Annotated in this window: 49 protein-coding genes and 1 pseudogene (1 of these 50 running past the window's edge); 28 read left to right on the top strand and 22 right to left on the bottom strand. The window is 62.5% G+C overall.

Going from position 1 to position 57671, the window contains the following annotated elements:
- Positions 1-65: 65 nt before the first annotated feature.
- The 6 genes from argR to acs all read right to left on the bottom strand — a co-directional run bounded on the left by argR (position 66) and on the right by acs (position 6771).
- The gene (gene argR, locus ABM562_RS18710; RefSeq protein WP_134063690.1) at positions 66-1046 is read right to left on the bottom strand and encodes a transcriptional regulator ArgR; all 981 of its coding nucleotides are present in this window, start codon (positions 1044-1046) and stop codon (positions 66-68) included.
- A 98-nt stretch (positions 1047-1144) separates the two neighbouring features.
- On the bottom strand, positions 1145-1909 hold the full coding sequence (locus tag ABM562_RS18715; RefSeq protein WP_010226650.1) for an ABC transporter ATP-binding protein: 765 nt from the start codon (positions 1907-1909) through the stop codon (positions 1145-1147).
- Between the two features lie 66 nt (positions 1910-1975).
- Positions 1976-2674 carry an ABC transporter permease gene (locus ABM562_RS18720; protein ID WP_038996454.1) on the bottom strand — a complete coding sequence of 233 codons (699 nt, stop codon included), beginning with the start codon at positions 2672-2674 and terminating at the stop codon, positions 1976-1978.
- Positions 2671-3360, bottom strand: coding sequence for an ABC transporter permease (locus tag ABM562_RS18725; RefSeq protein WP_010226646.1), 690 nt, complete (start codon positions 3358-3360; stop codon positions 2671-2673). The genes ABM562_RS18720 and ABM562_RS18725 overlap by 4 nt, the downstream gene beginning before the upstream one ends.
- A 90-nt stretch (positions 3361-3450) precedes the next feature.
- A complete protein-coding gene (locus tag ABM562_RS18730; RefSeq protein ID WP_115088138.1) occupies positions 3451-4233 on the bottom strand; it encodes an ABC transporter substrate-binding protein in 783 nt (260 codons plus the stop codon).
- A gap of 576 nt (positions 4234-4809) precedes the next feature.
- A complete protein-coding gene (acs, locus tag ABM562_RS18735; protein ID WP_038996456.1) occupies positions 4810-6771 on the bottom strand; it encodes an acetate--CoA ligase in 1962 nt (653 codons plus the stop codon).
- 404 nt (positions 6772-7175) lie between these two features.
- Here acs and ABM562_RS18740 point away from each other — a divergent pair, with 404 nt between their 5' ends.
- On the top strand, positions 7176-7436 hold the full coding sequence (locus ABM562_RS18740; protein ID WP_115088139.1) for a DUF2790 domain-containing protein: 261 nt from the start codon (positions 7176-7178) through the stop codon (positions 7434-7436).
- 125 nt (positions 7437-7561) lie between these two features.
- Here ABM562_RS18740 and ABM562_RS18745 read toward each other — a convergent pair whose 3' ends face one another.
- Positions 7562-9118 (bottom strand): sigma-54-dependent transcriptional regulator, encoded by a 1557-nt coding sequence (locus ABM562_RS18745; RefSeq protein ID WP_134063692.1) that lies wholly within the window; start codon positions 9116-9118, stop codon positions 7562-7564.
- A 281-nt stretch (positions 9119-9399) separates the two neighbouring features.
- On the opposite strand from ABM562_RS18745, the gene phhA reads away from it, so the two are divergent.
- The 5 genes from phhA (at position 9400) to ABM562_RS18770 (ending at position 13438) form a co-directional block, all read left to right on the top strand.
- On the top strand, positions 9400-10188 hold the full coding sequence (gene phhA / locus ABM562_RS18750; protein ID WP_134063694.1) for a phenylalanine 4-monooxygenase: 789 nt from the start codon (positions 9400-9402) through the stop codon (positions 10186-10188).
- A 41-nt stretch (positions 10189-10229) separates the two neighbouring features.
- Complete coding sequence (locus tag ABM562_RS18755) at positions 10230-10586, top strand: 4a-hydroxytetrahydrobiopterin dehydratase (RefSeq protein WP_036994257.1); 357 nt, start codon at positions 10230-10232, stop codon at positions 10584-10586.
- Positions 10586-11779, top strand: coding sequence for an amino acid aminotransferase (locus ABM562_RS18760; RefSeq protein WP_460422920.1), 1194 nt, complete (start codon positions 10586-10588; stop codon positions 11777-11779). Before ABM562_RS18755 ends, ABM562_RS18760 begins: the two co-directional genes overlap by 1 nt.
- A 230-nt stretch (positions 11780-12009) precedes the next feature.
- The gene (locus ABM562_RS18765) at positions 12010-12138 is read left to right on the top strand and encodes a hypothetical protein (protein WP_258578902.1); all 129 of its coding nucleotides are present in this window, start codon (positions 12010-12012) and stop codon (positions 12136-12138) included.
- Between the two features lie 100 nt (positions 12139-12238).
- Positions 12239-13438 (top strand): MFS transporter, encoded by a 1200-nt coding sequence (locus ABM562_RS18770; RefSeq protein WP_460422922.1) that lies wholly within the window; start codon positions 12239-12241, stop codon positions 13436-13438.
- Here ABM562_RS18770 and arfB read toward each other — a convergent pair.
- Entirely contained in the window at positions 13432-13845 is a 414-nt protein-coding gene (gene arfB, locus ABM562_RS18775) for an alternative ribosome rescue aminoacyl-tRNA hydrolase ArfB (RefSeq protein WP_115088144.1), read from the bottom strand. The genes ABM562_RS18770 and arfB overlap by 7 nt on opposite strands.
- A gap of 327 nt (positions 13846-14172) precedes the next feature.
- Positions 14173-14487, bottom strand: a complete 315-nt coding sequence (locus ABM562_RS18780; RefSeq protein ID WP_115088146.1) for a helix-turn-helix domain-containing protein — start codon at positions 14485-14487, stop codon at positions 14173-14175.
- 366 nt (positions 14488-14853) lie between these two features.
- Between ABM562_RS18780 and ABM562_RS18785 the strand changes: the two genes are divergently transcribed.
- The 6 genes from ABM562_RS18785 (at position 14854) to ABM562_RS18810 (ending at position 21594) form a co-directional block, all read left to right on the top strand.
- Positions 14854-15507, top strand: coding sequence for a DUF1120 domain-containing protein (locus ABM562_RS18785; RefSeq protein ID WP_115088147.1), 654 nt, complete (start codon positions 14854-14856; stop codon positions 15505-15507).
- Positions 15508-15671: 164 nt separating this feature from the next.
- Positions 15672-16307 (top strand): DUF1120 domain-containing protein, encoded by a 636-nt coding sequence (locus ABM562_RS18790; protein ID WP_134063700.1) that lies wholly within the window; start codon positions 15672-15674, stop codon positions 16305-16307.
- A 123-nt stretch (positions 16308-16430) separates the two neighbouring features.
- The gene (locus tag ABM562_RS18795; RefSeq protein WP_134063702.1) at positions 16431-17066 is read left to right on the top strand and encodes a DUF1120 domain-containing protein; all 636 of its coding nucleotides are present in this window, start codon (positions 16431-16433) and stop codon (positions 17064-17066) included.
- 137 nt (positions 17067-17203) lie between these two features.
- Positions 17204-17920: a fimbria/pilus chaperone family protein gene (locus ABM562_RS18800; RefSeq protein WP_134063704.1), complete on the top strand. Its 717-nt coding sequence runs from the start codon at positions 17204-17206 to the stop codon at positions 17918-17920.
- Positions 17917-20379 (top strand): fimbria/pilus outer membrane usher protein, encoded by a 2463-nt coding sequence (locus ABM562_RS18805; RefSeq protein WP_460422925.1) that lies wholly within the window; start codon positions 17917-17919, stop codon positions 20377-20379. Before ABM562_RS18800 ends, ABM562_RS18805 begins: the two co-directional genes overlap by 4 nt.
- A gap of 87 nt (positions 20380-20466) precedes the next feature.
- A complete protein-coding gene (locus ABM562_RS18810) occupies positions 20467-21594 on the top strand; it encodes a DUF1120 domain-containing protein (RefSeq protein ID WP_460422926.1) in 1128 nt (375 codons plus the stop codon).
- 44 nt (positions 21595-21638) lie between these two features.
- On the opposite strand, the gene ABM562_RS18815 is transcribed toward ABM562_RS18810, so the two are convergent.
- The 6 genes and pseudogenes from ABM562_RS18815 to ABM562_RS18840 all read right to left on the bottom strand — a co-directional run bounded on the left by ABM562_RS18815 (position 21639) and on the right by ABM562_RS18840 (position 28092).
- Entirely contained in the window at positions 21639-23060 is a 1422-nt protein-coding gene (locus ABM562_RS18815) for an amino acid permease (RefSeq protein WP_115088507.1), read from the bottom strand.
- A gap of 625 nt (positions 23061-23685) precedes the next feature.
- On the bottom strand, positions 23686-24813 hold the full coding sequence (gene rluB / locus ABM562_RS18820; RefSeq protein WP_115088153.1) for a 23S rRNA pseudouridine(2605) synthase RluB: 1128 nt from the start codon (positions 24811-24813) through the stop codon (positions 23686-23688).
- A gap of 153 nt (positions 24814-24966) precedes the next feature.
- Positions 24967-25743 (bottom strand): annotated as a pseudogene (scpB, locus tag ABM562_RS18825) (SMC-Scp complex subunit ScpB); the annotation flags it as partial.
- A gap of 15 nt (positions 25744-25758) precedes the next feature.
- Positions 25759-26457 (bottom strand): segregation and condensation protein A, encoded by a 699-nt coding sequence (locus ABM562_RS18830; RefSeq protein ID WP_166675712.1) that lies wholly within the window; start codon positions 26455-26457, stop codon positions 25759-25761.
- Between the two features lie 128 nt (positions 26458-26585).
- On the bottom strand, positions 26586-27215 hold the full coding sequence (locus tag ABM562_RS18835; RefSeq protein ID WP_115088156.1) for an L-threonylcarbamoyladenylate synthase: 630 nt from the start codon (positions 27213-27215) through the stop codon (positions 26586-26588).
- A 13-nt stretch (positions 27216-27228) separates the two neighbouring features.
- Positions 27229-28092 (bottom strand): PHP domain-containing protein, encoded by an 864-nt coding sequence (locus tag ABM562_RS18840; RefSeq protein ID WP_134063712.1) that lies wholly within the window; start codon positions 28090-28092, stop codon positions 27229-27231.
- Between the two features lie 66 nt (positions 28093-28158).
- Here ABM562_RS18840 and ABM562_RS18845 point away from each other — a divergent pair, with 66 nt between their 5' ends.
- From ABM562_RS18845 to ABM562_RS18870, 6 genes are all read left to right on the top strand, one after another.
- Positions 28159-28767, top strand: coding sequence for a septation protein A (locus tag ABM562_RS18845; protein WP_205125916.1), 609 nt, complete (start codon positions 28159-28161; stop codon positions 28765-28767).
- Position 28768: 1 nt separating this feature from the next.
- Positions 28769-29068 (top strand): YciI family protein, encoded by a 300-nt coding sequence (locus ABM562_RS18850; protein WP_115088159.1) that lies wholly within the window; start codon positions 28769-28771, stop codon positions 29066-29068.
- A 121-nt stretch (positions 29069-29189) separates the two neighbouring features.
- Positions 29190-29594 carry a translation initiation factor 2 gene (locus tag ABM562_RS18855; RefSeq protein ID WP_115088160.1) on the top strand — a complete coding sequence of 135 codons (405 nt, stop codon included), beginning with the start codon at positions 29190-29192 and terminating at the stop codon, positions 29592-29594.
- Between the two features lie 7 nt (positions 29595-29601).
- The gene (locus tag ABM562_RS18860) at positions 29602-30279 is read left to right on the top strand and encodes a response regulator transcription factor (protein WP_115088161.1); all 678 of its coding nucleotides are present in this window, start codon (positions 29602-29604) and stop codon (positions 30277-30279) included.
- Positions 30280-30398: 119 nt separating this feature from the next.
- Positions 30399-30815 (top strand): Spy/CpxP family protein refolding chaperone, encoded by a 417-nt coding sequence (locus ABM562_RS18865; protein WP_115088162.1) that lies wholly within the window; start codon positions 30399-30401, stop codon positions 30813-30815.
- 63 nt (positions 30816-30878) lie between these two features.
- A complete protein-coding gene (locus tag ABM562_RS18870; RefSeq protein WP_460422928.1) occupies positions 30879-32213 on the top strand; it encodes a sensor histidine kinase in 1335 nt (444 codons plus the stop codon).
- Positions 32214-32336: 123 nt separating this feature from the next.
- Here ABM562_RS18870 and ABM562_RS18875 read toward each other — a convergent pair whose 3' ends face one another.
- Positions 32337-32891 carry an NAD(P)H nitroreductase gene (locus ABM562_RS18875; protein WP_115088164.1) on the bottom strand — a complete coding sequence of 185 codons (555 nt, stop codon included), beginning with the start codon at positions 32889-32891 and terminating at the stop codon, positions 32337-32339.
- A 100-nt stretch (positions 32892-32991) separates the two neighbouring features.
- Here ABM562_RS18875 and ABM562_RS18880 point away from each other — a divergent pair, with 100 nt between their 5' ends.
- A complete protein-coding gene (locus tag ABM562_RS18880) occupies positions 32992-34446 on the top strand; it encodes a TrkH family potassium uptake protein (protein WP_115088165.1) in 1455 nt (484 codons plus the stop codon).
- Here the strand turns inward: ABM562_RS18880 and ABM562_RS18885 are convergent.
- A complete protein-coding gene (locus ABM562_RS18885; RefSeq protein WP_134063718.1) occupies positions 34403-35482 on the bottom strand; it encodes an AraC family transcriptional regulator in 1080 nt (359 codons plus the stop codon). The genes ABM562_RS18880 and ABM562_RS18885 overlap by 44 nt on opposite strands.
- A gap of 161 nt (positions 35483-35643) precedes the next feature.
- Here ABM562_RS18885 and ABM562_RS18890 point away from each other — a divergent pair, with 161 nt between their 5' ends.
- A complete protein-coding gene (locus ABM562_RS18890; protein WP_115088167.1) occupies positions 35644-35955 on the top strand; it encodes an Mpo1-like protein in 312 nt (103 codons plus the stop codon).
- A 96-nt stretch (positions 35956-36051) separates the two neighbouring features.
- Positions 36052-36645 carry an HD domain-containing protein gene (locus tag ABM562_RS18895; RefSeq protein ID WP_115088168.1) on the top strand — a complete coding sequence of 198 codons (594 nt, stop codon included), beginning with the start codon at positions 36052-36054 and terminating at the stop codon, positions 36643-36645.
- On the opposite strand, the gene ABM562_RS18900 is transcribed toward ABM562_RS18895, so the two are convergent.
- Positions 36619-37458: a UDP-2,3-diacylglucosamine diphosphatase gene (locus ABM562_RS18900; RefSeq protein ID WP_115088169.1), complete on the bottom strand. Its 840-nt coding sequence runs from the start codon at positions 37456-37458 to the stop codon at positions 36619-36621. The genes ABM562_RS18895 and ABM562_RS18900 overlap by 27 nt on opposite strands.
- A 135-nt stretch (positions 37459-37593) precedes the next feature.
- Between ABM562_RS18900 and ABM562_RS18905 the strand changes: the two genes are divergently transcribed.
- Together ABM562_RS18905 and ABM562_RS18910 are read left to right on the top strand one after the other, a co-directional pair.
- Positions 37594-38358 carry an AraC family transcriptional regulator gene (locus ABM562_RS18905; RefSeq protein ID WP_134063724.1) on the top strand — a complete coding sequence of 255 codons (765 nt, stop codon included), beginning with the start codon at positions 37594-37596 and terminating at the stop codon, positions 38356-38358.
- A gap of 78 nt (positions 38359-38436) precedes the next feature.
- Complete coding sequence (locus ABM562_RS18910) at positions 38437-39321, top strand: DMT family transporter (RefSeq protein ID WP_134063726.1); 885 nt, start codon at positions 38437-38439, stop codon at positions 39319-39321.
- A gap of 3 nt (positions 39322-39324) precedes the next feature.
- Here the strand turns inward: ABM562_RS18910 and ABM562_RS18915 are convergent, their stop codons facing one another.
- On the bottom strand, positions 39325-39609 hold the full coding sequence (locus ABM562_RS18915; RefSeq protein ID WP_460422932.1) for an Rdx family protein: 285 nt from the start codon (positions 39607-39609) through the stop codon (positions 39325-39327).
- Positions 39610-39679: 70 nt separating this feature from the next.
- On the opposite strand from ABM562_RS18915, the gene ABM562_RS18920 reads away from it, so the two are divergent.
- On the top strand, positions 39680-41869 hold the full coding sequence (locus ABM562_RS18920) for a patatin-like phospholipase family protein (RefSeq protein ID WP_115088172.1): 2190 nt from the start codon (positions 39680-39682) through the stop codon (positions 41867-41869).
- A 6-nt stretch (positions 41870-41875) separates the two neighbouring features.
- On the opposite strand, the gene ABM562_RS18925 is transcribed toward ABM562_RS18920, so the two are convergent.
- Both ABM562_RS18925 and recQ read right to left on the bottom strand, forming a co-directional pair.
- A complete protein-coding gene (locus ABM562_RS18925; protein ID WP_115088173.1) occupies positions 41876-42310 on the bottom strand; it encodes a MarR family transcriptional regulator in 435 nt (144 codons plus the stop codon).
- Between the two features lie 118 nt (positions 42311-42428).
- Entirely contained in the window at positions 42429-44567 is a 2139-nt protein-coding gene (gene recQ / locus ABM562_RS18930; protein WP_460422934.1) for a DNA helicase RecQ, read from the bottom strand.
- Positions 44568-44812: 245 nt separating this feature from the next.
- On the opposite strand from recQ, the gene ABM562_RS18935 reads away from it, so the two are divergent.
- On the top strand, positions 44813-45400 hold the full coding sequence (locus tag ABM562_RS18935) for a UPF0149 family protein (RefSeq protein WP_115088175.1): 588 nt from the start codon (positions 44813-44815) through the stop codon (positions 45398-45400).
- Between the two features lie 10 nt (positions 45401-45410).
- A complete protein-coding gene (locus ABM562_RS18940; RefSeq protein WP_115088176.1) occupies positions 45411-45776 on the top strand; it encodes a YbaN family protein in 366 nt (121 codons plus the stop codon).
- Between the two features lie 135 nt (positions 45777-45911).
- Here the strand turns inward: ABM562_RS18940 and ABM562_RS18945 are convergent, their stop codons facing one another.
- The gene (locus ABM562_RS18945; protein ID WP_460422936.1) at positions 45912-53774 is read right to left on the bottom strand and encodes a retention module-containing protein; all 7863 of its coding nucleotides are present in this window, start codon (positions 53772-53774) and stop codon (positions 45912-45914) included.
- Positions 53775-54294: 520 nt separating this feature from the next.
- Here ABM562_RS18945 and ABM562_RS18950 point away from each other — a divergent pair.
- Both ABM562_RS18950 and ABM562_RS18955 read left to right on the top strand, forming a co-directional pair.
- Positions 54295-55668, top strand: coding sequence for a TolC family outer membrane protein (locus tag ABM562_RS18950; RefSeq protein WP_115088178.1), 1374 nt, complete (start codon positions 54295-54297; stop codon positions 55666-55668).
- Between the two features lie 40 nt (positions 55669-55708).
- Positions 55709-57671, top strand: the 5' portion of a protein-coding gene (locus ABM562_RS18955) for a type I secretion system permease/ATPase (protein WP_267954066.1). Its footprint extends 185 nt past the window's final position; the window shows 1963 of its 2148 coding nt (coding positions 1-1963); its start codon is at positions 55709-55711; its stop codon lies off the right edge, out of view.

Below are 57671 nucleotides of genomic sequence, written 5' to 3' on the forward strand. Positions count from 1 at the left end.
TCTCACTTCTGATTCTATTCCTACCTCAAGACACAAGCCGGCGTTGCCGGCGATAGCATCGGCTATCAGCCGCGCTCCGCGGGCACCGACGACAGTTCGAACGGGCTGCTGCTACGTCGCTGGTTACGATCTTCCCGCGGCGTTGCGCCAAAGAAGTTGCGGTAGGCGCTGGAGAAATGCGGCCCGGAAGAAAACCCGCAGGACAGCCCGATCTGGATGATCGACTTGCTGGTCTGCATCAGCATCTGCCGCGCCTTGTTCAGGCGCAGTTCCAGGTAGTACTGGCTCGGCACGCGATTGAGGTACTGCTTGAAGATCCGCTCCAGCTGACGGCGCGATACGCACACATGCTGGGCGATCTCGTCGGTGGTCAGCGGCTCTTCGATGTTGGCTTCCATCAGCAGCACGGCCTGGGTCAGCTTCGGATGGCTGGAGCCGAGACGGTTTTGCAGCGGAATGCGCTGGCGCTCGCCGCCTTCGCGAATTCGCTCGACCACCAGCTCTTCAGACACCGCACCGGCAAGCTCGGCACCATGATCGCGAGCCAGCACCGCCAGCAGCAGGTCGATTACCGACATGCCGCCGCACGCCGTCAAACGGTCGCGATCCCAATCGAACAAGTGGCTGGTGGCAATGACCTTGGGGAAGCGTTCAGCGAAATCATCCTGCCAGCGCCAGTGCACCGCAGCCCGATAACCATCGAGCAGGCCCAACTGCGCCAACGGGTAAACCCCCGCCGACAGGCCGCCGACCACGCAACCGGCACGTACCAGCTGCTTGAGTGCGCTGGCCAGGCTCGAAGCCACAGCCTGCGGCGGCTCGTCAGCCAGCAAGAACAGTTTTTGGCAGCCTTCGAGCTTGCCGGCCCACGGCTCGCCCGGCAGGCGCCAGGCGCCTTCGCCAGGTGCTTCGGCCTGCAGGAACGACAGCTCGTAGACCACTTCCGGATGGACCCTCTGGGCAACCCGCAACACCTCTTCGGCCAGCGCCAGGGTCAGGGCTTTGGTGCTGGGCCAGATGAGAAAACCGATTCGCTGGGTGGTCATGAGGTGCGGTCCGAAACCTGAGAAAGGTCAAGAAGTTAGAGCCTGGTCAGGCTGCGCTTGCGACGCAGCATGACCCATTTTGGTGCAGGACGGCAAACTTACTTCAGGCTGCCCGAGAGGAACTGCTGCAGACGCTCCGATTGCGGGTTGACCAGCACTTCGCGCGGGTTGCCGCTCTCTTCCACCAGGCCCTTGTGCAGGAACACCAGCTGGTTCGACACCTCGCGGGCAAAGCCCATTTCATGGGTGACCACGACCATGGTCCGGCCTTCCTGGGCCAGCGACTGCATGACCTTGAGCACATCACCGACCAGCTCCGGGTCGAGCGCCGAGGTCGGCTCGTCGAACAGCATCACTTCCGGCTCCATGGCCAGCGCCCGGGCAATTGCCACGCGCTGCTGCTCACCACCGGACATATGCCCAGGATAGGCGTCCTTGCGGTGGGCGACACCGACTTTGGCCAGGTAGTGCTCGGCTTTTTCCAGGGCGTCTTTTTTCGACATGCCCAGCACGTGCACCGGCGCTTCGATGATGTTTTCCAGCGCGGTCATGTGCGACCACAGGTTGAAGTGCTGGAACACCATCGACAGGCGCGAACGCATGCGCTGCAGCTGCTTGGGATCGGCGGCCTTGAGCGCGCCGTCCTTGTTGGCCACCAGCTTGAGCTCTTCGTTGTTGAGCAGGATCTTGCCCGCGTGCGGCTGCTCGAGCAGGTTGATGCAGCGCAGGAAAGTACTTTTGCCCGAACCGCTGGAGCCGATGATGCTGATCACGTCGCCTGCCTTGGCCGCCAGGGACACGCCCTTGAGCACTTCGTGACTGCCGTAGCGTTTATGCAGATCTTGGACTTCGAGTTTGTACATGCTGTCGATTCTCACAAAGCAGTCAGTCTTGAGCTAACGCTCAGGGCGAAAAAGTGGGCGCAGGCCTCAGTGCTTGCGCGGCGCCAGGTAGCCGAGCCAGCGACGCTCGGCCAGCTTGAACAGGCGCACCAGAATGAAGGTCAGGCACAGGTAGAACACGCCAGCCGTGATATAGGCCTCGAACGGCAGGTAGTACTGGGCGTTGACCGTGCGCGCTGCACCGGTGATGTCGATCAGGGTCACGATCGACGCCAGGCTGGTGGTCTGCAGCATCATGATCACTTCGTTGCTGTACTGCGGCAGCGCCCGGCGCAGGGCCGACGGCAAGAGGATGCGGCGGTACATCTTGACCCGCGACATGCCCATGGCCTTGGCCGCCTCGATCTCGCCGTGCGGCGTGGCCTTGAGGCTGCCGGCGATGATTTCGGCGGTATAGGCACTGGTGTTGATGGCAAAGGCCAGGCAGGCACAGAAGGTCGCACTGGACAGCCACGGCCAGAGAAAGCTTTCACGTACCGCTTCGAACTGGGCCAGGCCGTAGTAGATCAGGAACAGTTGCACCAGCATCGGTGTGCCACGGATCACGTAGGTGTAGAGCCAGGCGCTCATGTTCACCAGCGGCTGCTTGGAAACGCGCATAAGGCCCAGCGGGATCGCCGCCAGCAAACCGAACAGCAGCGACAGCGCCAGCAGCTTGAGGGTGGTCAGCAGGCCGTTCAGGTACAGCGGCAGCGCTTCCCAGATGACGTTGTAGTCGAAAATCATAGATCAGCCGCCTTTACGCCTACCGAGTAGCGCTTCTCGAGGTAACGCAGGGCCAGCAGCGAAACACTGGTGATCACCAGGTACAGCGCCGCTACCGCCAGGAAGAAGGTGAAAGGCTCGCGAGTGGCATCGGCCGCCTGCTTGGCCTTGAACATCATGTCCTGCAGGCCGACCACCGAAATCAGTGCGGTAGCCTTGGTCAGGACCAGCCAGTTGTTGGTGAAGCCAGGAATCGCCAGGCGAATCATCTGCGGCACCAGCACCCGGAAGAAAATCTGCAGGTTGCTCATGCCATAGGCCATGCCGGCTTCGGCCTGCCCCTTGGGAATGGCCATGAACGCACCACGGAAGGTTTCCGACAGATAGGCACCAAAGATGAAACCGAGGGTGCCGATACCCGCCATCAGCGGATTGAGGTCGATATAGTCGTCAAAGCCCAGCAGCGGCGCGACGCGATTGAGCAGATCCTGGCCGCCGTAGAAGATCAGCAGGATCAGTACCAGATCGGGAATCCCGCGGATCACGGTGGAATACAGATCGCCGAGCCAGGCCAGCCAGCGCACTGGCGACAAACGCAGCGCCACACCGATCAGACCGAGCACGATGGCCAGGGCCATGGACGACAAGGCGAGCTGTAGCGTCAGCCACGCTCCGTCGAGGATGACTGCCCCGTAGCCTTTCAACATGATGAGGTCCTCGACCTTAGGGATGAAAAAATGGTGCAAACCTCAGAGTCTCTGCTGCTTGCACCATTGAACAGGTGAAACGTCGACGATTTACTTGGCTTCTGGGCCGTAGATGTCGAAGTTGAAGTACTTGTCCTGAATCTGCTTGTACTTGCCGTTGGCACGGATGCCGGCGATGGCCGCGTTGATTTTGTCTTTCAGCGCGTCGCCTTTGCGTACAGCGATACCAATGCCGTCACCGAAGTACTTGGCGTCGGTGAACGATGGGCCAACGAAGGCGAAGCCTTTACCGGCGTCAGTCTTCAGGAAACCGTCTTCCAACAGCGTAGCATCGGCGACGGTGCCATCCAGACGGCCAGCGGCGACGTCCAGGTAGATTTCATTCTGGGTGCCGTAAGGAACGATGGTGGCGCCTTGCGCACCCAGCACTTCCTTGGCAAAGCGGTCGTGGATCGAGCCACGCTGCACGCCGATCTTCTTGCCCTTCAGTTCAGTCAGGCCTTCGCTGACGGCAGTACCTTCCTTCATCACCAGGCGCGCCGGGGTCAGGTAGTACTTGCCGGTGAAGTCCACGGACTTCTTGCGGTCTTCGGTGATCGACATGGAGGACAGGATGGCGTCGATCTTGCGCACCTTGAGTGCCGGGATCAGGCCGTCGAATTCCTGCTCGACCCACACGCACTTGACCTTCATCTCTTCGCACAGGGCGTTGCCGATGTCGTAGTCGAAGCCGACGATGCTGCCGTCCGGCGCCTTCGATGCAAACGGTGGGTAGGCGGCTTCGATCCCGATTTTCAACGGTTTCTCATCAGCCAGCGCTGCCAGGGAAAACACGGACAGCGCCAGGGCGCCAAGCAGTGCGAGTTTCTTCATCTGGAACTCCATCGGTAAAGGGCAATACAAGGCAGGGTTGAGGACTGCCCGATATGCGAATGGGTACAACGCGAGCTGCGCAGGGTCGGCATTGAAGCAGACGCGGCGAGCGAGTGATCGGCATTTTAACGACAGCTCCGAAGCCGATATTTCTTCAATGCGACAACTAGTTACAGAAGCGCAGGAACACGGGGCCGGAGATATTGACAGCTTTCACGGAATATGCAAAAGCAAAAGACAAATAACCAATCAATGAAGCAATAAGCGGGCCTATTATTGGCAAAGCCTTCTAATCCGGCAAGCGTAGCGTTTCAGCAGGCCGCAAAGCCGCAAAAAAATGCTCCGAAAAGGCACTTGGGCGTTTCGCTTTGCCCCGCTTTTGTGCGAAAGCGGTGACAGAAGGGTTACCGATGATTGTCGAAGTAACAGAATGCACAAAGCCCCGCCGGCAGATGCCGGACGGGGCATTTGAGTAACACATGAGGGCCTCATCGCTGGCAAGCCAGCTCCCACAGTGGAAACATCACCCTGTGGGAGCCGGACTTGCCGGCGATAGGCTGCGAAGCAGCTTCAGACTCAGGCCGAAGCCTTGCTCATGTCCTTGTGGGTATCGATCAGGTGCTGCACCACACCCGGATCCGCCAGGGTCGAGATATCACCCAGGCCGTCGTACTCGGCCGTGGCGATCTTGCGCAGGATGCGGCGCATGATCTTGCCCGAGCGGGTTTTCGGCAGCCCCGGCGCCCACTGGATGACATCCGGCGAGGCAATCGGACCGATCTCCTTGCGCACCCAGTTCTTCAGCTCCAGGCGCAGTTGCTCGGTCGGTTCGACGCCACCGTTGAGGGTGACGTAGACATAGATACCCTGCCCCTTGATGTCATGCGGCACGCCAACCACTGCGGCCTCGGCGACTTTCGGGTGGGCGACCATGGCGCTTTCGATCTCGGCGGTGCCCATGCGGTGGCCGGAGACGTTGAGCACGTCGTCGACGCGGCCGGTGATCCAGTAGTAGCCGTCTTCGTCGCGACGGGCACCGTCACCGGTGAAGTACATGCCGCGGAAGGTCTTGAAGTAGGTGTCGACGAAGCGGTCATGATCGCCATACAGCGAACGCGACTGGCCCGGCCAGGAATCGAGGATCACCAGGTTGCCTTCGGCAGCGCCTTCGATCAGGTTGCCGAGGTTGTCCACCAGCGCCGGTACCACGCCAAAGAACGGACGGGTCGCCGAGCCCGGCTTGAGCGCGGTAGCGCCCGGCAGCGGGCTGATCAGCACGCCGCCGGTCTCGGTCTGCCACCAGGTATCGACGATCGGGCAACGCTCCTTGCCGACGGTGTGGTAGTACCAGTTCCAGGCTTCCGGGTTGATCGGCTCGCCCACCGAACCCAGCAGACGCAGGCTGGAGCCGTCGGCACCGGCAACCGCAGCCTGACCTTCGGCCATCATCGCGCGAATGGCGGTCGGCGCGGTGTAGAGGATGTTGACCTTGTGCTTGTCGATGATCTTCGACACGCGGGTAATGTCCGGATAGTTCGGCACGCCTTCGAACAACACGGTGGTCGCACCGTTGGCCAGCGGGCCGTAGACGATGTAGCTGTGGCCGGTGACCCAGCCGACGTCGGCGGTGCACCAGTAGACTTCGCCCGGACGGTAGTCGAACACCCGCTCGTGGGTCAGTGCGGCATACACCATGTAGCCGCCAGTGGTGTGCAGCACGCCCTTGGGCTTGCCGGTGGAACCGGAGGTGTAGAGGATGAACAGCGCTTCTTCGGCACCCATTTCCTTCGGCGCGCAGTGGCTGGAAGCAACCTTCATCAGGTCTTCGTACCAGATGTCGCGGTGCTGGTGCCAGGCGATGTCGCCACCGGTGCGCTTGCAGACGATGATCTTCTGCACGCTGCTGGTTTCCGGGTTGGTCAGGGCCAGGTCGACATTGGCTTTCAGCGCAGTGCGGCGACCGCCACGCAGGCCTTCGTCGGCGGTGATGACGATCTTCGACTTGCAGTCGATGATGCGCCCGGCCAGCGCCTCAGGCGAGAAGCCGCCGAATACCACCGAGTGGATCGCACCGATACGGGCGCAGGCCAGCATGGCGACCACGGCCTCGGGGATCATCGGCATATAGATGGTGACCACGTCACCCCGGTGCACATCCTGGCCGCGCAGGGCGTTGGCGAACTTGCACACTTGCTCGTGCAGTTCACGGTAGGTGATGTTGCGGTGTTCGGAAGGGTCGTCGCCTTCCCAGATGATCGCGATTTGATCGCCGCGCTCGGCCAGATGACGGTCCAGGCAGTTGTAGGAAACGTTCAGAGTGCCGTCAGCAAACCATTTGATGTCGACATGGTGGTCGTCAAAGGAGGTCTGCTTGACCTTGGTGAAAGGCTTGATCCAGTCGAGGCGTTGAGCCTGCTCGCGCCAGAAGCCGTCCGGGTTGATCACCGACTGCTGGTACATGGCCTTGTAGGTCGCCTCGTCGGTCAACGTGTTGGCCGCAACCTCGGGACGAACGGGATACAGGGGAGCCGCACTCATCTTTGTTACCTCGGTGTAATAGTTGTTTTTGTATGACCTCGTTGTAACTGTACCAGACTGCGCCGGCCATTCGACGTTGGTAGTAACGCCCTCGTCTTTTCTCCCTGCAACCAGCGACGAAGGCTCAAGGCCGGGCCTGCACGGTGGAAAAATAAAAAAATCCGGCAGCCTGCCAGGCGATTGTTACAGTTTCTGCCAACAGTGTTTATCAAAACCGTGGCTGTTTAAGCCCAGGCCGCACTCCTAGAATTCACCTCGCCAGCAACGGCACCACGATTAACTTTCTTGTAGCCCCCCACGAAGGGAAGTTAATCGGCAAATAATCGTGATAGTTGATGATGTTGTACACGCGGCGTCACAAGCGCTGCGTGCCCCCTTACGACCTTAGACAGGTAAAAATGAAGATGAAAGCTTTACTGGTATTGGCACTGGGTAGTCTTTGCAGCGTGGCCATGGCCGAGGAAGTTGCAAATGGCGGCGCCGAGCAGATTCCGGTTGAACAGTACAGTTACTCGCAGCACCTGGACATCGCCAAGGTTATTTCCATGAGCGAAGTCCCGAATGTCTGCGAAGTGGTCCCGGCGCGCATGACCTACGAAGACTCCCAGGGCAAGCGCCACATTCTCGAGTACCGGGTGATGGGTAACGGTTGCTCGAACGGTTGATCCAACGGATTGACCGCCTGCAGCGCCTCGGTTGTTAACGAACGAGGCGCGCTGCACTCATTTACCGTCACGCCTGCAACTAACAACCTGCCTCTATTACTCATGCTTTATTAACAACGGATTAATTAATCCGACTTGCCAACACCATGTTCACGCAACTTGTTGGCAATTGTTGTATGGGAAACACCCAAGCGTTTACCCAGTGCACGGCTGCTGGGAAATTCGCTCATCAATCGTTCCAGCACTGCCTTCTCGAAACGCCCGACAATTTGCCCCAGGTCGCCCTCAAGGGAAAACTCGCCCAGCGGTTGCCGGCCACCGTAGTCCGGCAAGCGGATATGCTCGCTCTTGACCACCCCGCCGTCGCACAACGAAACCGCCTGGAACAACACGTTCTCCAGTTGCCGCACGTTGCCCGGCCAGTGGTACTGGCTCAGGCGCTCCATTGCTGCAGGTGCAAGCTTGGGCAGTGGGCAACCGATCTGCCGGCTGGCCTGGTCGAGAAAGTGTTCGACCAGCGGCGGCAGGCCGTCCAGGCATTCGCGCAACGGCGGAATGTGCAGCGACAGCACGTTAAGGCGGTGGTAGAGGTCCTGACGGAACTCGCCACGGGCGCACAACTCGGACAGATCGACCTGGGTTGCGCAGATCACCCGCACATCCAGGTACACCTCTTCGTCGCTGCCTACACGACGGAAACAGCCGTCCTGCAGGAAGCGCAGCAGTTTCACCTGCAAGCGCGGACTCATCTCACCGACGCCATCCAGGAACAGGGTGCCGCCCGCCGTCAGCTCCAGCAGCCCAAGCTTGCCCTCTGCCCGCGCGCCTTCAAACGCCCCTGGGCCGTAACCGAACAATTCGGTCTCGGCCATGGACTCGGGCAAACCGGCACAGTTGAGCGCCATCAGCGGCGCCTGGCCACGAGGGCTGGCCAGGTGACAGGCACGGGCCAGCAGCTCTTTGCCGGTGCCGGTTTCACCCTCGATCAGCAGCGGTGCATCCAGCGGCGCCATGCGCCGCGCCTCGCGCACCACCGCCGCCATGACCCGCGAGCTCTGGAAGATACTGTCGAAACCGCGCAACTCCTGCTTGCGCACGTTATAGATGCGTTCGCCGATGCGGTCAGCGCGGTGCAGGGTCAATACCGCGCCGGCCAGGGCCTCGCTGTCGTCATGCTCGGACTGCAGCGGCGCGATATCGGCGAGGAACACATCGCCCTTGACCTTGACCCGCAGGCCATTGATCCGCGACTTGTTGGCGCGCACCAGCTCCGGCAGGTCGAAATCCTCGGCATAACGCGACAGCGGAATGCCCGGCACCTCGTCGACCCGCACCCCGAGCAATTGCGCCGCCGCACGGTTGGCGGCAACGATGGAGCCACCCATATCGATCGACAGCACCGGGAAATCCAGGGCGCCGAGCAGGGCATTGAGCTCCATGTGCCGGCGCTCACTGGGCATCAAGCCTACGCGCTTGACGCCGAAAACCCCGGCAATCGATTCGAATTTGGGCCGCAGGGCCTGGAACTGCAGGTTGATCAGGTTCGGGCAGTGCAGGTAGATGGCATTGCCATGCTCGCCACCGACCTCGCCGCGGGCGACGTTGATGCCGTACTCGACCAGCAGGTTGAGAATGTCGCGCAGGATGCCGATGCGGTTTTGGCAATGCACTTTAATACGCATGAAATGTCCTACAAGAAGGTCTGGTACGCGGCACGTCGGGCATTTTTTTACAGCGACCGAAGAATAGTCGTAAAGATTATGTGACAGATAGCTGAGGTTTCAAGGGTTAAAGCCCCCGTTTTTTCTGGATGCTGGCTATTTCGTAAAGTTATCGTTACAAAATCCAGGCCGAAATCATCGCAAATCCGCCGCCAGGCCGCTGCAAACAGCACAATTGAGGGTTATCACTAGGGGTAATGGCTTGATCACATAACAAGAATGGCCCTCAGCAGGAGAGCAGTATGAAACAGACGCAATACGTGGCTCGCGAGCCCGATGCGCAGGGTTTTATCGACTACCCGCAGCAGGAACATGCGGTGTGGAACACCCTGATTACCCGTCAATTGAAGGTGATCGAAGGCCGCGCGTGCCAGGAATACCTGGACGGCATCGAACAGCTGGGCCTGCCTCACGACCGTATCCCGCAGCTGGGCGAAATCAACAAAGTGTTGGGCGCCACCACCGGTTGGCAAGTTGCCCGCGTACCCGCACTGATCCCCTTCCAGACCTTTTTCGAACTGCTGGCCAGCAAACGCTTTCCGGTGGCGACCTTCATTCGCACCGAAGAAGAGCTCGATTACTTGCAGGAACCGGACATTTTCCACGAGATCTTCGGCCACTGCCCACTGCTGACCAACCCGTGGTTCGCCGAATTCACCCACACCTATGGCAAGCTCGGCCTGCAGGCCACCAAGGAAGAGCGCGTGTACCTCGCCCGCCTCTACTGGATGACCATCGAGTTTGGCCTGGTCGACACCCCGCAGGGCCGCAAGATCTACGGCGGCGGCATCCTGTCTTCGCCCAAAGAGACCGTCTACAGCCTGTCCGACGAGCCCGAGCACCAGGTTTTCGACCCGATGGAAGCGATGCGCACGCCGTATCGCATCGATATCCTGCAACCGCTGTACTTCGCCCTGCCCAACCTCAAGCGCCTGTTCGACCTGGCCCACGAAGACATCATGGGCATGGTTCACACGGCGATGAAGATGGGCCTGCACGCACCGAAATTTCCACCCAAGGTCGCCGCCTGAGCGACCTTGCAAACCAATAACAAACACTTGCGGAAAACCTTATGAACGCCTTGAACCAAGCCCACTGCGAAGCCTGCCGTGCCGATGCTCCACAGGTCAGCGACGAAGAACTGCCGGTACTGATCAAGCAGATCCCGGATTGGAACATCGAAGTCCGTGACGGCATCATGCAGCTGGAAAAAGTCTTCCTGTTCAAAAACTTCAAGCATGCCCTGGCCTTCACCAACGCCGTTGGCGAAATCTCCGAAGCCGAAGGTCATCACCCAGGCCTGCTGACCGAATGGGGCAAGGTCACCGTGACCTGGTGGAGCCACTCGATCAAGGGCCTGCACCGTAACGACTTCATCATGGCCGCGCGTACCGACGAGGTCGCCAGCACCGCCGAAGGCCGCAAGTAATGCACTTCGGCGCCATCGGGCGCGTACCCGGCGATCCGATCCTCGGGCTGATGGAGGCATATGCCAAGGACAGCAACCCGAACAAGTTCGACCTCGGTGTCGGCGTGTTCAAGGATGCCCAGGGCCTGACGCCGATTCCGGCCGCGGTCAAGCAGGCCGAACAGCGCCTGCTTGAGCAGCAGGCCAGCAAGAGCTACGTCGGCGGTCATGGCGATGCGGCCTTTGGCCGGCTGATCGGCGAACTGGTCCTGGGCAGTGATTCGTCGCTGTTCAGCAACCAGCGCGCCGGCGCTACCCAGACCCCGGGCGGTACCGGTGCCCTGCGCCTGGCAGCGGAGTTCATCGAGCACTGCCTGCCTGGCCGCGGTATCTGGCTGAGCGACCCGACCTGGCCGATCCACGAAACCATCTTCGCCGGCGCCGGCCTCAAGGTCAGCCACTATCCCTACGTCGGTGCGGACAACCGCCTGAATGTCGCCGGGATGCTCGCTGCCCTGGAAGCCGCGCCAACAGGCGATGTGGTATTGCTGCACGCCTGCTGCCATAACCCGACCGGTTTCGACCTGAGCCAGGATGACTGGCGCGCCGTGCTGGACGTGGTGCGCCGTCGCGAGTTGCTGCCGTTGATCGACTTTGCCTACCAGGGCTTTGGCGATGGCCTGGAAGAAGACGCCTGGGCGGTACGGCTGTTCGCCGCCGAACTGCCCGAGCTGCTGATTACCAGCTCTTGCTCGAAGAACTTCGGCCTCTATCGTGACCGCACCGGCGCCCTGCTGGTGTGCAGCCATGATGCCGAAAAGCTGGTGGATGTGCGCAGCCAGCTGGCCTTGCTGGCGCGCAACCTGTGGTCGACGCCACCGGACCATGGCGCGGCGGTAGTGGCGCAGATTCTTGGCGACGCCGACCTCAAGCGCCTGTGGGTCGAAGAAGTCGAGGCCATGCGCCAGCGCATCGCCGAGCTGCGCGTCGGGCTGGTCGAGGCCCTGGCACCCCATGGCCTGAGCGAACGTTTCGCGCACATTGCCGAACAACGCGGGATGTTCTCCTACACCGGCTTGTCGCCGGAGCAGGTCAAGCAACTGCGTGAGCGCCACAGCGTGTACATGGTCGGCACTGGCCGGGCGAACATCGCCGGCGCCGATGCGGCACGCCTTGAAGCACTGGCTGCGGCGATCGCCGACGCCTGTCGTTAAAAGCATCGCCGGCAAGGCCGGCTCCCACACGGGATCTGCATATACCAAACCCTGTGGGAGCTGGCCTTGCCAGCGATGGGCTGCGAAGCAGCCCCGAAGATCCCCCGCTCTTCAACACCAATCAGCAGGAAAATTCATACTGTCATTCAGACTCCTGTATCCTGCACGGGCTTTCACAAGCCCATGCGCGCCTTGCGCAGCCTTTCCACACACTTGCGAGGAACGACGAGATGCATGAAATCCCGAATCTTCCCTTCCCAAGCCTGAACCCAGAAGAGCAGACTCCTGCCACTCACAGCGCCGAACCAGCCCAGGCTGACTACGACGGCGACGAAACTTCCAGCGCCGACCAGGAATAATCGCGCAACGATCAGACTGTGTGAAAACGGCTGATGCAGGGACCACCCCGTCAACACGTTTTCACACCGTCAAGAATTCCTCTATTACGAAAGCCCCCTCATGCCCGACTCACCGCGCTCCCTTGCGGTCACCCTGCAAGTCGTCTCCATCGTCCTGTTTACCTTCATCGGCTACCTGAACATCGGCATCCCCCTGGCCGTGCTGCCCGGCTACGTGCATAACGACCTGGGATTCGGCGCCGTGGTCGCGGGCCTGGTGATCAGCGTGCAGTACCTGGCCACCCTGCTCAGCCGCCCCTACGCCAGCCGCATCATCGATAATCTGGGCAGCAAGCGCGCCGTGCTCTACGGCCTGGCCGGTTGTGGCTTGAGCGGCGTGTTCATGCTGATTTCAGCGTGGCTGCAACATGCGCCATGGCTGAGCCTGGCCAGCCTTTTGGTCGGCCGCCTGGTGCTGGGCAGCGCCGAAAGCCTGGTTGGCTCGGGCTCGATCGGTTGGGGCATTGGCCGGGTGGGCGCGCAACACACCGCCAAGGTGATCTCCTGGAACGGCATCGCCAGCTATGGCGCCTTGGCCATCGGCGCACCGCTGGGCGTGGTGCTGGTGCAGCAGTTCGGCCTGTGGAGCATGGGCGCCAGCATTTTGCTGCTGTGCGTGCTGGGCCTGGCGCTGGCCTGGCCGAAAACCGCCGCCCCTGTGGTTGCCGGTGAACGCCTGCCGTTTCTGCACGTGCTTGGCCGGGTGTTCGGCCACGGCTCGGGGCTGGCCCTGGGCTCGATCGGCTTTGGCACCATCGCCACCTTCATCACCCTGTACTACGCCAGCCACAACTGGAACAACGCGGCGCTGTGCCTGAGCCTGTTCGGCGCCTGCTTCATTGGTGCCCGACTGCTGTTCGGCAACCTGATCAACCGTATCGGTGGTTATCGGGTCGCCATCGCCTGCCTGTCGGTGGAAACCCTCGGCCTGCTGTTGCTGTGGCAGGCGCCGAGTGCCGAGCTGGCCCTGGCCGGTGCGGCGCTGAGCGGCTTTGGGTTCTCGCTGGTGTTTCCGGCCCTGGGGGTCGAAGCGGTCAATCTGGTCTCCGCCTCCAATCGCGGCGCGGCCGTGGGCGCCTATTCGCTGTTCATCGACCTGTCGCTGGGCATCACCGGGCCACTGGCCGGGGCGATTGCCGCCGGATTCGGCTTCGCTTCGATCTTTGTCTTTGCTGCCGGCGCGTCGTTCTGCGGCCTGTTACTGAGCCTGTATCTGTACCGCCAGGCCCGCCTGCAACCAACGCGGCACCTGTCTCAATAATCGATCTTGCCGCGCCCGGCCTTGATGGCCCCGCGCTTGCTCTTGGTGTCCAGGCGCCGGGTCTTGGAACCCAGGGTCGGCCGGGTCGGGCGTCGCGCCTTCTCGACCTTGATGGCTGAGAGGATCAGTTCGCGCAGGCGCTCCAGGGCATCGGCACGATTCTGTTCCTGGGTTCGATACTGCTGGGCCTTGATGATGATCACCCCGTCACGGGTAATGCGACTGTCGCTCAGGGCCAGCAGGCGTTCCTTGTAGAACGCCGGCAACGATGAGGCCTGGGTGTCAAAACGCAGGTGCACGGCACTGGAGACCTTGTTGACGTTCTGGCCGCCGGCGCCCTGGGCGCGGATGGCGGTCAACTCGATCTCGTCGTCCGGTATCTGCACCGCGTTGGATAACTGCAACATCGTAAATCCTTTAAAAGCAATGAGGCCGGTTGCTCAACGGCGTTCACGAGCGCCCCCCCTCCGCCCCCTGGCACAGTACCTCAGCCACCCGGTGCACGCAGCCCTGATCAACTGGGGACAATTGGCGAAACAAAATCAGTAGCTCGTTTTCGACTTCGCTCAAGGCTTGCACCGATGAAGCGTCACTTTCCGTGTTGAATGCGCAGGTTTTATGCTCCGACATGATCACCCTTCCCTAACGAGACTGAATGCATCGACGTTACGAGCAATTCCCTGCGGACCCACCAGGACCGTTCCGAGCGTTTCGTAGGAAAATTGAGATAATAGCTATGCGCCACTACCTTTCGCGTCGTGCATGGCCCCGACAATTCTATGCACAACTTCTTGGTCGGCGATAGCCAATGATCGGTATTGAGCCAGCAATCGCTGTTCCGGCTCGTTCAACGAAGCGCCACCATCAATCGTGCGCACCCCCGTAATCACGTATCGCACATCGACACCTGCGCCTGCTACCGCCGCCAGGTAAGCGGCGTCCGGGTTGCGCTCGCCTTTTTCATAACTGCCCTGGGTATTGCGGTTGACCCCGCCAAGCTGGGCGAAATCATCCTGACGCAAGCCCAGACGGGTACGCTCCTGGCGCAATCGCTCTCCGCTCTCTGCCGATTTCGGTGCAGTACTTGCACAATTTTTCAATCAAAACCCCTTTACACGAACATTTTTTTGGGCATAATCGGCATCCGAACAACACAGACGGCCTTGCCGAGCACTATGCTCCCGCTGTTTACCCTGGGCAAGGCCAAGCAAAGCACATAAAACCAAACATTCGCACGCTCTATCGTCTAACAAAAACGTGTGAAAAATCGTCACGGATGACACAGGATCAGGGATTCGTCCCTGGTAACTGGCAGAGCAAGCTTGCCTTGCGCTGCCTGAAGAGCCATCCGCTGCCGATTCCTGCATAAGACCAACAACGGCACGGAGGTTCATTCATTTTCAAAGGACCGAACAATGAACACCAAACGTTTGTGCACCCTGACCGCACTGCTGACCTTTGTCAGTGCTGGCGCACATGCCAGCAGTACTGACGTCAACATCAGCGGCACCATCACCCCGGCAGCCTGCACGCCGTCGCTTTCCGGAAGCGGCCAGGTCGATTTCGGCAATATTTCCATGCCAGAACTCCCTCCCCAACCCGTCATTCCCGATCACTCGATCCTGCCGCCGCGCAACCTGACCTTCACCGTCGTTTGCGACCGTCCAACCCGTTTCGCCCTGGTAGCCACCGGCAATCGCCGCGATAGCGCCTCGATGCCAGCGCCCAGGGCTTTCGGTCTGGGCACCACCACCAGCGGCGAGGCCCTGGGCTTTTACAGCGCGGTGTGGGCGGACAGTGACGCGACCCTCGACAGCCTGCCAGCCGACACCCTCTATTCCGAAGACAAAGGCAGCACCTGGACTCGTATGCCCGGTGGCGGCTTCGAGCACCTGGGCGACAAGCCCGACTCACGCCTGGGCTTTGCCCGGCGCGGCCAGAGCAGCCCGTCAGCCGCCGAGCAGTTGAACCTGCGCCTGGAGGTTACAGGCTGGCTGCGCAACGACATGACACATCTGGACGAAGAGCTGCTGGATGGGCACATGGTCATCGAGCTGCAGTACCTCTAGCCGGTCACAGAACGCAAACGCGTAGCGGTCCTTCACCGACCGCATAAAAGATCCCGCCGAACGCCCGAAACTTTTCCCTGCCATTGGCCAGGGAGCGGTCAACTGCGCTCGCGAAACGGGACACCTCGCAGTACCCAACACCAACATTTAAAAGGAAAACCGTTGTGAAAAACTCCGTCCTGTCCCTTGCTGTGCTGATGTCCCTGGCAACGGCCAACGCTATGGCTGCCACCACTGACCTGACCGTGACCGGGATCATCACCCCGGCCGCCTGCACGCCGACCTTGAGCAATGGTGGCTTGGTCGAATACGGCAGCCTCGCCTTGAGCGACCTCGAAGAGACCCCTAGCCAGTACCAGCTACCGGCGAAGTCCTTGAACTTTTCCATTGAATGCAGCGCGCCTACCACCTTCGCCTTGATCGCCAACGACAACCGCCGCGACAGCAGCCCCGCCAGCCCGTGGCTGTTCGGGCTTGGCAAGCACCAGGACCAGTCGATCGGGCAATACGGCATGGTCTGGGAGTACGAAAGCACCGTGGTCGACGGCGCACAAGGCCTCAACCTGGTATCCGAGGATGGCGGCAACAGCTGGACCAACGTCATCAACGGCGGTCTTTTCGACGCCGGGCGAGCGCCAAATACGCTCACAGGATTCTCCAGCGGCACTAACCTGGGCCCGACGCCAGCAACCAGTGTCAACGTAACCATGGATGTGCGCGGCAGTATCAACAAAGGCCTGACCCTGAACGGCGCCATGGAGCTGGACGGCAGCGCGACCATCGAAGTCATCTACCTCTAACACCCGCCGCTGAGACAAGAGCCCGCCGAACGCCATCCCCTCCCTGCTGCCCGTTACCTGGGGGGGATGACCGTATTCGCGATACGGGCCACCAGCAACCGCCAACACCAGAAGGAAAGCGTTGTGAAAAAGTCTGCACTGTCCCTTGCGGTGCTTGTGAGCCTGGCGTCTGCCACGGCCCTGGCCGCGACCACAGACCTGACCGTAACCGGCAACATTACGCCATCGGCGTGTGCCCCGACATTCGCCAACGGCGGTGTGGTTGATTATGGCTCCCTCGCGGTAACCGAGCTTGAAGAGATTTCTTATGGCTACCTGCTGCCTGCAAAGTCGCTAAACCTCTCCATTGAGTGCAGCACCCCAGCAACCTTCGCCCTCATCGCCAATGACAACCGCCGAGACAGCGGCCAGGCTGGCGGGGCACTGTTCGGCCTTGGCAAGCATCAGGACCAGAACATTGGTGGATACCTGCTCAGATGGAATAGCGAAGATGTCCTGATCGATGGTGTGCAAGGCACGACCGTGGAGTCAATGGACGCCGGCAACTCCTGGACCATTGTCTCGACCGGCATGGTTGAAGAAGCAGGGTACATGCCTCAGTTTCGACTGGGCTTCTCCACGGGTGTCGAGCCCAGGCCTTCAGCAGCGAGCAGCGTGAGCGTCGTCATGAACATCCATGGTCATGTCAAAAAGGAGCTGCCTTTCAGCGACCGCGTAGAGCTGGACGGCAGTACGACCGTTGAGCTGGTCTATCTCTAGTCGCTCACTCCAGGGGTCGTGAACAAGGATTCTCGCGACCCGGTCCTACTCCACGGCCAGCGCACTCCCCCGCTTCGAGCTTGCCGGATGCAACTCGAGGGGAGCTGCGCTCGGCACCGCACAAGAACCTTACAACCATGACTATTGCGTGCAAATCCTTTGCCGGCAGCCTGCTGCCTGCGATTCTCATCTGCACCCTACCTCTGATACAGGCACACGCCGACGGTATGGTGCCCCGGACTTCGGTGGTGATCGTTGAAGAAGCCCGCGCCAACGGCAGCGACTTCGTGGTCACCAACACCGACCCCCATGCCGCCCTGCTGGCGGTGTTCATCGAAAACCCGAGCGAAGACACCGACAACCTGCTGGTGGTGCAGCCCACGGTGGCCCGGGTAGAGGCAGGCAAAGAGCAGCAGGTGATCTTCCACTACGTGGGTAACCAGCCGCTGCAGACCCAACGCCTGCGCCGGGTGATCTTCGAAGGCATCCGCGAAACCGCGCCGGGCGACCCCGGGGCTATGCGGGTCAACTTCGGCGTGCGCCAGAACCTGCCGGTGATCCTTCACCCCAAGGGCCTGGCGCGCAACAGCGAACCCTGGAAAGGCCTGGCCTGGCGCATCGACGGCAAACAGCTGCGGGTGGAGAACAACACGCCCTACGTGGTGCGCCTGGCCCAGGAACTGAAACTGCTGCCCGGCCAGCACGCCCTGGACCTTGGCCGCACCTACGTGCTGGCCAACGAAACCATCACCCTCGACTTGCCTGATGCCGCCGCCGCGGCCAACACCGTGCGCTTTCAACCGGCCACGGTCTATGGCTTTGCGGTCGATCCCTATGAGGCAAGCATCCTGTGAAGGTCATCGTTGATGCCATTGGCAAACCCCGTCCGCGCGAGCAATTGATACTGGGGTTGTGTCTCACCCTGCTGGGCCTTGAGACTTTCAAGCCGGCGCGCGCGGCCAATGAACCCACCCCGCCGGAGCACAGCGTGTTCGACCAGGAGGTACTGCGCCAGCGCGGTATCGACCCTAAACTTGCCGCTCTGTTCGGCCGGCAAACGCGCTTCCCGCCTGGGCGCCAGCAGGTCAGCCTGAGCGTCAACGGCCGCGACAAGGGCACCACCCAGGCGCGTTTCGGCGAAGATGGCAGCCTGTGCGTCGATGACGCCTTGCTGGCCTTCGCAGGGCTGCGCCAACCCGCCGAATGGTCCACCACCCTGGATGAACAGGACATGCCCACCGACCCGGACTGCCGGGCCCTGGGCACGGCCTTCCCCCAGGCCCAGGTCGAATTGCAACCCGGTCAGCACCAAGTGCGGTTGTTCGTGCCGGACCAGGCGCTGCGGGACGAACGACAATGGTCCGATGGCTACAGCCAGGGCGGTGTCGCCGGGTTGTTGAACTATGACATCTTCGGCTCGTTCAACCGCTATGACGGTGAATCCAGCCGTTATGCCGCAGCCAACACCGAAGTGGGGGTGAACCTGGACAACTGGATCCTGCGCAGCCGCCAGGTGCACAGCCGCTTCGACGGCAAGGTGCGCAGCGAGATGCTCGACACTTATGTGCAACGCAGCTTCGCCCAGCAGCGCAGCCTGTTCCAGGCCGGCGAGATCAGCCTGGTCAACCCGGTGCTCAACGGTGCGCAGATCATCGGTGCGCAGGTCACTCCCGAGTACGGCCTGCTGTCACAGTTGGACACCGCCAGCGTACAAGGCATCGCCAACAGCCAGGCGCGGGTCGAGGTGCACCAGAACGGCGCCTTGCTGTACAGCACGGTGGTGCAGCCCGGGCCCTTCACCCTCACTAACATACCGCGCATTACCTCGCGCTCGGACCTGGAAGTAACGGTGATCGAGACCAATGGCGAGCAACGGCGCTTTCGCGTGCCGGCCAGCCTGGCGGCCAGCGCCCGCCCGCAAAGCGGTTACAGTGTCGGCGCCGGCGTGGTGCGCAGTCATGGTCATGGCACGGACGACCCGGCGGTGGTGAGCCTGGGCCAGACCGGCGCCCTGGGTAATACCTCAAGTTTGAGCAGCGGCCTGATCCTCGCCCAGGGCTATCGCAGCTTGGGCGCCAGCCTCGGCACGGCGCTCACGCCACGGGTCAGCGCTGAAGTCTTTGCCATCGGCACACACGCCAGCAGCCTTGATCAACAAGGTGCGCAACTGGGCGGCCAGCTCAACTGGCAACTGCACGAACAATGGAGCAGCCTGGTGGCCGGCAACCACCGCAGCCGCGGCTACCGCGAATTGCTCGACAGCACCTACCGCGACAACGATCAGCTCATCTCCAGCTACCGCGACCAGTTCAGCACCAGCCTGCGCTGGGCCAGCCACACCCTGGGCAGCCTCAATCTGGGTTACACGCAAACCACTTATTACGAGCACGACAGCAGCCAGCGGCTGTTCCTGTCCTGGGGCAACAGCTACAACGGTGTAACGCTCTCGGCGACGGTGGAAAAAGCCCTCGGAAGCAACGATGGCTACAACGACGACGCCCTGTACTTCAGCGCCAGCCTCCCGCTGGATGGTCGTCGGCGCCTGCGCAGCAGCGTGCGCCATAACGACACCAGCACCACCAGTACCGTTGCCTACAACGAACAGGTCAACGACAGCTTTGGCTACCGCCTGGGTGCCGAGCACCGTTCGGGCGATTCCAGCACCCTGGCCAGCGCCGGTCTTTCCGCGTTACCGCGCTACACCCAACTGGACCTGAACTACAGCGGCGATGGCGATAACACCAACTACAACCTGGGCCTGCGCGGCGGTATCGCGGTACATGGCGCCGGGATCACACCCTCGCCCTACCCGATCCGCGACACCTTCGCGATCCTCTCGGTCACCGACACTTCCGGGGTCAAGGCCAGCACGCCCAGCGGGCCGGTGTGGACCGATTACGCCGGCAATGCGGTAATCGCCTCGCTGGCCGCCTATGGCAAAAGCCCGGTCGAGGTAGACAGCCAGAGCCTGCCGACCCACATCAATGTCGACCAGGGTGCCGGTGTGCTGCACGCCAGTCGCGGGGCAGTGCCGCGCCTGAGTTTCCGGGCCTGGAGTACCCGACGGGTACTGCTGACCTTGCTCGACGACAGCGGCCAGCCCTTGGCCAGTGGCGCTTCGGTGTTCGACGACCGCGGGCGCTTCATCAACCTGGTGCAACCGGGCGGACTGGTGTTCATCGACAACAGCGCCGATATCGGTCACCTGATCGTCAGCGACCACCAGGCCCGCGAGTGCCGCGTGACCCTTGACCCCGACACTTTCGCCGTCAGCGACAGCTACTACACCCAGGTCCAACGCACCTGCAGTTGAAGCCCTTTCGCGACGACATGACGCCAGACGGCAGCCACACGTTGTGTCGTCCTTCCACACACCGCTCCGGTGAGGACGCGTCAAATCATGAACACCCGGCAAAATTCCCAGCTTGTATTGCTTCTTCTCTTCAGCCTGCCGCTGACTGCCATTGCCGGCGAATGCCGACTGCACGTCACTCCGGCGCCGCTGGACTATGGCACCCTCGACCGAACCCGCCTGCAACCCGGCAGCCCGGGCCTGGCGCTACTGGAGAAAACCGCCCAATTGACCTTGAGCTGCAGCGAACCCACCGACCTGAGCCTGTTCTACACAGCCAATGCCCTGGATACCGAGCGCTTCGAACTGGCTGCTGGCGGTCACTACCGAATGCGTGCCGAGGATGCCTTTGTCGACGGCGAGCGAGTCGACCTGGCCCGGATCGAGCAGGCCGGCGCGCTACCGGGCCCGACCAGTGGCTCGCTGGGCTGGCAACCGCGTAGTGGCATTGTCCCCGTCCGCGCCGGCAAGGCGGTGCAAGGCCGCAGCCTGAGCCTGAACCTGGTATTCGAAGCCGAACTGTCCGCCAAGGCCTTTGAAGTGCGCGAGTCGACCGCGTTCCGTACAACCGGGCAGTTCGTTGCTCCGCTACCCGGCAGCCATGCAGAACTTGCCTTGCAATGGCAGATCCAGCCAGCGGCCTGCACGCCGATGCTGTCCCAGGGCGGGGTGGTGAATTACGGCAAGATCAGCATGCAGACCCTGAACAGCGACAAACGCACGCGTCTGCCCACGCGCCAGCTGAACCTGTCGATCCAGTGCGACAGCCCGGCGCGCTATGCCCTGCTGATGCAGGACAACCGCGATGGCAGCGCCGTGGTCGACTCCCTTAACTTCTATGGTTTGGGCCGTGATGCCAGCGAGAACAAGATCGGCCTGTACGAGGTGCAGATCGACCCGCTGCACATCAGCGCCGACCAGTTGCCGGCGGTGTACATCACCCAGTCGACCCGCGGCACGGGCTGGAGCACCGCGGGCAGTACCAGCAAACCGCTGACCACCACCACCCTGCTCGGCTTCAACGATGTCGAGAACAACATTAGCGGCCCGATCGCCATCCGCCACCTGAGCACGCAGATCAACATCATGCCGGTGATCGCTGCCACCGACGAGCTGGACAACCGCCAGGACATCCACCTCGACGGCTCGGCCACGATCGAGATCATCTACCTGTAAACAAAAACGCCCCGCAGAGCGGGGCGTTTTTTCAACCGGGTGAATCAGCGTTTAAGCGATGCCGGGGTTGCCGCGGCCGCCGCTTTGCTGCGGTTGGTTTTCAGGCTGTAGCACACGCCCATCACCAGCAGCCAGACCGGAATCGCATAGACCGAAATCTGGATGCCCGGGATCTGCAGCATGATGCCCAGGATCAGCACCACGAAGGCCAGGCAGATGTAGTTGCCATAGGGGTACCACAGGGCCTTGAACAGTGGGGTCTGGCCGGTCTTGTTCAGGTGCTGGCGGAACTTCAGGTGCGAGTAGCTGATCATTGCCCAGTTGATCACCAGGGCGGCAACCACCAGCGACATCAGCAGTTCCAGCGCATGCTGCGGGATGAAGTAGTTGAGCAGCACCGCAACCAGGGTCACCGCAGCCGAAGCCATGATCGAACGCACCGGCACGCCGCGCTTGTCGATCTTCGCCAGGCCCGCCGGGGCATCGCCCTGTTCGGCCATGCCGTAGAGCATGCGCGCATTGCAATAGGTACCGCTGTTGTACACCGACAGCGCCGCGGTCAGGACCACGAAGTTGAGGATGTGTGCGGCAACATCACTGCCCAGCAGCGAGAAAACCTGCACGAACGGGCTGGCGCCATAGGTACCACCGGCCGCATCGAGGCTGGTGACCAGGCTGTCCCATGGGGTCAGCGACAGCAGCACCACCAGGGCACCGATGTAGAAAATCAGGATGCGGTAGATCACCTGGTTGATCGCTTTGGGGATCACGGTCTTCGGTTTTTCGGCTTCGGCTGCGGTGAAACCGAGCATTTCCAGGCCGCCGAAAGAGAACATGATGATCGCCAGGGCCATCACCAGGCCGCTGACGCCATTGGGGAAGAAGCCGCCGTGTTCCCACAGGTTGCTCACCGAAGCCTGCGGGCCGCCGCTACCGCTGGCCAGCATCCAGCTGCCCAGGGCGATCATGCCGACGATGGCCAGGACCTTGATGATCGCGAACCAGAACTCGGCCTCGCCGAACACTTTGACGTTGGCCAGGTTGATCGCGTTGATCAGGATGAAGAAGGCAGCCGCCGAGGCCCAGGTCGGGATCTCCGGCCACCAGTAGTGCACGTACTTGCCGACCGCGGTGAGTTCCGACATACCCACCAGGATGTACAGCATCCAGCAGTTCCAGCCCGACAGGAAGCCAGCGAAACCGCCCCAGTATTTGTGCGCGAAGTGACTGAAGGAACCGGCCACCGGCTCTTCGACGATCATCTCGCCGAGCTGGCGCATGATCATGAAGGCGATGAAGCCACAGATCGCATAGCCGAGGATCATCGACGGGCCCGCCGACTTCATCACCCCGGCCGAACCCAGGAACAGCCCGGTACCGATTGCACCGCCCAGGGCGATCAACTGGATATGGCGATTTTTCAGGCCGCGTTTCAGCTCGCCTGAATGTGTGTTTTGTCCACTCATGAACGAAGTCACCTGCTTGTTTTTATCTGTGACGGAATCGGACCCACCGCGCTCGTGGCGCAGCGGAATTAACAAGGTGATTACCTTGAAGATCTTGGACAACTGCTGCCCATCCAGGGCAAAAGCCGTGGGCGAATCAGCCGGGTGTCAGCAAGAGTGCGCGGTACGCATTGGGGTCACAGTTAAAACGCGGCGCATTGTATACCCCTACAGACGCGCAGGGGTCAACACGTTGCGTAACTGTCTGACGACAAAACGCACCGGTCCTGAGGAAGGGTTCTAGCCTGGGGGGGTAATTGGCGTACATGGCGCCTCCATTTGTTCTTATTGAATGCCCGGCTCTCCGGCCCGGCTTTGCACACGGCAATGGCGCCTATCTCACCGTTCCCAAGGCTTGCGAACAAGCCGTTGACGGGCACGTAAAGCGCCCTGCCCCGGGCGTTCCGGCAAGTTCTGTTTACAGCGGGGAAAATACGCACCGAAGGCCCGCTTATCGGCCAATACTTGTAACGATTTATTTACAAGGTGGTTTAAAAACTTGCCACATCTTACGGAAGTGTCTGTAAGACAAGGAAATTCGGGCAAAAAAAAGCCAACCCGAAGGTTGGCTCCTACCCCACCCGACTTACGGGCGCGGCTTGTTGCGGGTGCTGCCCGGACGCTTGGGCGCCGGCTTGCCGCGCTTGTTCATGTCGCTCGGGCGCTCGGCCACGGTGCTGCCACGGCCGCTGTCCTTGCGTGGGGCCTCGCCACGCGGTTGACGGGCTGGACGCTCGTCGCCACGCGGCTGACGAACCGGACGCTCGGCTTCACCCCGGGGCTGGCGCGCAGGGCGCTCGCCGGTAGCAGCGCCATCCTGAGCCGGACGCAGGTTACGCACGCGCTCACCACGGCCCAAAGGACGGGTGGACTTGCGCTGCAGGCGCTCGAGCTTGTCCTTGCTCTTGTGGTTCAGTGCCGGCATGGCCACCGGGGTCAGGCCCACTTCGGCGGCGAGGATGTCGACTTCCTGCTGGCTCATTTCGCGCCAGCGGCCCATCGGCAGGTCGGAGTTGAGGAACACCGGACCGAAACGCACGCGCTTCAGGCGGCTGACCACCAGGCCCTGGGATTCCCACAGGCGGCGTACTTCACGGTTGCGGCCTTCCATCACCACGCAGTGGTACCAATGGTTGAAGCCTTCACCGCCAGGGGCTTCCTGGATATCGGTGAAACGCGCCGGGCCGTCTTCGAGCACGACACCGGCCTTGAGGCGGGCAATCATGTCTTCGTCGACTTCACCACGCACGCGCACTGCGTACTCACGGTCCATTTCGTAGGACGGGTGCATCAGGCGGTTGGCCAGCTCACCGTCGGTGGTGAACATCAGCAGGCCGGTGGTGTTGATGTCGAGGCGGCCGATATTGATCCAGCGGCCTTCTTTCGGCCGTGGCAGGCGGTCGAACACGGTCGGACGGCCTTCCGGGTCGTCACGGGTGCAGATCTCGCCGTCGGGCTTGTTGTACATGATCACCCGGCGCACGGTTTCAGCGGCTTCTTCGCGCTTGATCACGCGGCCATCGACCGAGATCGCATCGTGCAGGTCGACACGCTGGCCAAGGCTGGCATTGACGCCATTGACCTTGATCCGGCCCTGGCTGATCCAGGCCTCGACGTCACGGCGCGAACCCACACCGATACGGGCGAGAACTTTTTGCAGTTTCTCGCCTGATGGCGGCAATGGCTGGGTTTCTTGCAGGTCTTTTTCACTCATGCTGGGCACCTCCCGGTGTATTTACAAAAATCTGGTATGGCGGACAAGCGCCAAAAAGGGTCGCGAATCATACGCTGATCGCGGCGTGAACGCACCTGAGACTAGCCGAAATTGTAAAAGTTGCCGGCGCTTCGCGCCCAGCGGCTGAAGTTACTCGCGCGGCATTTGCGGTTCGGTTTCCAGTGGTTCGGCGTCAAGGTCGGCAGGCGCCTCGTCGATCAGGTCATCGAAATCGGTCTTCAGCCCTTCTTCCATGGCGTCCAGCTCGGTCAGCAAGCTGCGGAAGCTGGTTTCTTCCTGGGGCTCTTCCGGCTCGGCGCTGGCATCGGCCAGGGCCTGCAAATGCGCTGGCACCGGCGCGTCGTCCAGCGCCAGTAGCGGTTCGGGCTCCGGCTCCATCTCGCGCAGTTCGGCCAGTGGCGGCAGCTCGTCGAGATTCTTCAGGTTGAAGTGGTCGAGAAAAGCCTTGGTGGTAGCGAACATTGCCGGTTTGCCGGGCACTTCACGGTAACCGACGATACGGATCCACTCGCGCTCGAGCAGGGTCTTGATGATGTTGGTGTTGACCGCCACACCGCGCACATCTTCGATCTCGCCGCGGGTGATGGGCTGGCGGTAGGCGATCAGCGCCATGGTCTCCAGCAGTGCCCGGGAGTAGCGCTGCGGGCGCTCTTCCCACAGCCGGCCGACCCAGGGCGCGTAATCCTCGCGAATCTGCAAACGGAAACCCGAGGCCACTTCCTTGAGCTCGAAGGCGCGGCCGGTGCAGGACTTGCGCAGCACCTCCAGAGCCTTCTTGAACACCGCAGGCTCCGGGCGCTCGGCTTCCTCGAACAGCTCGTACAGGCGCTCGAGGGATTGCGGTTTGCCCGAGGCCAGCAAAAAAGCCTCGAGCAGGGGCGCCAGGTCGCGCGGTTCATTCAGGTTCATGGGCTTGCTCAGTTGTTACTCGGCGCGGGCGCGGACATGGATCGGCGCAAAAGGCTCATTTTGCACCAGTTCGATCAAGGATTCCTTGACCAGTTCGAGAATCGCCATGAAAGTCACCACCACCCCGAGCTTGCCTTCCTCGGCCGTGAACAGTTCGACGAAGGGCACGAAGCCGCCACCCTTGAGGCGCTCGAGCACTTCGCTCATGCGTTCGCGGGTCGACAGCGCCTCACGGCTGACCTGGTGGCTTTCGAACAGATCACCGCGGCGCAGTACTTCGGCCATCGACACCAGCAGCTCTTCCAGGCTGACCTCGGGCACCAGCTTGCGCGCCTTCGCCTGCGGCGCGTCCAGGCGCGGCACGATCACCTCGCGGCCGACCCGGCTGAGGCCATCGATGCCTTCGGCGGCAGCCTTGAAGCGTTCGTATTCCTGCAGACGGCGAATCAGCTCGGCGCGCGGGTCGGCTTCCTCTTCCTCGACCTCGACGGAGCGCGGCAGCAGCATCCGCGACTTGATCTCGGCAAGCATCGCCGCCATCACCAGGTACTCGGCGGCCAGCTCCAGACGCACGGTCTTCATCAGTTCGACGTAGCCCATGTACTGGCGGGTGATTTCCGCTACCGGGATGTCGAGGATATCGACGTTCTGCTTGCGGATCAGGTACAGCAGCAGGTCCAGCGGGCCTTCGAAAGCCTCGAGGAACACTTCCAGGGCATCCGGCGGAATGTACAGGTCCACCGGCATCTCGGTCATGGCTTCGCCATACACCAGTACCAGCGGCAGTTCCTGCTGGGCGCCTGCTTGCGGGTCGATGCTCGGTTCGGTGGTGGTGGCCTGGCTCACGCTTCGACCATGAACGGCGCAGGGTCGCCGCAACCGACGCGGATCACTTCCGGTTCATCGCCGGCCAGGTTGATCACGGTCGAGGCCTTGAGGTCACCAAAGCCGCCATCGATGATCAGGTCGACGTGATGTTCCAGGGCCTGGCGGATCTCGTAGGGGTCGGTCATCGGCTCGTCTTCGCCGGGCATGATCAGGCTGACGCTCATCAGCGGCTCGCCGAGTTCTTCGAGCAGGGCCAGGGCAATCGGGTTGGACGGCACGCGCAGGCCGATGGTGCGGCGCTTTTCGTGCAGCAGCAGGCGCGGCACTTCGCGGGTGGCGTTGAGGATGAAGGTATACGGCCCTGGCACATGGGCCTTGAGCAGGCGGAAGGTAGCCGTGTCGATCTTGGCGAACAGGCCCATCTGCGACAGGTCGCAACAGATCAGGGTGAAGTTGTGGTTCTTGTCCAGCTGGCGCAGGCGGCGAACCCGTTCAATGGCGTTCTTGTCGCCGATCTGGCAACCCATGGCGTAGGAGGAGTCTGTTGGATAGACCACCACGCCACCCTTGCGAATGATTTCGACGGCCTGTTTGATCAGGCGCGGTTGCGGGTTTTCCGCATGAATCTGGAAAAACTGACTCACGTTCTCTTCCTGTTCAGACTGCCGCGATAGGCTGCTCATGTTTGAATCGGCGCCACAGTGGTGGCAGGTCCTCTGGCAATGGCCGGTAGACACCGATCTCGCCCCAGGTGCCAGGGCCATGGAAATCACTGCCGGCACTGGCCAGCAGACCGAATTCACGGGCCAGGATCGACAGGGTGCCTACCTGTTCAGCCGGCATCATGCCGTTGACCACTTCCAGTGCCTGCCCGCCTGCTTGAATATAGTCGGCAATCAGCCGGCGGCGCTTGCTGCGGGTTAAATCGTAGTGCATCGGGTGGGCCAGGCTGACCCAGGCATCGGACTGGCGCAGGGTCTCGACGGTCTCTTCCAGCGTCGGCCAGTGCAGTTTCACATCACCCAGCTTGCCGGCCCCCAGCCACTTGCGAAACGCCTCGGCGCGGTCTTTTACGTAGCCTGCGCGCACCAGGTACTCGGCAAAATGCGGGCGCGCCGGGGCATTGCCGCTGTCGCCCAACTCCTGCTGAATGGCCCGGGCGCCGTCGAGCGCACCTTTCATGCCTTTGAGCGCCAACCGTCGGTCGATTTCTTCCGAGCGCAGCCAGCGGCCACGGTGCAGCGACTCGACGGCGGCCTGTAAAGGCGTGGCGTCGAGGGGGAAGTTGTAACCCAGTATGTGGATGGTCGCCCCGCCCCAGGTGCACGACAGCTCGATGCCGCTGACCCACTGCATGTCCAGGGCCTGGGTGGCAGCGCGGGCTTCGAGCTGGCCTTCGAGGGTGTCGTGGTCGGTCAGCGAGAGCATCCGCACGCCGTGCTCATGGGCCCGGGCGACCAGGACCGTTGGCGACAAGGCGCCGTCGGAGGCCGTACTGTGGCAGTGCAGATCAACATTCATAGGTGGCGCTTTCGCTGTCATTGATGTTTGTTATTATGCCGTCACATCCTGCTTCTGGCTGCCACTGTGAAACAATTCATCGATTTCATCCCGCTGCTCCTGTTCTTCATCGTCTACAAGCTCGAACCGCGCGCTGTTGAATTCGCCGGGCACAACTTCGAGCTCGGTGGCATCTACAGCGCCACGGCGATGCTGATCATCAGCTCGCTGGTGGTCTACGGCGCCCTGTTCCTTCGTCAGCGCAAGCTGGAGAAAGGCCAGTGGCTGACCCTGGTCGCCTGCCTGGTGTTCGGTGGCCTGACCCTGGCCTTCCACAGTGAAACCTTCCTCAAATGGAAAGCGCCGGTGGTCAACTGGCTGTTCGCCCTGGCCTTCACCGGCAGCCACTTCATCGGTGACCGGGTGCTGATCAAGCGCATCATGGGTCACGCCCTGGCCCTGCCGGAGCCAGTATGGACGCGCCTGAACATCGCCTGGATCGGCTTTTTCCTGTTCTGCGGCGCGGCCAACCTGTTCGTCGCCTTCACCTTCCAGAGCATCTGGGTCGACTTCAAGGTATTCGGCAGCCTGGGCATGACCGTGCTGTTCCTGGTGGCCCAGGGCGTCTACCTGTCCCGTCACCTGCACGACAGCGACCCCACCACCCCGCCTTCCACTCCCAAGCACGAGGAATGACATGCTTTACGCCATCATTGCCACAGACGTAGCCGATTCGCTGGAAAAACGCCTGGCCGCACGCCCGGCGCATATCGAGCGCCTGCTACAGCTCAAGGAACAAGGCCGCGTGGTCCTGGCCGGCCCGCACCCGGCCATCGACAGCAACGACCCGGGCGCCGCAGGCTTTAGCGGCAGCCTGATCGTCGCCGAATTCGATTCGCTCAGCGCCGCCCAGGCCTGGGCCGACGCCGACCCGTATATTGCCGCCGGCGTCTACGCCAACGTCATCGTCAAGCCGTTCAAGCAAGTCCTGCCGTAATGCCCAAGGGCGGTGGCCGAGCCGGCGCACCGCCCTTTGCAGCTTTCTCTTCGCAATTGCTCATTATTCTCGCCCGATGGCCGACAACCTCCTGAACCATCCAATGGAATCAGGAGTTCCGATGCGTCAAGGTCCGTTGTCCCTGCTGCTGTGCCTGTTGCTGCTGACCCCATTGGCCCAGGCCGAAGAGCCCGCCAGCTCCAGCACCCCGCTGTCGCTCAGTGCCGGCAGCCAGATCACCGAGCTGCAACAGCGCCTGAAGGAAAGCGAGCGCCTGCGCGAAACCCTGGTCCAGCAACTGCACAACGCCGACAGCGAACGCGAAAGCGCTCAGCTCACCCGCCTGCGCCAGGAAAACCAGCGCCTGAAACTGGCGCTCAAGGAATTGCAGGCCAGCGCTGCGCCGAAACTCATCACCGACCAGCAACAATGGTTTTTGATTGGTGGCGCAGTTGCCCTGTTTGCGGCACTCTGCGGTATCTTTGCCAGTGGCGGACACAGAAAGCGTCGGCAATGGTTGAATTGAGTGAGTCATGAGCGAGCTGTTACTGATTGATGATGACCAGGAACTCTGCGAGCTGCTCGGCAGCTGGCTGACCCAGGAAGGTTTCGTGGTACGTGCCTGCCACGATGGTCATAGCGCCCGTAAAGCGCTGGCCGAACAGGCGCCGGCCGCTGTCGTGCTGGACGTGATGCTGCCCGATGGCAGCGGCCTGGAGCTGCTCAAGCAACTGCGCAGCGAACACGCCGAACTGCCAGTGCTGATGCTTTCGGCCCGTGGCGAGCCGCTGGACCGGATTCTCGGCCTGGAGCTGGGCGCTGACGATTACCTGGCCAAACCCTGCGATCCGCGCGAACTCACCGCCCGCCTGCGCGCCGTGCTGCGCCGCAGCCACCCCAATGCGACGCCCAGCCAGGTGGAAATCGGCGACCTGTGCTTCAGCCCGGCCCGTGGCGTGGTCAGCATCGACGAGCACGAACTGACCCTGACCCTCTCCGAAAGCCGCATCCTCGAAGCGCTGCTGCGCCAGCCCGGCGAGCCGCTGGACAAGCAGGAACTGGCGCAGCTCGCCCTGGGCCGCAAGCTGACCCTGTACGACCGCAGCCTGGACATGCATGTCAGCAACCTGCGCAAGAAAATCGGCCCGCACGCCGATGGCCGCCCGCGCATCGTCGCCCTGCGCAGCCGCGGTTACTACTACAGCCTGTAATGTCAGCGCGGCGCGCCGGCATCTTTACCCAAGCTTTACCCTTGCCTGACCGCCGCTGACCTTGATCTCCCTAGACTGGGCACATCCGGTAACGACCGGCCTCAGAAAGGAGAGTCACCATGCGCAAGACCCTTATCGCCCTGATGTTCGCTGCCGCCCTGCCCACCGTCGCCATGGCCATGCCAGATGCCGGCGGCCCGCGTCACGGCGAGCACCACCGCGGTGGAGCGCCTTTCGCCCAGCTGGACCTGAGCCGTGAACAGCGCCAGCAGATCGGCACGCTGATGGGCGAGCAGATGAAAAGCCGCCACGAAATCACCCAGCGCTACCTGGAAAAGCTCCCGGCCGCTGACCAGAAGGCTCTGAAAGACGAGCTCAAAGCCAAGAAAGACAAAACCCAGGCCGAAATTCGCGCCCTGCTCAAACCTGAACAGCAAAAGCAGTTTGACGAGATGACGAAGAAGCAGGACGAGCGCCGCGCCGAATGGGCCGAGTTCAAAGCCTGGAAAGCTGAAAAAGCCAACAAGGCCCAGTAAGCTGTCAGCCACCCGCCCGGCCTGCCCCAGCAGGCCGGGCTTTTTCCGTTAGAGGTGCCTCTTTTGCGTTCATTGTTCTGGCGCGTCCTGGCCAGTTTCTGGCTGGCCATCGCCCTGGTTGCCGGGCTGTCGATCCTGCTCGGCCACATGTTGAACCAGGACGCCTGGATTCTCAGCCGCCACCCGGGCCTCAACACCCTGGCCAAGAACTGGACCCAGCGCTATGAGCAGCAAGGGCCGGAATATGCCCAGCACTACCTGGAACACCGCAAGCGCCGCTACAACATCGATGTGCAGGTGCTCAACGACAGTGGCGATGCGGTGGTTCCCGGCACCTTCCCACGCCGCGCCGCCGCCTTCGAGGCGCGCCGCCACAATGATGACCGGCGCCTGCCATGGCGACGGCTGACCGAGGAATACACCAGCCCCGACAGCGGTGAGACCTACCTGCTGATCTATCGCATCCCGCACCCGGAACTGGACGCCTGGCACCGTGACAGCTTGCTCTGGCCGTTGAGTGCCTTGGGGATCGCCCTGGTGGTGCTGACCCTGTTCAGCCTGTTGGTGACGCTGTCGATCACCCGCCCGCTGAGCCGCCTGCGCGGCGCTGTGCATGACCTGGGGCAGACCACCTACCAGCAGAACAGCCTGGCGCGCCTGGCCAACCGCCGTGACGAGTTCGGCGTGCTGGCCAACGATTTCAACCGCATGGGTGCACGGCTGCAGAGCCTGATCGGCAGCCAGCGCCAGCTGTTACGCGACGTTTCCCACGAACTGCGCTCGCCCCTTGCGCGCCTGCGCATCGCCCTGGCCCTGGCTGAACGTGCCGAACCCGAGCAGCGCCAGGCCCTGTGGCCACGCCTTACCCGTGAATGCGACCGCCTGGAAGCGCTGATCAGCGAGATTCTGGTGCTGGCGCGGGTCGATGCCGAGCAGGCGCGGGCCGAGCCGGTGGACCTCGATGCGCTATTGGCCTCCGTGCACAAGGACGCGCAATTGGGCGCGCCGGAGCAGGACATCCAGCTGCAGCATGAAACCGGGCTCAACCTGCAAGGCTGGCCGACGCTACTGGAACGGGCGCTGGATAACCTGTTGCGCAACGCCGTGCGTTTCAATCCGGTTGGGCAACCGATTGAAATTACCGGGGTACGGGATATCGACAAGATAGTGCTGAGCGTGCGTGACCACGGGCCGGGAGTGGCCGCGGAGCACTTGGCGCAACTGGGTGAGCCGTTCTACCGTGCGCCCGGGCAAAGCGCCGCCGGCCACGGCCTGGGCCTGGCCATTGCGCGCAAGGCGGCGGAGCGCCACGGCGGCAACCTGAGCCTGGGCAATCACCCGGAAGGCGGGTTTGTGGCCAGGCTGGAATTGCCGCTAGTCGGGCCGGGCAAGGCTTGAGAATGCCGGGGCTGCTGCGCAGCCCATCGCTGGCAAAGCCAGCTCCCACAGGTCCGGTGCACACAGGTCCACTGTAGGAGCCGGCCTTGCCGGCGATAGGGGCGGCACAGCCCCTGCAAAAACTTACCCCCAGGCACTGACGAAGTCAGCGGTCGCCAGCACCGGTGCCGTGCGCGGCTCATGCTGCGGGGTACCCAGGTACAGGAAGGCGATGATCTCTTCGTTATCCGCCAGCCCCAGCCCCTTGGCCACATGCTTGCTGTACGACAGCTCACCGGTGCGCCACACCGCGCCGATGCCCTGGGCATGGGCTGCCAGCAGAATACCGTGGGCGGCACAACCGGCCGCCAGACGCTGCTCGGATGCCGGCACCTTGAAATGATCCTGCAGGCGCGCTACCACAACCACCAGCAACGGCGCCCGCAATGGCATGGCCCGGGCCTTGTCCAGCGCCGCCTCACTTGCCTCACCGTTGAGCGTTACCGCTTCGGCGAGCAGTTCGCCAAGCTTCGTCCGCGCCTCGCCTTCTACCGTCAAAAAGCGCCAGGGCCGCAACTGGCCGTGGTCCGGCGCCCGCAGCGCGGCCTGGAACAGCGCCTCGCGTTGTGCGGCATTGGGTGCCGGCTCCATCAGGCGTGGGACCGAAACACGGTTGAGCAATGCGTCGAGAGCCTCCATTGGCTACCCCTTGTGAATAAATGTCGGGCTATTCTAGCGTTTACTTAAAGGGGGCCATAGGTAGAATGGCGCCCTTCCGTTTCGAGTCAGAGCAGATCACATGGCGTTGCCGACCTTAAGGATCATTGGTTTCATCATCGGCATCTTCCTGATCACCCTGGCGATCAGCATGGTTGTGCCCATGGCCACCCTGGTGATCTTCGACCGTACGGGCGACCTGCCGTCGTTTCTCTGGGCCAGCATGATCACCTTTATTGCAGGCCTTGCCCTGGTCATTCAGGGCCGCCCCGAGCATGTGCACCTGCGCCCGCGCGACATGTACCTGCTGACGGTCAGCAGCTGGCTGGTGGTGTGCATTTTCGCCGCCCTGCCGTTTTTGCTGACCCAGCACATCAGCTACACCGACGCCTTTTTCGAAAGCATGTCCGGCATCACCGCCACCGGCGCCACCGTGCTTAGCGGCCTGGACAACATGTCACCGGGCATCCTGATGTGGCGCTCGCTGCTGCACTGGCTCGGCGGTATCGGCTTTATCGCCATGGCCGTGGCGATCCTGCCGCTGCTGCGTATCGGTGGCATGCGCCTGTTCCAGACCGAATCCTCGGACCGCTCGGAAAAGGTCATGCCGCGCTCGCACATGGTCGCCAAGTCGATCGTGCTGGTGTACATCGGCATCACCACTCTGGGCGCCCTGGCCTTCTGGCTGGCCGGCATGAACCCCTTCGATGCGATCAACCACGCCATGTCGGCGATCTCCACCGGCGGTTTCTCCACCTCCGACCAGTCCCTGGCCAAGTGGGACATGCCGGCGGTGCACTGGGTCGCGGTGGTGGTGATGATCCTCGGCAGTATGCCGTTCGCCCTGTACGTGGCGACCATTCGTGGCAATCGCAAGGCATTGATCAAGGATCAGCAGGTTCAGGGTTTGCTGGCAATGCTGGTAGCGACCTGGCTGGTACTGGGCACCTGGTACTGGGCCACCACCAACCTGCACTGGCTCGACGCCCTGCGTCACGTGGCCCTGAACGTGACCTCGGTGGTCACCACCACTGGCTTTGCCCTGGGCGACTACAGCCTGTGGGGCAATTTCTCGCTGATGCTGTTCTTTTACCTGGGCTTCGTTGGCGGTTGTTCGGGCTCGACCGCCGGCGGCATCAAGATCTTCCGCTTCCAGGTCGCCTACATCCTGCTCAAGGCCAACTTGAATCAGCTGATCCACCCACGGGCGGTGATCAAGCAGAAATACAACGGCCACCGTCTCGATGAAGAGATCGTGCGTTCGATCCTGACCTTCTCGTTCTTCTTCGCCATCACCATCTGTGTCATCGCCCTAGCCCTGTCGCTGCTGGGTGTGGACTGGATGACCGCGCTGACCGGCGCCGCCAGTACCGTGTCCGGGGTGGGCCCGGGGCTGGGCGAAACCATCGGCCCGGCCGGCAACTTCGCCACCCTGCCGGATGCGGCGAAGTGGATCCTGGCGTTCGGCATGCTGCTCGGCCGTCTGGAGATCATTACGGTGCTGGTGCTGTGTATGCCTGCGTTCTGGCGTCACTGACCGACTCGTTCTCTACCGGGGCCGCCGCGGCCCCGCTCAAACGCGCCCGGTACTCGCCCGGGGTGATATCGAACCAGCGGCGAAACGCCCTGAAGAAGTTGCTCGGGTCGGCGAACCCCAGAAGATAGGCGGCTTCCAGCAGGGTCATGCTGGCTTGCGCCAGGTACTGCTCGGCAAGCTCGCGGCGGGTATCGTCCAACAGCGTCTGAAAGCTCGTGCCTTCTTCCTGCAATCGCCGCTGCAAGGTGCGCTGGGACAGGTGCAAGGCCTGGGCGATGGTTTCGCGCTTGGGCTCACCCTGGGGCAAGACCCGGCACAGCACCTGGCGTGCGCGGTGGGTGACCCGGCTTTCCGAGAAGCGCGCCAGGTATTCGCCGGCAAAACGGTCGTGCAGCACAGCCATGGCTTCGTTGGCAGTCGGCAGCGGTGCCTCCATGTCGGCACGTTCGAACACCAGCGCATCGTAGGGCGCGCTGAATACCAGCGGGGCATGGAATGCCGTCTTGTAAGGGGTCAGGTCCCTGGGCTGCGGGCCCTGGATCAGCACCCGCCGCGGCTGTATCACCCGCCCGCTGAGCCAGCTGCACAGCGACAGGGCGCAGGCCAGCGAGGCTTCGGCGCTGTGTCGGGTGGGCGGCAGGTGATCGCCATGAACGGTAAGAACCAGCGCATAGCCGTCGGGCTCCAGACGGAAACTAAGGTCGGAGCTTTCGGCGATGATCCGCTGATAACGCACCAGCCGCTCGAAACCCTCGGCCAGGGTGCGGCTCGACATCAACGCATAGCCGACCACATGAAAGGATGCCGGGCGCACCACCCGCGCCATGTTCAGGCCGATCGCCTGGTTGCCGGAGAGCTCGACCGCCAATTGCCAGAGGCGGGTCATCGAATCCTGGGTAAAACGTGCGTCGGGGTCATCGAGCGCGGCGAAATCCAGGCCGAGCTGCTTGAACATGGCACGGCAATCGAGCCCTTCCAGTTCGAGTGCCTTGACGATCCCTGATGCCCAGCTTGCTGAAGTGGTTCTTTCGCTCATGGCTGGCTTCTTTTCTTACCGACAAGCCGCTCCTGCGGCGAACTCAAAGGATACTCAATTGGCGCCTATTGTCACTGCTCTGTAGTGTTACTCACTCTAGACTCAGATCAGGCTCCACGCCGTGTATCTTCGTCAGATCGACCAGACCCTGGAGCAGTGTCGTGAACAGCCCTCAGCAATTTCGCAGTTTTGCCGAGTTCTACCCCTACTACCTGGGCGAGCACAGCAACCCCACCTGCCGTCGCCTGCACTTTGTCGGTACCAGCCTGGTCATCGCCCTGCTCGCCTTTGCCCTGGGCAGCGGCAACTGGCTTTTGCTGCTGGCCTTGCCCTTTGCCGGTTACGGCTTTGCCTGGGTCGGGCACTTCTTCTTCGAGAAAAACCGCCCGGCCACCTTCAAGCACCCGCTGTACAGCCTGATCGGCGACTTTGCCATGTACCGCGACATGCTGCGCGGCAAGGTCAGCTTCTGATTTCGGCCCGCAAGGTCAGAAACCCGTCCCGCGCGGCCACTGCCCCGACCGATGGTGGGGGTAGAGTGCCCTGAAACACCGCGCTTCGGAGTGCCGATGAATCAGCAGGCCCGTTTTATCCACATGCAGGACGGTACCGAGCAAGACTGGGCGATCATCGCCGATGATTTCAGGGCCTATACCAGCCAGCTGGCCAATCGCATCCTGGCGCACCTGCGCCTGCTCGACGGCGACTTTGGCGGCTTTCCCATCGACCGCCTGAGCCACTCCCTGCAAACCGCGACCCGCGCCTGGCGCGACGGGCGCGATGAGGAATATGTAGTCTGCGCACTGCTGCACGACATCGGCGACACCCTCGGTAGCTACAACCATCCGGACATCGCCGCCGCCATCCTCAAGCCCTTCATCAGCCCGGAAAACCTGTGGATGGTGGAAAAACACGGGGTCTTCCAGGGTTACTACTTTTTCCACCACCTGGGCATGGACCGGCACCTGCGCGAACAATTCCAGGACCATCCGCAATACCAGCAAACCATCGAGTTCTGCGCCCGCTACGATGCGGCGGCGTTCGATCCGGGCTACGACAGCCAGCCCTTGAGCTTCTTCGAACCGATGCTGCAGCGCCTGTTCGCCCAGCCCCGGCAGTCGATCTACAAGGCCGCGCTACAACAACCCGCCGCCACTGCCTGAATCAACCAGCTCTTCGAGCCCGGCCAGGCGCCGGGCGGCTTCGGCTTGCGCGTCCGCCAGACGATAGAGTTCGATAGTGCCATCCCAGTGCTCGATCAGCGCCGTGCACGACTCGACCCAATCGCCGCAGTTGAGGTAATCCACTTCGCCGACCTTGCGGATCTCGGCATGGTGGATATGCCCGCAGACCACGCCGTGAAAACCGCGCTTGACGCATTCATGGGCGATGGCCTCCTCGAAGTCGCTGATGAAGCTGACCGCGGTCTTGACCTTGTGCTTGAGGTACGCCGACAACGACCAGTAACCATAGCCATAGCGCGCACGCCAGTGGTTGAGCCAGCGGTTGAGGGTCAGGGTGAACTCGTAGGCCGAATCGCCCAGAAACGCCAGCCAGCGGTGATAGCGGGTGATCACGTCGAACTGGTCGCCATGAATCACCAGCAGGCGCCGGCCATCGGCGGTCAGGTGCTCGGCCTGGTCGACCAGCTGGATGTTGCCCAGCACCAGTTTGGAATAGCGGCGCAGGAACTCGTCATGGTTGCCGGTGACGTAGATGACTTCGGTGCCGCGCTTGCTCATGGTCAGCAGACGGCGGATCACGTTGGTGTGCGCCTGGGGCCAGTACATGCCGCCACGCAGCTTCCAGCCATCGATGATGTCGCCGACCAGGTAGATGCGGTCCGCCTGGTAGCCCTTGAGGAACTGCGACAGGTGCTCGGCCTGGCAATCCCGGGTACCCAGGTGCACGTCCGATATCCACAAGGTGCGTACGCGCTGTTTGCGCGAGGGTCTGGCAAGCTCGGCACGGGTCATCGGCAGGCTCCGGGAAGGTTTGCGCCAGCTTGCCAACCGGCGGTGAATCGACCGTGACCGCCAGGTGTCGATCTGATGACATGCCCGGCCCGCCTCCCAGCCTGTACACTGCGGCGATTGCCGGAGGACCTTTCGATGAGCAGCGGCTCGATACTTTCCCTGCGCCATTATCGCCACGACCTGATCGCCCATAGCCACGAACACCCGCAACTGGTGTTCGGCCTGCGCGGGCGCCTGGAATTCGAGGTCGAAGGCCGCGGCGCGCGGCTTGACCGCCAGGCACTGATGGTGGTCCCGGCCGGCCGCCACCACACCTGCGGCAGTGCTGCCGGCAGCGACTGCCTGGTGCTGGACATCCCCACCGACAATTGGCTGAGCCAGTGTCTGGGCGGGCACCTGGACGCCAGCCAGCGCCTGCTGGAGCGGGCCGGGCCATTGAACCTGGACCATCGCCAGCAGCAACTGGTCGACTGGCTGGCGGCCAGCCCGATCAACGATCCGCTGATTGCCCAGCAAGGTGCGGTATTGCTGCTGGCCAGCCTGAGCAGTGACGCATCGCGGGCGGCGACAACAAGGTCACTGCCCTACGCGCGCTTCGACGCCCATATCGAGCAGAACGCCGCCTACCCGCTGCAGGTGGCCGACCTGGCGCGCCTGGCCGGGCTGTCCAGCGCGCGCCTGCATGCGCGGTTCATGGCCGAATGCGGGGTCACGCCCATGGACTATGTGCGCCAGCGCCGCCTGCTGCGTGCACGGCAACTGCTGCGCGATACCTGCTTGCCGATCGGCGAGATTGCCTGCCAGGTCGGCTACAGCTCGCAAAGCGCCTTTGCCGCCGCCATGCTCAAGGCCTTTGGCCGCTCCCCCGGCGCCCTGCGGCGCGACTCTGCAGACAATTGACGCGAGGACCGCGACAGACAGCGCCAGCGCCCGGCTCGTAAACTGGCGCCGCTGCCCTGGCCTACCACAAGGATCTCCATGAATCACCGCACTGCCCTCGGCGCCCTGCACATCGGCGCACTGTTCTTCGGTCTCACCGGCGTGTTCGGCAAGTTGGCCAGCGCCGCGCCTGCAATCATCGTCTTCGGCCGGGCCGCCTTTGCCGTGCTGGCCTTGGCCATATTCGCAGGATTTGCGCGTAAGGCCTGGCAGCCCCTGCAGGCTCAAGACTGGCGCCGTCTGCTGCTCGGCGGGGTGTTGCTGGCCGGGCACTGGGTAAGTTTCTTCATCGCCGTGAAAGTCGCCGGTGTCGCCATCGCCACCCTGGGTTTTGCCAGCTTCCCGGCCTTTACCGTGATCCTCGAAGGGCTGCTGTTTCGCGAGCGCATCCGCAGCAACGAGATCGTTCTGGTGCTGCTGGTGAGCATCGGCCTGGTGCTGGTAACCCCGGACTTCGACCTGGCCAGCCAGGCCACCGGCGGGCTGCTCTGGGCGTTGCTCTCGGGCCTGCTGTTTTCGCTGCTGTCATTGACCAACCGCGCCGGCTCCGGGCGGATTCCGGCGGTGCAGGCAGCCTTGTGCCAGAACGCCGTGGTCGCCTTGTGCCTGTTGCCGGCGGCGGCGCCAGCGCTGGGCGCCGTCAGCGCCATGGACTGGCTGTGGATCGGCCTGCTCGGCGTATTCTGCACAGGTGTGGCGCACAGCCTGTTCGTCGCCAGCCTGGCGGTGATCAAGGCGCGCACCGCCGCAGTGGTCTTTGCCCTGGAGCCGGTCTACGGCATTGCCATGGCCTGGCTGATTTTTGCCGAAACCCCGACCCTGCGCATGCTCCTGGGCGGCGTCCTGATCATCCTCGCCATCGTCATTTCCAGCCGTCTGGCGGCCGGCAGCCAGATCAGCAAGACCGCGGCCGTAGAAGGCTGAGGGTCAGGGCCGGTCGTTGTGGCCGAGGTCGCGCTGCGGGTCGATCTGGTCGCGCACGCGCTGCTTGAGCACCTTGGCTTCCGGGAAGCCGCCATCGGTCTTGCGCTCCCAGATCTGCACGCCATCACAGGTAATGCGGAAGGTGCCGCCGGTGGCGGGCTCAAGGGCCACCCGGGCCAGGTCGTCGCTGAAGGTGCTCAGCAGTTCCTGGGCCAGCCAGGCGGCACGCAGCAGCCACTGGCACTGGGTGCAGTAGGTAATGACAATTTCCGGTTTAGGCGCGGACATACACTGAAGGTCTCCTGACAGGTGGGCACGCTTATACTAGCGGTCTTTAGCCTTCGCTCCGAGAGCCATGATGCACCGCCTGCTGTTATCCCTGCTGCTGATGTTCGTTTCCTTCCCGCTGCTGGCAGCCGAAGCGCCCCGACCGAAAGTCGGCCTGGTGCTCTCCGGCGGTGCTGCCCGCGGCCTGGCCCATATCGGCGTGCTCAAGGCCCTGGAGGAACAGGGCATCAAGGTCGATGCGATTGCCGGCACCAGCATGGGCGCGGTGGTCGGTGGCCTGTACGCCTCCGGCTACAAGATCGACGAGCTGGAGAAACTCGCCCTGAACATCGACTGGCAGCAGGCGCTGTCCGACGCGCCGCCGCGCAAGGACGTGCCGTTCCGGCGTAAACAGGACGACCGCGACTTCCTCGTCAAACAGAAACTCAGCTTTCGCGACGACGGCAGCCTGGGCCTGCCGCTGGGGGTGATCCAGGGCCAGAACCTGGCGCTGCTGCTGGAAAGCATGCTCGCCCACACCAGCGACACCCGCGACTTCGACAAGCTGCCGATCCCCTTCCGCGCCGTCGCCACCGACATCGCCAGCGGCGAAAAAGTGGTATTTCGCCGTGGCCACCTGCCCCAGGTGATTCGCGCCAGTATGTCGATCCCGGCGGTGTTCGCTCCGGTCGAGCTGGATGGCCGGCTGCTGGTCGATGGCGGCATGGTCGACAACATCCCCCTGGATGTCGCGCGCGAGATGGGCGTGGACGTGGCGATCGTCGTCGATATCGGTACCCCGCTACGCAGCCGCAAGCAACTGGCGACCGTGGTTGATGTGCTCAACCAGTCAATCACTCTCATGACCCGGCGTAACTCCGAGGAGCAACTGGCGGCCCTGCACCGCGACGACATCCTCATCCAGCCCCCCCTGTCGAGCTTCGGCGTCACCGATTTCGGCCGGGCCCAGGACATGATCGACGCCGGTTACCGAGCCGCGCGCGCCCTGGACGCGCGCCTGGCAGTGCTCAAGCGCCCGCAAGCCAGCGACGGCGAACTGCTGGCCGCGCGCTCGCCCAGCCAGCGCACCCCGGTGATCACCGCGATCCGTATCGAGAACGACTCGAAGGTCAGTGACGACGTGATCCGCTACTACATTCGCCAACCCATCGGCGAACCACTGGAGCTGGACCGCCTGCAGACCGACATGGGTACCCTTTATGGCCTGGACTACTTCGATCGCGTGCAATACCGGGTGGTACACAAAGGTGCTGACAACACCCTGGTGATCAACGCGCGCGGCCGTCGAGGCGGTACCGACTACCTGCGTCTGGGCCTGAACCTGTCGGACGACATGCGCGGCGACAGCGCCTTCAACATCGGCGCCAGCTACCGGGTCAATGGCATCAACACGCTCGGGGCCGAATGGCTGACCCGGGCGCAGATCGGCGACCAGCAGGAGCTTTACAGCGAGTTCTACCAGCCGCTGGATGCCGGCTCGCGCTACTTCATTGCCCCCTACCTGAACCTGGGCTCGCAGAATATCGAGGCAACCCTGGACGATGACCCGGTCGCCGAATACCGCCTGGAGCGGTATGGTTTCGGTCTTAACCTCGGACGACAGATCGGCAACAGCGGCGAGGTGCGCTTCGGCGTCGGCCAGGCCTGGGGCAAGGCCGATGTCCGGATCGGCGATCAGGACCTGCCAAGATTCAGCTTCAGCGAAGGCTTCTACGAGCTCAAGTACTCGTTCGACACCCTTGACAACGTCTACTTCCCCCACAGTGGCGAGGACATCAACCTGGTGCTGCGCCAGTACGACGAGGGTCTGGGATCCGACCAGCGCTACCGGCAATGGGCATTCAAGCTGGACAAGGCCATGAGCAGCGGCCCCAACACCTGGGTGCTGGGCGGCCAGTACGGACGTACGCTGGATGACGCCGAGGTGGTGACCTCAAGCTTCGTGCTCGGCGGCGCCCGGCAGCTGTCGGGCTTTCGCCAGGACTCGGTGTCCGGGCAGAACGTCAGCCTGATGCGCATGGTCTACTACCGTCGCCTGACCCCGCGCGCCTACTTGCCATTGGACTTCCCGCTGTACCTCGGTGGCTCGCTGGAGCGCGGCCGGGCCTGGAACAACGACAACGAGTTCGACAGTGGCTACATCAATGCAGCCAGCATCTTCGTCGGTTTCGAGACGCCCCTGGGGCCGCTGAACTTCAGCTACGGGGCCAACAGCGAGAATCAGAAGGCGTTGTACCTCAATCTCGGTCACACCTTCTGAGGGTGATCAGGACTTTTCCAGGTTGGCGAGGATCCGCGCGTGGACACGCATGCACACGCGCAACTCCTCTTCATCGACACCGACAAACAGCTCGGCGCGCAAGGCATTGGCAATGGTTTCGATCTGGTCGATCAGTGGCTTGGCCGGCGGGCAGAGAAGAATTTTTTTCGCCCGGCGGTCTTCAAGCACCGCCTGCCGGCGAACCAGGCCCTGGGTTTCCAGGCTGTCGAGCAGACGGGCCAGGGTCGGGCCTTCGACGCCGACGCTCTGGGCCAGCTCGCGCTGGGTTGGCGCCTCGTCGAAACGGGCCAGGTGCAGCAGCACCAGCCAGCGGGCCTGAGACAGGTTCAGACCGGCCAGGCGGCGATCCAGTTCGGCACGCCAGCCGCGGGACATGTGTGCCAGCTGCATCCCGAATTTGTGTTGGTCGGTCAACGGCATAGAGAAACTCATTATCAGAACTAATTATTAGTCAGCTAACCATGACCTTGAGCCACAGGCAAGGCTCATACAGCTGCCGGTGGCTCGATAATCGTTATAAATGATGACAAAGCCGGGTTTACATCTCGAATTCGGCGGCCAGTGCCGCGCGCACGCAATACAGCACCCCTTCAGGTACTCGCCCGCCAAACTGTTCGGCAATGGCCGACACCGGCGGCAACTCGCCTTCGCCATCGAGGAAGGCATCCTGTATCTCGCCCAACAGGTCTTCCGGCAGGTCCAGGGCCTGGTCCAGCGACAGCTCCTGGCGGCCAATGGCTTCGGCGAGCAGGCTGTAGACGTTCTTTTCGCTGCAGTTCAACTGCCCGGCGATCTGCATCGGGGTCATGCCGGCCCGGGCCAGGCTGACCAGTTCGTGACGCAGGTCGGTGACGATTTTCGGCGCCTCGACGCCGCCGCCCAGCACTTCGAGGAAAGCGTCGCCGTAACGCTCCAGCTTGCGCGCACCCACGCCGCTGACCCGGGCCATCTCGCTGAGGCTGGTGGGCTGGCTGCGCAGCATCTCCAGCAGGGTCGAGTCGGGGAAGATCACATAAGGCGGTACGCCGTGCTCTTCGGCCAGCTTGCGGCGCAGCGCGCGCAGGGCTTCCCACTGCTCGCGCTCGTCGCCACGCACCAGCTGGCTGGCCGGGCTGCCGCCACTGCTGCTGCCACCCTTGCTGCTGGTTTGTGGCTTGAGGTCCTTGCGCAGCTCGAGGCTGATTTCACCGCGCAGCAACGGCCGGCAGGTGTCGGACAGGCGCAGGCCACCATAGCCTTCGAGGTCGATGTCGGCCAGACCGCGTGCCACCAGCTGGCGGAACAGCGAGCGCCAGTCGTGCTCGGATCGGTCCTTGCCAACGCCATACACGGCCAGCTTCTCGTGGCCGAAGTTACGGATTTTTTCGTTATCGCGACCGAGCAATACGTCCACCAGGTGACCGACGCCATAGCGTTGACCGGTACGGTACACCGCCGACAGCGCCTGGCGCGCAGGCTCGGTGGCATCCCAGGTCTGCACGCCATCGATGCAGTTGTCGCAGTGGCCACACGGCTGCGGCAGCTCTTCATCGAAGTAGTTGAGCAGGATCTGGCGACGGCAGCGGGTTTCTTCACACAGGGCAAGCATGGCGTCGAGCTTGTGTTGCTCGATGCGCTTGTGACGCTCGTCACCCTCGGAGTTCTGCAGCATCTGCTTGAGCATCACCATGTCCTGCAGGCCGTAGGCCATCCAGGCGTCGGCGGGCAGGCCGTCACGACCGGCACGGCCGGTTTCCTGGTAGTAGGCCTCGAGCGACTTGGGCAGGTCCAGGTGGGCGACGAAGCGCACGTTGGGTTTGTCGATGCCCATGCCGAAGGCGATGGTGGCAACCATGATCAGGCCTTCCTCGTTGAGGAAGCGCCGCTGGTTGGACGCCCGGGTCTCGGCAGGCAGGCCGGCGTGATAAGGCAAGGCCGGGAAGCCCTGCTCGCAGAGGTAGGCCGCTACGTCGTCGACCTTCTTGCGCGACAGGCAGTAGACGATACCGGCGTTGCCGCGCCGCTCGCCGAGGAACGCCAGCAACTGCTTGCGCGGCTGCTCCTTGGGCACGATGCGGTAGAAAATGTTCGGCCGGTCGAAACTCGACAGGAAGCGCTCGGCGTTCTGCAGGTGCAGGCGGGTGACGATCTCTTCACGGGTGCGCATGTCCGCGGTGGCGGTCAGGGCGATGCGCGGCACATTGGGGAACAGTTCGGCCAGTTGCCCCAGTTGCAGGTACTCGGGGCGGAAGTCATGGCCCCACTGCGACACACAGTGGGCTTCATCGATGGCGAAAAGGGCGATGTCGAGGGTACGCAAAAAGTCGAGCATGCGCGGCTGCACCAGGCGTTCGGGGGCCAGGTAGAGCATCTTCACTTCGCCCCGGCGGATACGTCCGGCCAGTTCGCGCTGCTGCTCGGCGCTGAGGGTGGAGTTCAGCGAGGCGGCGGCGACGCCCAGCTCGTCGAGGGTCGCCACCTGGTCATCCATCAGCGCGATCAAAGGCGACACCACCACCGCCAGGCCCGGGCGCAGCAGGGCCGGGACCTGGAAGCAGAGGGACTTGCCGCCGCCGGTGGGCATCAGTACCAGCGCATCGCCACCCTTGGCCACGCACTCGATGATCGCACCCTGGCGTCCCCGAAAGCTGTCGTAACCGAAGATGTCCTTGAGGACGCGCTGAGCCTGTTCGAGCATAAAAACTCCAAAAATCGCAGAACCATCCTGGGCACAGGCTGGACGAAAAACCCGCCTGCCACACTCAAAAATGCGTAAGCGGTTTTTACCCGCCCCCGTTATTGCGAGGGTCGCGGGATAAAAATCGGGCATTATACCGGAGCCTGCGCCCGCGCAGGATGCTCTGCGATAGACGTCTTCCTTTGCCTCGTTTGCGCTGCAAGGTGCTAGAATTCAGTATCGTTTATTCCCAAGGTAGCCCCGTAATGTCCTTCGCCGAGCAATTGACCCGCCTGCAAGCCTTCCTCGACGCCGACGAGCTGCACGAAGAGGCGCTGGACTACGTTGCCGCCCACGGCTACATGACCGCGCTGTCGATCTGTGCCGAGTCGGTTCCGGACCGCGAATGGATCGACGCCCTGTTCGCCGAAGAGCCGCATTACAAGGACGACGCCGAGCGCGAAGCCATCGAAGGCACCCTGCTCGCCCTCAAGGCCCACATCGCCCGCCAGCTGGCCAGCGACGAAGAGTTCGAGCTGCCATGCGACCTCGACCTGGGTGACGAGCCGGACGACTCCGACCTGCGCGGCTGGTGCATCGGCTTCATGGAGGGCGTGTTCCTGCGCGAAGAGGCCTGGTTCGAATCGGCTGAAGAAGAAGTCAGCGAGATGCTCCTGCCGATCATGGTCGGTTCCGGCCTGTTTGATGAGCAGCCTGAGTTCGCCGACATCGCCAGCGATGCCAACCTGATGGACGACATGATTGTGCAGATCCCGGAAGCGCTCACCGCGCTGTACCTGCTGCTGCACGCACCGGACGAGAAGCCAGCCCTGCTCAAACCTCGCCACCACTGAGTCGGCGTCAATGCGCTACCTGCTGCTGGCCACCGGCTGGCTCAGCGTCGCGCTGGGGGTGATCGGGATCTTCCTGCCGGTACTGCCCACCACCCCGTTCCTGCTCCTGGCCGCTGCGTGCTTTGCGCGCAGCTCGCCGCGCTTTCACCACTGGCTGGTCAACCACCCGCGGCTCGGGCCGTGGATTCGTGACTACCTCAGCGGCGAAGGCATTCCCCTCAAAGGCAAACTCTACGCCATCGCCCTGATGTGGCTGAGCATTGGCCTGTCCTGCTACCTGGTGCCGCTGATCTGGGCGCGTGGCTTCATGCTCACCAGCGCGGTGCTGGTGAGCATTTACATCTTGCGGCAGAAGACCCTGCGGCGCCCGTCCTGAGACAGCCCCCACAGATCTCTGTGGGAGCTGGCTTGCCAGCGATGAGGCCGTTACAGTCAGCACATCAGGTACTGGCTGAATTGCGACCGCTGCGCGCTCGATCGCTGGCAAGCCAGCTCCCACAGGCCTACACCGTCAGACGGTATCCACCTTCAACGAATGATCATTGAGCATGCCGTTGATGATCGTCGCCGTGTCCTGCCCCGCCGCAACCACCCCGCCCGCCCCTGCCGTCACACCGTAGTGCTGGGCCAGGTTTACCCCTGCCAGGTCGATGGTCTGGGTCGGAGCCGCGCCCGCTACCGAACTAACCTCGATGGTCGACACCACGCTGGCGCCACTGCCGGTGACCTTGAAGTGCAGGTAGTCATCCAGCGACGCTGTCGTCGTATTCTCACCCTGCAGCAGTTGCGACAGGTCCAGATGATCGGTGCCAGGCGTAAAGTCAGTGACCACGTCATGGCCGGTGTTGCCTTGCTGATACAGAAAGGTATCGCTGCCGGTGCCACCGGTCAGCGTGTTGTTGCCCGGCCCGCCGATCAGTACATCGTCGCCGCCGCCACCGATCAGGGTGTCGTTGCCCAGGCCGCCGTGGAGCAGGTTGGCATTGCCGTTGCCGGTCAGGGTGTCGTTGTAGTCAGTACCGATCAGGTTCTCGATCGCCACCAGGGTGTCGGTGCCCGCGCCACCGGTATTCTGTCCACCGGCAGTATTGAGGTTGACCGTCACGGCGCTGGCGGCACCGCTATAACTGGCGGTGTCGATACCTGCGCCACCGTCGAGCAGGTCATCGCCGGCACCACCGATCAGCTGGTCATTGCCGTCACCACCGTAAAGGAAGTCGTTGCCATCCCCACCGATCAGGACGTCATTACCGGCACCGGCATTGAGGGTGTCATTACCGGCGCCTGCCAGCAGGGTATCGTCGCCGCCGGTACCGGTGAGGGTGTTGCCCTCCTGATACGTGATGTCGACATTGCCAGTGCTGCTGCCGCCATGCCCGTCGCTGAGGGTATAGGTGCCGTTGTAGGTCTCGTTTTGCGCGTTGGAATAGTCGACTGTCATGGTCAACGCATAGTTTTCAGCGTTGTTGACGTTGCTGCCCGACGTGTTGGTCAGGTTGACCAGGTGAATGCTGTAGACACCATCATGACTGGCGGTAAAGGTGTTTCCGTCAGCGATGGTCTGATAGCTGCCGTTCTCATCCTTCCACTCCATCAGGATGTTGCCCGTCGGCCGGTCGTGATCCAGCTTGAGGGTCTCACCTTTTTTCAAGGAGACCGTCAGCACGTCCTCGTCGTTGGCATTGTTCGCGGTCACGTTGCCCAGGTAGCCGTTGACGATCAGCGCGGCAGTCATGGCGTTGGCCGGGCCTCTGAAAGCGCTGCGCGGCAGGTCCCGGAGCTGGTTGGCAGCCGAGTTGCCGGTACTGCTGAAGTTGACCTGCGGCGGTGTTGCGCTGCCCACCGTGAAGCCGGCGCCTTTGGCTGCCCAGCCGGTTTCGAAGGTGGTCGTCGAAGCCACACTGAGTCGGTCATTGTTGGCATCGCTGTCATTGGCCAGCAGTGCCGCGGCCGGTACCACGATGCTGCTGGAGAGGATGTTGCTGATGATGTGATCGGCGCCCGCTACCGGCGCGGTGTTGGTGTAGACCTTCACCACCAGGTTGGCGCTGCTCAGGTCGCCGTCGTTGTCGCTGGCAGTGAAACCGATGTTTTCCGTCCTGGTGCTGCCAGTGTCCTTCGGCGGTGTGTAGGTAAATTCACCGGTATCCATGTCGACCAGCAAGGTGCCACCGAGCACGGTCTTGATGTTGAAGGTGTTGGTCACCGTATCGAAGCTGCCACGGTCAGTTCCACTGGCGGTATAGCTGCCTTGGCCATTATTGGCCTTGGGATCGTAAGTGTAGGTGGTGCCGTCGACCAGCAGCGACTTGATGAAGCCGCCGTCGGCGCCGAGGATTCCGCCACTCAACAGGCTGCCGGTGATCGGCGCGCCCTGCACGGTGCCGGACAACACCGAGTTGAGCTGGCTGAGGTCGGTGACCACGGTGGCATTGGTGTCGGTGTGGGTACTGCCATCGTAGGACAATGGATTGAGGTTTTCGGCATTGACGCCGCCGCCCAGGCCAATGGCATAGGATTTGACGCCATTGTTGTCGAGGAAAGTCTCCCAGGCGGCTTCCCGAGGCGCGGTAATGGAATGCCCCGAAGTCGGAGCACCGTCGGAGAAGAAGTACACGATGTTCTGCGCCCCGGCTATCTTGCCACCGGTGGTGTAGGCCGATTGCGCCGTATCGATCGCCGAGTCGTAATAGGTCGAGCCGTTCGCGCTCAGGCCGTTGACGATAGTCTTGGCCTGGTCGACGGTCACCCAGACTGCCGATTGCTGGTCGGCACCGCTGGAGAAGGTCACCAGTTGCACCTTCACATCGCCCATCTCGTCGTACTTGTCGAGCAATGCGTTGATCGCCTGCTTGGCCAGTTGCAGGCGGGTCAGCCCCGGTACGCCGGAAGCTTCGTTCATACTGCCGGACACGTCGATGATCAGCAGCAGGTTGGAATCCACCTGCCCCGGCGTCACCGAACGTTCGGCCCCGACCACGCTTGGCACGTCGTCAATGATGTTCACATCAAGGGTGGCATTGGCTGAACTGCCATCCCTGTCAGTGGCAACAACCGTGATCGCCTCATTCAGGCTGTTGGTGCCATTGGCGTTGGGATGGTTTTCGTTGTCGAGCAAAGTGTAGCTGTACGTCACCACACCGGTCGCCGGGTTGTAGCCGGTGATGGTGATGGCATTGCCCAATGGCGTGGTGCCGCTTTGCGGGAAGCCATTGACCACACCGCCACTGACGACGCTGACACCGCCGACGGTCAGGCTTTGCAGGCCGTCAGGGGCGGTTACGGTGAAACTGCCGGTCTGGGTCAGGGCCGGTGAATTCGGGCTGCTGCCGTCGCTGAGGTGCTTCTCGTAAACGGTCAGCTCACCACCGTTGATGTTGAGGCCGTCAATGGTCACCGGGTTATCAAGGTTGCTGACATTGAGCTTCAGTGTCGCGGTGCTGGTGTCACCATCGGCATCGCGCAAGGTGTAGGTAAAGTTTTCGACCCCAGTGCCGCCACCGGGCAGGTTGATGAAATCCGGATCGTTGGCGTTCAGGGTGTAGGTGTAGGACCCATCGGCAGCCAGCACCAGCGTGCCGTAGGTACCGACGAAGGTTCCACCGGTAATCGGCCCGCTTACGCGGTCGGCACCTTGAACGTCATTGGTCAGCACATTACCGGTCAGGGTCAGTTGCGTTTCGCTGGCAGTGACCGCGTTGGTGTCGTTAACCGCCTTCGGTACATCGTCGACGATGTTCACATCGATCGAACCGCTTGCCGTGCTGCCATCGGTATCGGTGGCCGTGACGGTAAAGCTCTCGCTCAGGCTGTTTGTATCGTTGGCCGTAGGGTGATTCTCGTTGTCGAGCAAGGTGTAGGTGTAAGTCACCACACCCGTCGCCGGGTTGTAACCGGTAATGGTCAGGGTATTGCCCAGCGCCGTGGTCGCCGATTGCGGGAAGGTATTGGCAACGCCCCCGGTAATCACATTGATGCCCTGGACGGTCAGGGTCTGCAGGCCGTCGGGCGCGGTCACGGTGAAGGTGCCGGTCTGGGTCAGGGCCGGATTGCTCGGGCTGCTGCCATCGCCGAGGTTCTTCTCGTAGACCGTCAGCTCGCCACCGTTGACGTTAAGGCCGTTAAGGGTCACCGGATCGTTGAGGTTGCTGACGTTCAGCACCAGGTTGGCGGTGCTGGTGTCGCCGTCGGCGTCCTTCAGGGTGTAGGTGAAAGTCTCGATGCCGTTGCCGCCACCGTGCAGGTTCTTGAAGTCCGGATCGTTGGCGTTGAGTGTGTAGGTGTAGGAGCCATCGGCGGCCAGCACCAGCGTGCCGTAGGTGCCAGCGAAGGTACCAGCAGTAATCGGCCCGGCTGGAATGCGGTCTGCACCCTGCACGTCGTTGGTCAATACATTGCCGGTGAGGGTCAGCTGGTTCTCGGTGGCAGTGACGGCGTTGGTATCGCCCGCTGCGGCCGGGATGTCGTCGACGATATTGACGTCGATAGAGCCGCTGGCGGTGTTGCCATCGGTGTCAGTGGCGGTCACCGTGAAGCTTTCACTCAGGCTGTTGGTGCCATTGGCGCTCGGGTGCGCTTCATTGTCGAGCAAGGTGTAGCTGTAGCTGACGACTCCGGTGGCCGGATTGTAGCCGGTAATGGTCAGCGTGTTGCCCAGGGCCGTGGTTGCCGATTGCGGGAAGGTATTGGCAACGCCCCCGGTAATCACACTGATGCCCTGGACGGTCAGGGTCTGCAGGCCGTCGGGCGCGGTCACGGTGAAGCTGCCGGTCTGGGTCAGGGCCGACGTGTTCGGGCTGCTGCCGTCGCCGAGGTTCTTCTCGTAGACCGTCAGCTCGCCACCGTTGACGTTCAGGCCATCAAGGGTCACCGGATCATTGAGGTTGCTGACGTTCAGCACCAGGTTGGCGGTGGACGCATCGCCGTCGGCATCGGTCAGCGTGTAGGCAAAGGTCTCGACGCCGTTACCGCCACCCTGCAGGTTGAAGAAGTCCGGATCATTGGTGTTGAGCGTATAGGTGTAGGAACCATCGGCCGCCAGCACCAGGGTGCCGTAGGTGCCGACGAAGGTGCCGGCGGTGATCGGCCCGGTCGCCACACGGTCTGCGCCCTGCACATCATTGATCAGCACGTTGCCGGTCAGGGTCAGTTGGTTCTCTGTGGCAGTGACCGCATTGGTATCGCCCGCTGCGGTCGGGATGTCGTCGACGATATTGACGTCGATGGCGCCACTGGCGGTACTGCCATCGGTGTCGGTCACGCTGACCGTGAAGCTCTCACCGAGACTGTTGATGCCATTGGCTGCGGCATGGGTTTCGTTGTCCACCAGGGTGTAGCTGTAGCTGACCACGCCGGTTGCCGGGTTGTAACCGGTAATGGTCAGGGTGTTGCCCAGGGCCGTGGTCGCCGACTGTGGGAAGCCGCTGGCCACGCCGCCACTGACCACGGTGATGCCGCCGACGGTGAGCGTTTGCACGCCGTCGAGTGCGGTCACGGTGAAGCTGCCGGTCTGGGTCAGGGCCGGCGCATCCGGGCTGCTGCCGTCGCCGAGGTTCTTCTCGTAAACGGTGAGTTCGCCGCCCTCGACATTCAGGCCATCGAGGGTCACCGGATCATTGAGGTTGCTGACGTTCAGCACCAGGTTGGCGGTGGACACATCACCGTCGGCATCGGTCAGCGTGTAGGCAAAGGTCTCGATGCCGTTACCACCACCCTGCAGGTTGAAGAAGTCCGGATCGTTGGTGTTGAGCGTATAGGTGTAGGAACCGTCGGCGGCCAGCACCAGGGTACCGTAGGTGCCGACGAAGGTGCCGGCGGTGATTGGCCCGGTCGGCACACGGTCTGCGCCCTGCACATCATTGGTCAGCACGTTGCCGGTCAGGGTCAGTTGGTTCTCTGTGGCAGTGACCGCGTTGGTATCGCCCGCTGCGGTCGGGATGTCGTCGACGATATTGACGTCGATGGCGCCACTGGCGGTACTGCCATCGGTGTCGGTCACGCTGACCGTGAAGCTCTCACCGAGACTGTTGATGCCATTGGCTGCGGCATGGGTTTCGTTGTCCACCAGGGTGTAGCTGTAGCTGACCACGCCGGTTGCCGGGTTGTAACCGGTAATGGTCAGGGTGTTGCCCAGGGCCGTGGTCGCCGACTGTGGGAAGCCGCTGGCCACGCCGCCACTGACCACGGTGATGCCGCCGACGGTGAGCGTTTGCACGCCGTCGAGTGCGGTCACGGTGAAGCTGCCGGTCTGGGTCAGGGCCGGCGCATCCGGGCTGCTGCCGTCGCCGAGGTTCTTCTCGTAAACGGTGAGTTCGCCGCCCTCGACATTCAGGCCATCGAGGGTCACCGGATCATTGAGGTTGCTGACGTTCAGCACCAGGTTGGCGGTGGACACATCACCGTCGGCATCGGTCAGCGTGTAGGCAAAGGTCTCGATGCCGTTACCACCACCCTGCAGGTTGAAGAAGTCCGGATCGTTGGTGTTGAGCGTATAGGTGTAGGAACCGTCGGCGGCCAGCACCAGGGTACCGTAGGTGCCGACGAAGGTGCCGGCGGTGATTGGCCCGGTCGGCACACGGTCTGCGCCCTGCACATCATTGGTCAGCACGTTGCCGGTCAGGGTCAGCTGATTTTCCGTGGCAGTCGCCGCATTGGTATCGCCGGCCGCCGTCGGTACATCGTCGAGGATGGAAACATCGATGCTCATGCTCGCACTGCTGCCATCGCTGTCGGTGGCAACAACGTTGAAACTCTCGCCAAGGGTGTTGCTGCCATTGGCAGTGGCATGCGCCTCGCTGGCGTTCAAGGTGTAGCTGTAAGTCACCTCACCCGTAGCCGGGTTGTAGCCGCTGATGGTCAGGGTATTGCCCAGTGCGGTCGTGACCGATTGCGGGAAGCCATTGACCACCCCTGCACTGATCACATTGATGCCGCCAACCGTCAGCGCCTGCAGACCATCAGCCGCGGTCACGGTAAAAGTGCCGCTCTGGGTCAGCGCCGCCGCGTCGGGGCTGCTGCCGTCCGCCAGGTTTTTCTCGAACAGCACCAGCTCGCCGCCGTTGATGCTCAGCCCGTTGAGCTCCACCGGATCATTGAGGTTGCTGACGTTCAACACCAGGTTGGCGCTGGAATCATCGCCATCGGCATCAGTCAGGGTGTAGGTAAAGGTCTCGATGCCATTCCCACCGCCATGCAGGTTGATGAAGTCCGGATCAGCAGTGTTGAGCGTATAGGTGTAGGAACCATCGGCCGCCAGCACCAGCGTGCCGTAGGTGCCAACGAAGGTGCCGGCAGTGATCGGCCCGCTCGGTACCCGGTCTGCGCCCTGCACATCGTTGGTCAGCACGTTGCCGCTAAGGGTCAGCTGGTTTTCCGTGGCGGTGACGGCATTGGTATCGGCCATCGCCTGCGGCACATCATCAATCACGGAGATATCCAGCGAACCACTGGCTACGTCGCCATCGGTGTCACTGACCAGTACCGCGATGCTTTCGCCAAGCCCATTGGCGCCAGCGCCGCCTGGGTGGTTTTCGGCTCCGCTCAAGGAGTAGCTGTAGCTGACCACGCCGCTGCCAGCATCGTAGCCGGTGATGGTCAGCACATTACCCAGGCCGGTGGTGATCGACTGGCCAACGCCAGTCACCGCTCCAGCAGTAACAATGTTGATGCCACCGACATTGAGGTTGAACACCCCATCAGGTGCCTGCACCGTGAAACTGCCACCCCGGGTCAGGGCCGCCGGATCACTGGCCGAACCCTGGGCCAGATTGGCCTCGTTCAACGACAACTCGCCACCCTCGATATCAAGCCCCTGGAGGTTGACCGGGTTGTCGACCGCAGGCAGCGGCGGTGCATCGTCATTGTTGTTGATCAGGCCGACGTCCAGCTCCGGCAACTCGGGAAAACCGTTGAAGCCTGCAGTGGGAAAGCCAATCTGCGGATCTACCCGCCCGGCCACCTCATCGAGAATGACGAAGGTATGCCCGCCGCCCAGTGCACCCGGCGCACCGCCAGTGCCCGGCCCCGCCGCAGTCGGGTCGGCTTCCTGGGTCGGGTCGGCGCCGGCGGCGATGGCTTGCTGGAGTTTCTCGACATCAGTCAGTTGTGCCTGGCTGGGGGTCGTCGACTCCGACGTCTCGACATGAGGCGCTTGGTTCGCCAGCAGCTCAGGGGTCAGGGTCAGGCTGCTACCGCGGCCGAGGGTAAGTTCGGCACCGTTTTGCAGGTGGACGGCGACAGCGCCCGCAAGGCCTGTGTCCAGCTGCTCGCCGGCATACACCTTATCGCCTTCGACCAGAGGCCGGCGGCTGCCATCGCTGCCCACAGCGAAGACTTCGCCCACTACCTTGCTGACGATACCGATTAACTTAGCCATGAGCGCACTCCTCCACTGCAAATCGGTTGATTGCAACAAGCGTGCGCTGAACTATCGCGTGCCCAACCCGACGGGATTACCCCGGGCCAGCGCTGAAAACAGCCTGCCAGTACGCCGTGATTTCAATGAAATCAACAACTTCGCCTGTCAGTGCTGCGGTGAAAGTGGTTGAACGAAGTGGCCTTGTGACATATGCCAAAAAATTGTCGCCAAATTTCGCCCCGCCTCCATCCCCTCCGCTACATCCATGCCCTCTGCTGCAAAAACACGGGAACTTTCTCTGACGCCCGAAAAACGCCCTCTAGCGCTATTCCACGGGCTGCCTGATATGAACAATGTCGCGGATTTCTTAGACCGCATAAGTTTTTTTTCGCATAACTCTTATGAAAAAATCTTCTTAGCTGCGCGCGTAAATGTTCTTAGCTCTGTTGTTACAAGCCTGATACGGTTTGACCTCAGGTTTTCGTCACTTTTTTGACGAACCGCAGGACCATTATTAGAAATCAGGGAGAAGTAACCCATGCGCGTTTTGACCCCCATCACCAGCGCAATTCTGTTGGCCATGGCATGTACCAATGCCCAGGCGATGTCACTTAATGAGGCTGTGCAAAACGCCGTGGATCAACATCCGGAAATTGGAGCCAGCAAGAACAGCCGGCTGTCGGCCGATGAAGATGTGAAGTTCGCCAGAGGCGGTTACTACCCCAGAGTCGACCTGGTGGCCGGCTATGGGCGCCAGCGCTCCGACAACACCAACACCCGTGGCACCAATGTCGACGGCACGCGCGACCATAATAAAGAGACATTGACCTACACCCAGTCCGACCTGCGCCTGCGGCAGATGCTCTTCGACGGCTTCAACACCGCCAACGAAGTCGGCCGTACGGAAGCGGTGGTGAACTCGCGCGCCTACTACACCCAGGCCACCGCCCAGTCCGTCGCCCTGAGCGCCATCGAGGTTTACCTCGAGGTGCTCAAACGCCGTGAGCTGGTGACCCTGGCCAAGAACAACCTGCAAGCGCACCTGCGGGTCAACGACCAGATCGGCCTGCGTAGCGAGCGTGGCGTCGGCAGCATCGCCGACCGCGACCAGTCCACTGCCCGTCGCGCCTTGGCGGAAAACAACCTGTACACCGCCGAGGTCGACCTGGCCGATGCCGAGGCCAGGTTCTATAGCGTCGTCGGTCGCCCGGCCGATGAGCTGGAAACCCCGGTGACCATCAAGGGCGAAGTGCCTGGCGACCTGGGGGCTGCGCGCCAGAACATGCTCGACAACAACCCCTACCTGAAATCCGCCCAGGCCGATGTCAATGCGGCCGAGCAGCAATACGAAGTGGCCAAGTCGCCGTTCTATCCGCGTCTGGACGCGGTGCTGGCCACCGGTGCCAACAACAACACCGCAGGCCAGGTCGGCCATGACAACAACGACTGGCAGGCCGGTGTCGAGCTCAACTACAACCTGTTCCGTGGTGGCAGCGACAAGGCCCGCCTGCAGTCCGATGCGCACAAGATCAACCAGGCCATGGACATCCGCAACAACGCTCTGCGCCAGCTTACCGAGGACCTGTCGCTGTCGTGGAACGCCATGAACAACGCCCGCGTGCAACTGCCGGCGGCCCGCGAATACGCCGAGACCTCCACCCGCGTGCGCGCGGCCTACCAAGACCAGTTCGGCCTCGGCCAGCGCACCCTGCTCGACCTGCTCGACAGTGAAAACGAGCTGTACAACGCCAACCGCCGCTACACCGAAGTGCGCTACACCGAAGAGTTCTCCATGTACCGGGTCCTGGCCAACATGGGTGAATTGTTGAGCAAGCAGCGCATCTCGTTGCCCCCCGAAGCGATCGCCAAGAGCGAAGTGAAGAGCGAGGCGCGCTTGCCCGATATGCGCTAATCCCCTCCACCCGCTGCAGGAGTAGGCGACCGTGACCAGCATGCAACCTGCGAGCTCGGCATTAGATCCGCGCCAGAGTTTCGATGACCCGTTACTCGATGGCTTGCTGATCCTCTGCAAGCTGCATGGTTGCACTGTCAGTCGCGCCGGTCTGAGTGCCGGCCTGCCCCTGCCCGAGCAACGCCTGAGCCTTGAGCTGCTGCCCCGGGCAGCAGCACGGGCCGGGCTGCAGGCGCGGGTTCTACGGCGTGAATTGGGGTCAATCTCGGCGCTCAACTTGCCGGTGCTGGTGCTGCTCAAGGACGGTCGCTGCGCAGTGCTGCGCCGTTGGGGCGAAGATGGCCGGGCGTTGATCCTGCCCTGCGAAGCCGAAGGCGGCGAGCAGTGGGTCAGCCGCGAAGAACTGCTTGAAGCCTACGCCGGTGAAGCCCTGTTCGCCCGCCCCCGCCACGAACTGGAAGACCTGCGGGCCCCGCTGATGCCGCGGGTCAACGCCTGGTTCCGCGACACCCTCAAACTCTCGCGCTGGCTGTACAGCGACGCCATCCTCGCCAGCCTGCTGATCAACCTGCTGGGGCTGATGGTGCCGTTGTTCGTCATGCAGACCTACGACCGGGTGGTGCCCAACCAGGCCACCTCGACGCTCTGGGTGCTGAGTGCCGGCCTGTTGATCGGCACCCTGTTCGAATTGACCCTGCGCGTAGTCCGCGCCCACCTGCTCGACCAGGCCGGGAAAAAGACCGACCTGATTCTCTCTGCCACCCTGTTCGAACGCATCACCGGCATGTCGATGAAAGCCCGCCCGGCCACGGTCGGCGGCTTTGCCCAGAGCATTCATGACTTCCAGGGCCTGCGTGAATTCCTCACCGCGGTGACCCTGACCAGCGTCATCGACCTGCCCTTCGTGGTGTTGATGCTGGCAGTGATCGGCCTGCTCGGCGGCTGGCTGGTGGTGATCCCGCTGATCGCCTTTCCGCTGACCATTGTCTTCGCCCTGTTCATCCAGATACGCCTGCGCGACACCGTGCAAAAAAGCCTGGCCCTTGGCGCCGTGCGCCAGGCCTTGCTGATCGAAACCCTCGGCGGCCTGGAGACCCTCAAGGCCTGCAGCGCTGAAAGCGAGCGCCAGTACCAGTGGGAAAGTACCCACGGCGCCCTCACCCGCCTCGACGCCCACGCCCGCAACCTTTCGGCCGTGGCCACCAACGGCACGTTGTTCATCCAGCAGTTCTGCGGCATGGCCACCATCGTTGCCGGGGTTTACAGCATCATCGCCGGCAACCTCAGCGTCGGTGCCCTGGTCGCCAGCTATATGCTCGGCAGCCGGGTATTGGCACCGCTGGGGCAGATCGCCGGGCTGATTACCCGCTACCAGCAGGCACAACTGACCATGCGCAGCACCGATGCGCTGATGGCCTTGCCCCAGGAACGCCAGGCCGGCCAGCAGCCGCTGGAACGCACCCAGTTGCACGGCGCCCTCGACGTCAGCCATGTGAGCTTTCGCTACACCGGACAGAACGCTGCCGCCCTCAATGACATCAGCTTCAGCGTCAAGCCGGGCGAACGCATCGGCATCATCGGCCGCAGCGGTTCCGGCAAGAGCACCCTGGCGCGCCTGCTGATGGGTTTCTATGCCCCGGACGAAGGGCAGATCCTGCTCGACAATCTCGACCTGCGCCAACTGGACATCGCCGACTTGCGTCACCAACTGGGCTACGTCGCCCATGACTTGCCGCTGCTGGCGGGCAGTTTGCGCGACAACCTGACCCTTGGCGCGCGCTATGTGAGTGATGCGCGGATGCTCGAAGTCGCCGAGCTGACCGGCGTCAGCGAGCTGGCCCGGCAACATCCGCAAGGCTTCGACCGCCCGGTGGGCGAGCGTGGCCAACTGCTCTCCGGCGGCCAGCGCCAGGCCGTGCTGCTGGCCCGGGCGATGCTGCTCGAACCGCCGATCATGATCCTCGACGAACCCACCAGCCACATGGACAACAGCAGCGAAGACC

The organism is Pseudomonas sp. ZL2 (genome assembly GCF_054788455.1).

What these genes read in the sequence shown, in the direction of transcription:
- argR (WP_134063690.1), bottom strand. Translation starts at nt 1,046, where the DNA reads ATGACCACCCAGCGAATCGGTTTTCTCATCTGGCCCAGCACCAAAGCC.
- ABM562_RS18715 (WP_010226650.1), bottom strand. Translation starts at nt 1,909, where the DNA reads ATGTACAAACTCGAAGTCCAAGATCTGCATAAACGCTACGGCAGTCAC.
- ABM562_RS18720 (WP_038996454.1), bottom strand. Translation starts at nt 2,674, where the DNA reads ATGATTTTCGACTACAACGTCATCTGGGAAGCGCTGCCGCTGTACCTG.
- ABM562_RS18725 (WP_010226646.1), bottom strand. Translation starts at nt 3,360, where the DNA reads ATGTTGAAAGGCTACGGGGCAGTCATCCTCGACGGAGCGTGGCTGACG.
- ABM562_RS18730 (WP_115088138.1), bottom strand. Translation starts at nt 4,233, where the DNA reads ATGAAGAAACTCGCACTGCTTGGCGCCCTGGCGCTGTCCGTGTTTTCC.
- acs (WP_038996456.1), bottom strand. Translation starts at nt 6,771, where the DNA reads ATGAGTGCGGCTCCCCTGTATCCCGTTCGTCCCGAGGTTGCGGCCAAC.
- ABM562_RS18740 (WP_115088139.1), top strand. Translation starts at nt 7,176, where the DNA reads ATGAAAGCTTTACTGGTATTGGCACTGGGTAGTCTTTGCAGCGTGGCC.
- ABM562_RS18745 (WP_134063692.1), bottom strand. Translation starts at nt 9,118, where the DNA reads ATGCGTATTAAAGTGCATTGCCAAAACCGCATCGGCATCCTGCGCGAC.
- phhA (WP_134063694.1), top strand. Translation starts at nt 9,400, where the DNA reads ATGAAACAGACGCAATACGTGGCTCGCGAGCCCGATGCGCAGGGTTTT.
- ABM562_RS18755 (WP_036994257.1), top strand. Translation starts at nt 10,230, where the DNA reads ATGAACGCCTTGAACCAAGCCCACTGCGAAGCCTGCCGTGCCGATGCT.
- ABM562_RS18760 (WP_460422920.1), top strand. Translation starts at nt 10,586, where the DNA reads ATGCACTTCGGCGCCATCGGGCGCGTACCCGGCGATCCGATCCTCGGG.
- ABM562_RS18765 (WP_258578902.1), top strand. Translation starts at nt 12,010, where the DNA reads ATGCATGAAATCCCGAATCTTCCCTTCCCAAGCCTGAACCCAGAAGAG.
- ABM562_RS18770 (WP_460422922.1), top strand. Translation starts at nt 12,239, where the DNA reads ATGCCCGACTCACCGCGCTCCCTTGCGGTCACCCTGCAAGTCGTCTCC.
- arfB (WP_115088144.1), bottom strand. Translation starts at nt 13,845, where the DNA reads ATGTTGCAGTTATCCAACGCGGTGCAGATACCGGACGACGAGATCGAG.
- ABM562_RS18785 (WP_115088147.1), top strand. Translation starts at nt 14,854, where the DNA reads ATGAACACCAAACGTTTGTGCACCCTGACCGCACTGCTGACCTTTGTC.
- ABM562_RS18800 (WP_134063704.1), top strand. Translation starts at nt 17,204, where the DNA reads ATGACTATTGCGTGCAAATCCTTTGCCGGCAGCCTGCTGCCTGCGATT.
- ABM562_RS18810 (WP_460422926.1), top strand. Translation starts at nt 20,467, where the DNA reads ATGAACACCCGGCAAAATTCCCAGCTTGTATTGCTTCTTCTCTTCAGC.
- ABM562_RS18815 (WP_115088507.1), bottom strand. Translation starts at nt 23,060, where the DNA reads ATGAGTGGACAAAACACACATTCAGGCGAGCTGAAACGCGGCCTGAAA.
- rluB (WP_115088153.1), bottom strand. Translation starts at nt 24,813, where the DNA reads ATGAGTGAAAAAGACCTGCAAGAAACCCAGCCATTGCCGCCATCAGGC.
- ABM562_RS18840 (WP_134063712.1), bottom strand. Translation starts at nt 28,092, where the DNA reads ATGAATGTTGATCTGCACTGCCACAGTACGGCCTCCGACGGCGCCTTG.
- ABM562_RS18850 (WP_115088159.1), top strand. Translation starts at nt 28,769, where the DNA reads ATGCTTTACGCCATCATTGCCACAGACGTAGCCGATTCGCTGGAAAAA.
- ABM562_RS18855 (WP_115088160.1), top strand. Translation starts at nt 29,190, where the DNA reads ATGCGTCAAGGTCCGTTGTCCCTGCTGCTGTGCCTGTTGCTGCTGACC.
- ABM562_RS18860 (WP_115088161.1), top strand. Translation starts at nt 29,602, where the DNA reads ATGAGCGAGCTGTTACTGATTGATGATGACCAGGAACTCTGCGAGCTG.
- ABM562_RS18865 (WP_115088162.1), top strand. Translation starts at nt 30,399, where the DNA reads ATGCGCAAGACCCTTATCGCCCTGATGTTCGCTGCCGCCCTGCCCACC.
- ABM562_RS18875 (WP_115088164.1), bottom strand. Translation starts at nt 32,891, where the DNA reads ATGGAGGCTCTCGACGCATTGCTCAACCGTGTTTCGGTCCCACGCCTG.
- ABM562_RS18880 (WP_115088165.1), top strand. Translation starts at nt 32,992, where the DNA reads ATGGCGTTGCCGACCTTAAGGATCATTGGTTTCATCATCGGCATCTTC.
- ABM562_RS18885 (WP_134063718.1), bottom strand. Translation starts at nt 35,482, where the DNA reads ATGAGCGAAAGAACCACTTCAGCAAGCTGGGCATCAGGGATCGTCAAG.
- ABM562_RS18895 (WP_115088168.1), top strand. Translation starts at nt 36,052, where the DNA reads ATGAATCAGCAGGCCCGTTTTATCCACATGCAGGACGGTACCGAGCAA.
- ABM562_RS18900 (WP_115088169.1), bottom strand. Translation starts at nt 37,458, where the DNA reads ATGACCCGTGCCGAGCTTGCCAGACCCTCGCGCAAACAGCGCGTACGC.
- ABM562_RS18905 (WP_134063724.1), top strand. Translation starts at nt 37,594, where the DNA reads ATGAGCAGCGGCTCGATACTTTCCCTGCGCCATTATCGCCACGACCTG.
- ABM562_RS18910 (WP_134063726.1), top strand. Translation starts at nt 38,437, where the DNA reads ATGAATCACCGCACTGCCCTCGGCGCCCTGCACATCGGCGCACTGTTC.
- ABM562_RS18915 (WP_460422932.1), bottom strand. Translation starts at nt 39,609, where the DNA reads ATGTCCGCGCCTAAACCGGAAATTGTCATTACCTACTGCACCCAGTGC.
- ABM562_RS18920 (WP_115088172.1), top strand. Translation starts at nt 39,680, where the DNA reads ATGCACCGCCTGCTGTTATCCCTGCTGCTGATGTTCGTTTCCTTCCCG.
- ABM562_RS18925 (WP_115088173.1), bottom strand. Translation starts at nt 42,310, where the DNA reads ATGCCGTTGACCGACCAACACAAATTCGGGATGCAGCTGGCACACATG.
- recQ (WP_460422934.1), bottom strand. Translation starts at nt 44,567, where the DNA reads ATGCTCGAACAGGCTCAGCGCGTCCTCAAGGACATCTTCGGTTACGAC.
- ABM562_RS18935 (WP_115088175.1), top strand. Translation starts at nt 44,813, where the DNA reads ATGTCCTTCGCCGAGCAATTGACCCGCCTGCAAGCCTTCCTCGACGCC.
- ABM562_RS18940 (WP_115088176.1), top strand. Translation starts at nt 45,411, where the DNA reads ATGCGCTACCTGCTGCTGGCCACCGGCTGGCTCAGCGTCGCGCTGGGG.
- ABM562_RS18945 (WP_460422936.1), bottom strand. Translation starts at nt 53,774, where the DNA reads ATGGCTAAGTTAATCGGTATCGTCAGCAAGGTAGTGGGCGAAGTCTTC.
- ABM562_RS18950 (WP_115088178.1), top strand. Translation starts at nt 54,295, where the DNA reads ATGCGCGTTTTGACCCCCATCACCAGCGCAATTCTGTTGGCCATGGCA.